Below are 57,671 nucleotides of genomic sequence, written 5' to 3'. Positions count from 1 at the left end.
GCCAACATTATTCATTTCTGCTACTAATGTTTTACCAAAATCAGTTAAACCACCAGCTGGGCGAGCTTCGTCATAAGAGGAGTCTGAAATATGATTAGCTTTTGAGTGGGTCAGCGTAATATAGCGGATACCGCGGTCATAAAAATGTTTAAGGTTAGCTAAATCACCTTCAATTGGACTGCCGTTCTCCATGCCCATTGGCAACGAAATGATGCCCTTAGCAAAGTTTTTTTCAATTTCAGCCGTTGAATAAGCTAAGGAAAATTTGTCAGGTGCTTCTTTCACTATGTCTTCAACCATAGTGATCAATTTATCAGCGAGGGCTTTACTGCCACCTGTTTTTTCAAGTGATGCCGGAATATATATCGACATAAATGGCGCATCTAAGCCGCCGGCAACAGCTCTTGGAAAATCAAAATCGCCATGTTCTGTATGCTCAGCAACATTTTCGAATAGTTCTTCTAAACGGTACGGTACATCAATATGGCCATCAGTAATAATATATTTCTTCGAAATTTCTTGGGCTAATTGTGCTTGGTCAACCACAGCAACTTCTACTGATTTCTCTGTTTCAGTGGTCTTTGCCGCACTTTGCACGCCAGCATTAGGATCTTGGCAGGCACTTACTGCCACACCTAAAGATAAAAGAACCGCGACCATTAAAGGGGAAGGTTTAAATTGATTTTTTTTGCTATGATTTTTACTTATGTGAGCGCTTATTTGTTTCATTATTATTATCTTTTGGCATTTAAAAAATTACTTTGCCAATGCTAAGCACTAATGTCAAAGTATAAGAGATTAAATCTAGTTTCTATAAGGTGAATGGATTTTTTAGCCGTGCTAAGATCGAAAATAGCCAAAACAACAATAATCAGCTAGAAGTACCGTATGAACCTTAATTCTATTGACTACGACCAATCTAAAAAATGGCTCGATAGCCCTCTTAAAAAAGCACTTATTAAATTAATTACTTCTAGCTTCAATGATGTTGACGCTGAACTGTATTTTAGTAAGTACTTTGATGCCAATGATGTGTTTTCACGAAAGCTTCGAATCTATTATTATCAAAAAGAAGTCGTCGGTTATTGTTTGATTACTTTTACCAAAAGTGAGCAAGAGATCCTGATTAGAGCATCAGCGGCGTTTTACCCTCAATACCGAAAGGGTGGGAATACCTTTATATTCTCAATGACGCAGGCTTTTTTATATTGGCTTAAAAATCCTCTGAAAAATATTTATTACGCGGATACCATGTTAAGCCCAGCGATGTATCGTGCTATCGCCAACAAAGCGGCAATAGTTTGGCCAAGTGAAAAATTAGCAAAGCAACCCAAACAGTTATTTGAGCAATTCAATGGCAGTGGAGACTTGAGTTCGTTACTCAACTTACGTTGTTTACTCAATGTGGGTCGCAGTAGTAATTACAGTGAGTCAGAGGTGAACTCGTTTAAAGCCAGTGAAAAAAGTGAAATAAACTATTATTGTCAGATAAATCCTAACTTTGATAAAGGCATTGCTTTGTTCGTTATTATGCCGATTAATTTTAAGCAGTTTATTCTCACTGCGCTAAAGCTTTCTCCTTTTTCTTCAGTTAAAGAAAAATTAAAATAGTTTACTTTCCCCTTTTCTTTTCTCAATCCTAAAGGCTATGGTTATAACAACCAGACTAATTTACTTGTACATTTAGCGTGAGTTAATACTCGTTTAAATTATTTACCTCATAGCTAACTTTAGATAAAAATAACAAGCTAATATAATAAAAAAAGGAAAAATCATGATGATACCTCTAGTGCGTTATATGGGTTTATTACTTATATTATCTATGCTTTACTTAACCACTAGCTGTACTGAAGAAGTATCTGGCCCGTCAGAAGCAGATATCACCATTGCATTTTTTGATGCGATATATAATCAAAAAGATCTAAATGCCGCCCTTTCACTGAGTTCTGTCAGCTTTAAAAAAGAAATCATAAAATATAAAACGCTTAATAATTTTTCGCGACGCGGACTTAACTTATCATTCGACTCAGTGACCATAAACACTCAACGATTAGCCACAACAGTAATTGATTCAGCTAATATCCAAGTAAGTATGACCGTTTTATTAACCGGAAAACGCAATGAGAGAATTTATAAAGAAGTAAGACAAATACAATTAATAAAAAAAGATAACTCGTGGTTAGTCAATCAATTATTAAAGATCTAACCATTAGTAACTGCTCACTAAAATCGAGTTAAAACCAGCCAAAAGCTTTATTTCTTTAAGCCAACAATAGTGTATTCGCCACTTACGTTAAGCTTCACAGTAACCGGTTTATCTGAAGTGTTTTTCCAATACCAGCCATGAATACCAGTAAATGGCGTAGTAAAACTACCTTTCATTTCAGTTAACGTCGCAATAGCATAACTTTCATAATACCCCGTAGTATCACCTTCAGGTTCTCCGTGTAAGTCAAAGAAAAGTGCTGTGTCATCTGTTTGCCATTGGTATTCCATTTTCTTAAATTGCGTCATTGCGAATTTATATTCAACACCACGTCCTGCAGGCACTATAACTTCAATAATATCGGCTGCTTGTTGGTTATCTGTATTACTCTGATTTTGTTTAGTTTTAATTTCCGAAGTAGCCACCGGATTAGCTAAAGCCGTTAAGCCCAGTTTGGTGCCAACACCTGTTGGGTCTATATTATATTCTGCTGGTAATATAAAACTAACGAGCACTAAGCCAGCAATCGCCACAGCGATAATGGTTGATTTTAACAAGGCCTTATTTGATAACGTATGTTGCATAAATATATCTCTTCAATATCGAATTTAGTAAATTATTTCTTTGATAATAAACTGTTTAGCTTACTAAACAGTAAAATAACCAGTTAACTGAAAACCTATCAGCATAAAACCTGCGCTCATTAATAAGGTATTGCTTACCGTTGAAAATTGCTTAAATGAATGATGTTTTCGCCAAAAGCTAATCAGCAATAATATCAACATTAGCGCGGTAAATTGCCCTAGTTCTACGCCTATATTAAACGCGATTAAATTCGCTAATAAGCCATCTTGGGGTAGCTGAAACTCTTGTAGCTTTGTCGCTAAGCCAAAGCCATGAAATAAGCCGAAAACCAGTACTGCCATTTTAGCATTTGGACTGAAACCTAAAGTGCGCTGAAAGCCACCTAAATTATCAAAGCCTTTATACACCACAGAAAAACCAATAATAGCATCAATAATATAGGCATTTACCTGTATATCGCCGAGCACACCAAAGAGTAGAGTTAAGCTGTGACCCAAAGTAAACATACTGACATAAAGTAATATGTCTTTGCTCTTGTATAAAAAGAAAATAACACCCGCTAAAAACAGCAAGTGATCGTACCCGGTCACCATATGTTTTGCGCCAATGTACATAAAAGGGAAAAACTGAACCCCGGTATTGTTTTGTAAAAATAGACGGGTACTTTCATCTACACCATGGGCTATAGCACCAAATGAAAATAAGCCAATCAAACTCAACGCCATAATAATTAAGGTTAGGCGACTACTTCGAGGAAACATTAACAACTCCGCTGATTTCAGCCTGAATTTAGTGAATATCAAACGTCTAACAACGTCTAACACCGTCGACAAAATCAATAAGGTAATAAAATTAAATCAATAATGCCACGTAAATGAATACTAGCAAGTCGTTACTTTAAGATAATAAAATTTCAACTGGAAATATATTTACACAATCCACCCTGACACTTTGATAACTAATCAGTTAAGATAAATGCGAAACAATCATTCAGGTACTTAAGTAAACGATGCGTTATAGCTTTAAACATTTTGAATTTGACAGCGAGAGTCTAGTCTTAGTAGAAAATGGCCAGTCATTAGCCATTCGCCACAACGAAGCGAAACTACTTGCCCTACTTATTGAACAAGCAGACAAAGTGCTGAGTAAGGACGATATTCTAGCGCAAGTCTGGCAAGGTAAAGTCGTTTCTGAGCAAGCGGTATTTCAAAACATTAGTCATTTAAGAAGTTTATTTGGTAACGATGCCATTAAAACGTTTCCTAAGCGAGGCTATCAGTGGCTGTTAGCTACTGAAATGATATTATCAGTATCTGAACAAAACCGAACAACTAATAATGCTGTTGTTCCATCGAGTACCTCGCCGGCCATTTCTCCGGCTACTCTATCGAACACATCACAGAGTGCTTTACCTAGCTCTGCACCAAGCCCTTTACCGACAACAGCACAGGCTAAAGTAAAGAATTATTGGTCATACGCATTGATTGCTAGTGTAATGCTGTTCATTATTGTTGTAATCACTTTTCAAAGTACAACGGCTCCACAAGGCGAAAGTGTACTGAAAAATATTGCTTACATTCCTATTTCGAACGTCCAAGGTAAAGATGACATTCGCCTTGAAGATAGTATTACTCTTGATGATAACGAATATTTTGATTTCACCGCGATACCCAATATCACCACTGCAGAGTTTAACAATACCCTAGAGCTGCAATATCGCAGCTTAGCGCCTACTCACCCAATAATATTAACGGCGCAAGTTCGCAGACATGACCAAGAGAGTTATATTGATTTTCTAGTGAAAGGGCCTTTTGCTGATTGGCAAGGACAGTTAACCGGTGTTTCTACCGATGACGTTATCAAACAATTACAGCAGCATTTACAGCAGAATGTCATTTATGACCTACTCAATAACGCGCAAACGCCAGAACTTAAACAAGCAAACTTATCCATCGCACACCAACGTTCTCCTAATGATCTCATTATTTTAGGGGCGTTAATTAGTGCCTATATTCAAATGGGAGAATTGGAAAAGGCCATGGTCATGGCAGATAAATTGGCGAATAGTGCGGAGGGACAAGGCAATTGGCAACAACTGGGAAATGCCTTACTTTTTCAGAGTCAAATCCTTACCCGTAAAGAGTTATATGAACTAAGTTCACATAAACTGACTTCAGCCATTAAGTACTTTGAGCAAATTGGCGATTTAAAACGTCAAGCCGATGCGTGGCTTGCTCATTCATGGTTAGACCATCAAGAAGATGATTATGCCGCGATTAAAGTGAATTTACTTAACTCGGCACAATTATCTCTTGATGCCAAAGACGTGCCACGTGAATTAGATGCACTAACCTACTTATCTGTACTCGCGCATAAACACCATGAAGAAGTAGACAGATACCTGTACTTACAACAAGCCGAAAGTAAGATGAAAAGTTACCAATTGCCTATTTATCATTTTGCTAAAATCCCCTTTCATTACGCTATTTTTGCTAAAACGCCTTCAGATAAAGAACCCCATTGGAAACAGGTATTGGAATATACACAGTTAACACCGGACCATTGGGTCGCGCAATCTAGTCGACGACAATTAATGCAACATTATCTCAAACAAGACAGGCTGATAGAGGCGGAAGCCTTGATTACAAGTAATGCGACGGATAATGCACAAAATTCTTATCTTAAAACCTTGCTAGCACAAGCGAATGTAAACACTGAGCTTTTCAATCACCATGCACAGCGCACTTTTGAACAAGCAAGACTTGCTGGAAATAAAGACCTGAGTTTAGATATAGCCTTATTACTATGTAGTGATCCAATCGCACAAGTGAACTACGACTTCTACTCGCAATACATTCAGGACAATGCCAATAAATACTGGTTACAAGATAATAAGGAAAAGCTGTTAGCTGTTAATTTATAAACCCACAGTCCTTAATTAAGATTAAGCTTTTCATATGATTTTTTGGCTTCTATATGTCCTAGAACAGCAGCTTTTTTAAGATGATACAGTGCTTTTTTTGCATCTTTATAATGATGGTAAGTACCACTAATTTCAAAATGGGCTCTGTTATTGTCTGGGTATAACGCGATAAACTTCCGCCAATAATTAATTATGGGTTGCCATTGTTTTGTTTGACCTAATACCATATCCAATGCCAGATAAAACTCTATTTGGTGTGGATCAATTTCAATCGCTTCTATTAACTTAATTGCTGCCCAATCAGCATCATTTTTTTTGATTGATGATAATGCCTCTTTATATAAAAGAGATGCTTGTTCATTTACTGCTTTATCACTGACTAATAACGCTTTATCTTTTACATCCCCTGATAATGAAAATCCATAGTATTCCCGATAATTTGCATTACCCACTACTTGTGTAAGCGCTTCAGTCTTCTCATTATATTTTGTACTATTAGATTGTAATGCATTGGCCAAGAGCTGATCCTCTTTTGCAGCACGGAAATTTTTTAAACGCGTTTGCGTTAAAGATCGCCAATAGTAATAGTCATGATCATTACTATTCAATGCAATGGATTGATTAAAAAAACCTAGTGCTGAAGAGTAATGCTGCTGACGATATTCACTTTTACCTTTCTTCCATAATAATTTATCATTTGAGCCGAATTTAAGTCCTTTACTATAAAATATCCCCGCCTCATGATGATCACCGTCTATAGCTGCTATATCACCAGCTTCTTCAAATAAGTAACCTTTTAATAAAACTAACTGATCATTTTTATCACTATGAAATTGGGCCTCGTCAACAACACGCTTTATTGTTCTATAGTTACCGCCCCATCTAGGTTGAGCGGCAATTAAAAATCGATATCTGAGTAAGTAAGAGCCTTCAAATTTACCGATAACGTCACTATAAATTTCTTGAGCAAGATCGTAATCCCCCAAAGTTCTATTTACATCAATCATCAGAGCAGTAGCCACTAACTCAAAGCGATTATTAGCCTTTGCTTCTGCCAATAACTTTTTACTCTTTAGCAATAAGACCTCCATGGCTTTAATATCTTCTACTGGGGTAGAACTTGAACCATTTGTTCCTCTCGTACGCCAAGCTTTACCATAGTAATAAAAAGCCTCTGCAAGTACAGGTTGTAAATTTTCCGGTTGTTGTCTTTTCCAACGAAGAATAGCGCTTAGCACTTGTTTATCATCAATTGAAAATGACAGGTACACTTTATAAAGCAAGCTATCATAAGAAATATCTGATGCTAATAATGTATGGTAAGTTTCAAGCTTGCTGGAGAGAGATTTAAACTCTGAATTTTTGACCATTTTAATTATTTCCGGCGAAATTAACGGAATATTTTTGGATGAAAACTCAACATCAGCTTGGCTGATGTTATTATCCAGTTCTTGCTCTGCTGCCAGCAAAACTCGCTCGGTTTCCATGACAAAGTTATTTTCTGCCTCAAACCCAGAGAAGTAATTTAGTGATAAAAAAGCTAGAGAAATTAATGCTGTATATAAAGCATTAATGAACGAATTTTCTTCTTTATTTTTGTTAATTAATGTTAAGAACACCTTAGAAAAAACGTATAAACATATTAACTGAATCACGAAAAAAAAGCTGAAACCTATTGGACTACTTTCCCAATAAATAGGAATGAAGTCATCATCAGGAAGTGTGAGGCTTAACGTTTGCATAGAGTAAAGCACTAAATTACCCCACCAAAAACATAAGGCGAAGAGTAAAGACCCCTGCACCCAAACAGAATCAATTATATGTTTAATGCTATTTTGAGTATGCTCATGCTCTGTTGCTGCTGTGATAGGCTTGCTTGGATATTTAGCATTATTAATACCCAAAACAGCAAGTATATTTATTAAGCTTTGCTCTGCAATTGAATTATACTCAATCACTAATGAGATATATTTTCCGTTATCATAAAGCTCAATAAATTCTGAGAGTTCTACCGCTTCAAGTATGTCATTAAAATCACTTTTATCATTCTTGAAATCATAAAAGCTCAGTACAATAGCGTTATCAAAATACCCCTCTTCAGCTCTTAAAAAATTAAAAATAATGTAGCTAAAGTCTTCTGTCTTTTTAAAGATTAGCCATGAAATGGTGCAATCTCTTCTTAATTTCATATTTGATGATGTTAAACCCCGATCTTGAAAAACGGCTGCTGCGATTGTCGATAAGAAGGTAAATGCGTTTTTACTTACTTTATGATTTAACTTAAAGCCCATTAAACGCAATTTATTCTGTATATCCTTATCATATTGCACCTTAGGGTATCTAATAAGTGAAATATAAATAGCATAAATGATTAGAAAAAATAAAATAATGTGGAAAGTTTCAAATCCATAAAATGTCATGACAGTCCTTGTCTTGCTCTGCAGAGAGCAAGTCGCGATAAATGTTAGTTAATTATATTTATCGCTAATATATTATAGTTAACACTACAATAACATTATTCAATATCCGGTAAAATTTTAATCTAATTTCATTAGGTTAAGTAATAATTATAACCTTGAGTGATACGTACCAAAAGCTAACAACCTGTAGGCTTTTGATACATATGCTTTTAAATCGCTATATCTTTTTAACTGCTAACCAATTTAGTTTCCAGTTATTATCCAATGATTTCAAGGTCACGGTATTTTTACCTTTTTTCAGTTGAACTGCTAATCCTTGTTGCGTTTTCCACTCGTGATATCCGCCTGTTTGAGTTACCAGCTCAATACCAATACTTTTATCATTCGCTAGTACTTCAAAACCTTTAGTATCACGTGGTGATGCAACGCGATATTCAAGTTGGTAAGTTCCTGCTTCAGATACTTCAATTTGATAGGTAAACAAAGCATCTGCACCAATACCTCCCGCGCCAGTAAAGTTATAACCACCATCTACATCAGAGGTTCTTGCCAGTGAACTGTCACTAGACTCTGCCGCTGATTCGGCTTCAACACGACCAGGAATTCTTACCCAACCAGCTAGCGTTGATACTGGTTCGCTATAATAACTCTGTTGATGATATTTAACCGCCACAACCGTGTACTCAATTTTCATTGTACCGACATATTTCTCGGTAAAGTTTGTTTCAGTTAAATTTGTCGCTAACAATTTAAACATACCACCTGAAACTTCATTACGGTAAACACGGTAACTTTCAATATCCTTATCAAGACTTTTATCCCAAGTAATAGTCACCACACCATTATCTTGCTGTAATTTCACATTACTGACCGCAACTGGAAATGAAGGCTGTATATCGCGTCGTTTTTGCTCTTGTTCTTGGGCAAAGGTTAACTTGGTTAAAAACGATGTCGTTGCTGAGGATAATTTGGGTGCTTTGCCGTCAAGTGCTAACCTAAAACCATCAACACCACCGGAAAAGTCTTCCGGGATACTACCTCGCTGGGCTGATGGCCAATGACTCCAGTGCCAACTTCCACCACGTGTTGAGCGGCTTTCACATTTTTCATCTATATATGCTGAGCCATCTTTTGGCGTGTTGCTGTAATCTTCACTTCGACAATCGGCGAGCATCTCTAACACATTACTTACTACATCATGTAAACCGAACTGATTGGCTTTGTACATGCCAACTATGCTGGCGTAAGCAGAATGGTCATCACAATGTGACAATTCGCCCGACCAATTGTAATAACTAGTATTGCCATCACGTTGTAAAACAGTTTCACCAGTTAGATCAGCAGTATTAGCGTAATCGCATACTTTGGTTAAATCTGGGTCTTCACCATAAAAATAATCGGTTTTGGTACCTGCTTTTGCGGCATATTCCCACTCAGCTTCACTGGGTAAACGGTACGGTTTACCGGTCTCTTTGGCTAACCAATTAGTATAAGCATTAGCCGCTTGCCAGTTAATACAAACCACTGGTTGAAACTCACTCGTGTTTAATGCATTGGTTTCCCAGTTTCCTTTTGATGATTGCCTGAACCAACCATTAAGTTGATGACGACATTCTTGTGGTACCGCATAGTTGGTTGCCTCTACGAATTGACGAAATTCATTCACCGTCACTTCATACTTACCCATGCTAAATTCGGAGATATTTACCTTATGAAGGGGTTGTGAGTTTTCACTTTCCGTTGAGCCCATTTCAAAACTGCCCGCAGGAATTGTCGCCATAATAGGTTCTATTACTTTAATACTGTCACCAGCAAAAAGTGCATGGCTTGTTACTGATAAAAATAGCGCCGTTACTAATTTATTAAGTTTCATTGAGTCTTCCTTTTTTTTGAGAACACCACAATGAGAAAAACAGCCTTGAAAGTCCTATTAAAAAGCTAGTTATTGCTCAAAATAGAAAAATCCTAGAAATATAGCGTTATAAAACACCCATGGATACTTATTCAATCAGATTAATTTCACATGGTGAAATTAGCATTATGAATAGCTTACTGATAAATATGCGCTGATAAACTGAAATAACCTTCTTTAAAAAAAACCACGTAAAATACTGTTTTATAACAAGATAAACACTAAGAACCAACCATTACTTCCTGCTATCTAAAAATAATAACTCGCTGTTTAGTGTATTTACTCAAAGCTATAATGAACAAATAAATCAAAGCTGACACTTGTGTCAACTTATGATTCTGCTATAGTCAATTCATACGAATATTCGAATCGACACTAAAAATCAAAATTAAAGCGGAAAGAATAATGGTAGCAAATACAATAAAATTCCTGTTAAACAACGAGCTAGTAAATATTGAAAACTTAGATCCTAATACGACGGTTTTACAATATTTACGTGAAGAGCAATTTAAATCGGGTACAAAAGAAGGCTGTGCTTCCGGTGACTGTGGTGCTTGTACCGTAGTACTCGCTGAACTAGATTCTGAAAAACCTAGTCAACTTACTTATAAATCAATTAACGCCTGTATTACCTTTGTCGGTAATTTACATGGCAAGCAATTGATCACCGTTGAAGACTTAAAAGATGGCGCTAAATTGCACCATGCTCAGCAAACGATTGTTGATAACCACGGTTCACAATGTGGCTTCTGTACGCCAGGTTTTGTAATGTCGTCATTTGCTTTACATAAGCAAAATAACAAACCAAATCGTGCTGAAGTACTAGAAGCATTAGCAGGAAATTTATGTCGTTGTACGGGTTACCGTTCAATAATTGAAGCGGCAATGACTTCTAGCGAAGGTAATCAAGACGATTCTTTTGCTAAGCATTACCAACAAACGCTAGTAACACTTACTGAGCTAGATAAATTACCAACCCCTACATTAAATGGTAATGGTAATACTTATATCGCTCCGCAGAACATTGATGAGTTAGCAACAGAATTAGTACGTGAACCAAAATCAACGTTAGTGGCTGGTGGTACCGATTTAGCCCTTTCAGTTACCCAAAACTTAGCTGTTGTTAAAAAGCTAGTGTATGTAGGCAACGTTGCTGAATTAACCACTATTGAAGAAACTGAGTCTGAAATAGTTATTGGTTCTGCATTACCCTACAGTGATTTTATCGATACTTTACACCACTACTACCCAGATCTTGGTGACATGATTGAGCGTATTGGTGCGAAACAAGTTCGTAATACCGGTACTTTAGGCGGAAACATAGGTAACGCTTCGCCTATCGGCGATATGCCTCCTGCATTAATTGCACTTGGCGCAACGATGACGCTGCACCTTAACGGCAAAGAGCGTACTATCTTAGTTGAAGAATTTTTCCTTGATTACAAGAAAACGGTTCTGCAAACCTCTGAATTCATCAAGTCTATTACAATTCCTAAGCCCCTTGCTGGTCAAACACTTAAGCTTTACAAGATATCCAAGCGCTTAGATGATGATATTTCTGCGGTATTAGCCGCATTCTTCATTGAGCAAACACCTACAGAAAACGGCCAAAAAATTACCAATGTGCGTTTAGCATTCGGCGGTATGGCGGGTATTCCTAAGCGTGGCCTCGCGGCAGAAGCTGTATTACTAGGTGATGGGCAAGGTAATAGCTTAACGAAAGAGCTAGTAGCACAAGCTAAAGAAGCGCTAGCGACTGATTTTCAGCCTATGACTGATGTACGTGCGTCGAGTAAGTATCGTCTGACCGTAGCTCAAAACCTTATCGAGAAATGCTATTTAGAGCTACAAAGTGCCCAGACAAGAGAAGTTATTGAAACACGAGTGGTGAATTACTAATGCGTAGTCTAATAAATATAAAGAAAAGTGATGTAAAAAAAGCCGATTTACACACGGTAAAAACTAACGCTGACAAAGATGTAGTTAACGGACAAAAAAATATTGGTTTAGGTGGCGTAGGTCGCTCTAAAAAACATGAAAGTGCTGACAAGCAAGTAGCGGGTGAAGCCATTTATGTTGATGACCGCCCCTCTCTTCGTGGCGAATTACATGCAGCCGTTGGTCAATCAACCATGGCTCATGCAAATATCATTTCAATGGACTTATCTGCCGTTAAAGCGGCAGAAGGTGTGGTAAAAGTAATTACCGTTGAAGATGTACCAGGTCATACTGATATCGGCCCGGTATTTCCAGGTGACCCAGTATTAGCTATTGGTAAAGTAGAATTTGTTGGTCAACCACTTTTCGCCGTTGCAGCAACAAGTTTCGACTTGGCACGTAAAGCCGTTAAATTGGCAAAAGTTGAGTATGAAGAACTTGAAGCAGTACTTACCGTAAAAGACGCTTTAGCTAAAAAAAGCTTTGTTCGTCCGCCACATACGTTGAAACGTGGCGATTCTGAATCTGCAATTGCGGCTGCTGAGCATCAATTATCAGGGGAGATCGTTGTTGGTGGTCAAGAGCATATGTATCTTGAAGGCCAAGTTTCAACAGCAGAGCCTACTGAAGATGGTGGTATGAACATCTACACTTCTTCACAACATCCAAGTGAAGTACAAAAGTTGGTCGCTGAAGTACTTGATATTCCACTAAACAAAGTATTAGTTGATATGCGTCGTATGGGTGGTGGTTTCGGTGGTAAAGAAACGCAAGCTGCACCTTGGGCATGTATTGCCGCTTTACTTGCAAATGAAACAAAACGCCCCGTTAAGTTTAAGTTAGCGCGTTTAGACGATATGGTAATGACAGGTAAACGTCACCCATTTGAAAACAACTACACCGTTGGTTTTGACAAAAATGGTCAAATCAAAGGCATTAACATCGAAGTAAATGGTAACTGTGGTTACTCACCTGATTTATCTGATGCGATTGTTGATAGAGCGATGTTTCACTCAGATAATGCTTACTATTTAGATCAAGCAACTATTACCGGTAACCGCTGTAAACTAAACACTGTTTCTCATACCGCTTACCGTGGTTTTGGTGGTCCTCAAGGTATGATGACTATAGAACTGATCATGGATGAAATTGCTCGTCACCTAGGTAAAGATCCATTAGAAATCCGCAAAATTAACTTATACGGTAAAGAAGAACGTAACGTTACTCATTATGATCAAACCATTGAACATAACAACTTAAGCGAGATCATTGAATCATTAGAAGAAAGTTCTGACTACCAAGCCCGTCGTAAAGCCATTACTGAATTTAACGCTACTAGTCCAATTTTGAAAAAGGGTATTGCCTTAACACCAGTGAAATTTGGTATTTCATTCACGGTACAGCATTTGAACCAAGCCGGTGCACTTGTTCATGTTTACACTGATGGCACAATTCACTTAAGCCATGGTGGTACTGAAATGGGTCAAGGTTTGAATACTAAAGTAGCGCAAATTGTTGCTGAAGAATTCCAAGTTGATGTTGATACGGTTGCTTGTTCTGCTGCCCGTACTGATAAAGTACCCAACTCATCGCCTACAGCGGCCTCTTCAGGTACTGACTTAAATGGTAAAGCGGCTGAAGCCGCAGCTAAAAGCATCAAACAACGTTTAATTGACTTTGCTTGTGATAAATATGACGTTGAAGCACAGCAAGTTCACTTTGAAAACAACAATGTTATTGTTGGCGAACAAACCTTTAGCTTTGCTGAGTTCTCGCAAATTGCTTACATGAATCGTGTTTCATTATCTTCTACTGGTTTCTACAAAACACCTAAGATTCACTATGATCGTGCTAGTGGTAAAGGACGTCCGTTCTTCTACTTCGCAACAGGTGCTTGTGTTTCTGAAGTAATCATGGATACCTTAACCGGTGAGTACAAAACACTGCGTACTGATATTTTACAAGATGTTGGTCACTCAATTAACCCAGCGATTGATATTGGGCAAATAGAAGGGGCTTTTGTGCAAGGCATGGGTTGGTTAACGACAGAAGAATTAGTATGGAATGAGCAAGGTCGTTTACTTTCAAATAATCCAGCGACTTACAAAATCCCTGCAATTAACGATGCACCAGAAGATTTTCGTGTTGCCTTAGTACCTGATGCGCCAAACCGTGAACACACTATTTATAACTCTAAAGCGGTTGGTGAACCACCGTTTATGTTAGGTATGGCTGTATGGTCAGCATTGAAAGATGCCGTTGCCAGTGTCGCTGACTACAAAGTTAGTCCTAAACTAGACACACCGGCGACACCTGAGCGTGTGTTATTTGCGGTTGAAGCGCTTAAAGCAACAACCACAGCGAGTGTGGCGAAGTAATTAACCCTTTCATTCGCTCTTAACTCACTCAGCAAGCGGAATATATAGGAATATCATCATGAAGATTAATTGGACCGGCGCGGTACACCAACTAAACAAACAAGGCAAAGCTTATGTTGTTGCGACAATTGTCGGTGTAACCGGTTCAACACCGCGTAATAGTGGCACCAAAATGGTGATAACCAATGAAGATATTTTTGACACTATCGGTGGTGGTCATCTTGAACATAAGGTGATTAAACATGCTCATCAGTTGTTAACGTCCGGTGAAGCTTGTCAGCAACTAGAACATTTTCAGTTAGGCGCACAATTAGGTCAATGTTGTGGTGGTGATGCCAGCGTATTATTTGAATGTTTTAGCGCTAGTGGTGCCAATATCATGCTATTTGGCGCAGGACATGTCGGTAAAGCACTGATCCCCATCTTAGCTGGCTTACCTTGCAGTATTACTTGGGTAGATAACCGCGCTGAGCAATTTCCAGATGATATCGACAGTTATTCTAATGTTACTGCGGTTATTAGTGAAAATCCCGAAGAAGAAGTGGCAAGCATGCCAGCAAACAGCTACTACATTGTGATGACGCACAACCATCAACTTGATTTTGACATTAGCCATAATATTTTAAAACGTGCTGATTTTGCTTATTCAGGCTTAATTGCTTCGGATACCAAATGGCGTCGTTTTCAACAGCGCTTTCAACATCGCGATATAGAAAAAAGCTTAGTAGATAAGATGAACTGCCCGATTGGTTTAGCGCAAGTTCAAGGCAAGTTACCAATGGAAGTAGCCGTGTCAGTTGCCGGTGAAATCATTCAGCTTTATCAAGCCAAACTGGCTGAAAAAACATTAACTAATCCAACGGTTAATAAACAAAAAAATGCCAAGCCACAGAGTTCAAAAAAAGGCATCGCTTGGCAAGAATTGAAAAGCTTAATGACAGAAGAAATAGTCAGTTAGCAAACCAAATAAACAAAGATATGCTCGCACATATTTACTGAAATGAACTCAATTTGAGAGAGTTATAGCTATTAAATTGAGTTCAGCTTACAACTTTCATTTTAAAATAAGCAATGAGGATAAATTTTCAAGAACAAGGCGCTCGATTGACTAATAGCTGGCTATTGGGATTGAAAGCAATGAAGTTATTGGATATTTAGACCATTGGAAAACACATTTAACAGGTTCATTACATTAGAGGAGTTAGCAAGGTGTCCCATTTTGCTCTACAAAGTACACAAGTAGTCATTGCAGGAAACATGATCGCGGCTTGCGTCGAAATCAAAGACCAGCTGATTCATGCTATTCACCCTTATGGCCAAGCACTCAACTGCGAAGTTAAAGACTTTGGTGAACAAGTTATTATGCCTGGCTTAGTCGACTCTCACGTTCATATCAATGAACCTGGTCGTACTGAATGGGAAGGTTTTAATACCGCTACTCAAGCTGCTGCTGCAGGTGGTATCACCGCCTTAGTAGATATGCCGTTAAACTGTATTCCAGTCACAACGACCAAAGCCGCTTTTCAAGAAAAGCTCGACTCTGTTGACGATAAACTTTGGGTAGATTGTGGTTTTTGGGGCGGTGTTATCCCTGATAATATTGATGAACTTGATGGGTTACTCTCTGCTGGTGTTCTCGGTGTTAAATCCTTTTTGATTGATTCTGGTATCGAAGAGTTCCCACCTGTTGAAGCCAAAGATATGCGCGCTGCTATGCCTATTTTAGCTAAATATGATGTACCTTATTTGATTCATGCTGAATTAGATTGTGGTCATTTTGATGACGTTGAAATCACTAAAAAATACGACTCTTTCTTAGAATCACGGCCAAAAAGCTGGGAAAACAATGCTATCTCGTTAATGGTTGATATGGCACGTGAATCAAAAGAAGCCGGTGATAATTGTAAAGTGCATATCGTGCATTTATCCTCTGATGAAGCATTAAGCACCATTGCACAAGCAAAGTCTGAAGGTTTACGTTTTACCGCTGAAACCTGCCCTCATTATTTAACCATTGCCTCTGAAAATATTCCAGATGGCAAAACATTATTCAAATGTTGTCCGCCAATTCGTGAAAACAAAAATCGTGAGCATTTATGGCAAGCCATTACCGATGGTCGCTTAGACTTTATCGTTTCTGATCACTCTCCTTGTACGCCAGAATTAAAACATATTGATACCGGCGATATTGAAAAAGCATGGGGCGGTATTTCAGCACTACAATTTGGTCTCTCTTTAATCTGGACTGAAGCCAAAGACCGTGGTTTTACCTTGGTAGATTTAGCACGTTTAATGTCACTAGAAACCGCTAAATTTGCTGGTTTAGATGGAATTAAAGGTGCTATTAAAGTAGGTAACCATGCAGATTTTTGTGTTTTTGATCCAACGATTGAATACACCATTACCACCGAAATGATCAAACATAAGCACAACATTACCCCTTATGCAGGTCGCAAAGTATTTGGTCAAGTAAACCATACCTTTGTGCGTGGTTTTCATGTTTATCAGCAAGATGAATTCATTAATTCGCCAATAGGTAGACCACTACTTAAAGGTCAGTTGTAAGCTTGGTAAAATACTGAATCAAAATAATAAAATTAACATTCACGCAATGTATCAGAGTCGACAAAGGCTTGCCTGACAATGCAGTAACTGGAGAAAAGAAATGATTGAAGATTGGTTAGCACAAAACAAATTGTCGGCAGAAGAAGCGGTATTAGAGCAAAAATTAAAAACGCATTATGTAGATTTAGCCAGCGAAAAAGTGGGTGGTGAAACACTGTCTTGTAGTGATGATTTCTTCGCAGAAATGGAAAACTTATTAAAAGTAGGCCGTGGTATTTTTATCGAAGAGAAATTTACTGAACGTGGTAAATGGATGGACGGTTGGGAATCACGCAGAAGTTATGGCCGTAATAATGGTCGTGATTCTGATTGGTGTATTATCCGTTTAGGCATCAGTGGCGTTATTCGCGCTTTTGATATCGATACCAACTACTTTCGTGGCAACGCGCCAGAAAAAGTTTCCGTAGAAGCTTGTGTTAGTGAAGTACAGCCAAATGCAGATACCGTTTGGCAGACAATTTTTGAAGCGACTGACGTTAAAGCGCATAGCCAAAATCTGTTTGAAATATCGAATAATACCGCCTTTACTCATGTACGTTTAACTATGTTCCCTGATGGTGGTATTGCGCGTTTCCGTGTTTATGGTGAAGCAGATGTAAACTGGAATGACTTTGTTGACGGTGAACTTATTGATTTAGCTTCGATTAAAAATGGTGCAAAAGCGTTGTTAGTAAGCGATATGTTTTTCAGTGATAAAAACAACCTAATCATGCCTGGCCGTGGCGCCAACATGGGTGATGGTTGGGAAACTAAACGTCGTCGTGATCCAGGTCCAGATTGGTCAATTGTTAAACTTGCCGCTACGGGTAGTGTTAATAAAGTCATCATAGATACCTGTCACTTTAAGGGTAACTTTCCTGATACTTTCATGCTTGAAGGTTGTATCAGCGATAGCGATGATTTCACTGAAAATGCACCGAGCGTTACTTGGACGCCGATTATTCCAAGTACTAAGTTGTATGCGCATCGTGAACATTTATTTACTAAAGAAATCATCACAGAAAAAGATCAACCTTTTACTCACGTACGTTTAAGTATTTTCCCTGATGGTGGTATTTCTCGACTGCGTGTTTTTGGTAACCGTCAAGGTTAATAAGCATGCTAAGTAACGGCATTTATTTAGATGTCGTTACACAGAGAAAGAGTAAATAGAGGAAACTATAATGAGATTAGAAGATTTAAACCAATTATCCGTAGCTGAGGCAAGTCATACGTTTATGCAATGCTGTACTTCAAGCACTTGGGTAAACAACATGGTAGCAGCGCGTCCATTTGCTGATACGACGGCAATAAAAAAAGCCGCTGATGATGCTTGGCTAGGTTTAACTGAACAAGATTATTTTGAAGCGTTTGAAGGCCATCCAAAAATTGGTGATGTCAGCAGTTTACGTGCTAAGTATGCTAATACCAAAGAATTAGCAGGTAACGAGCAAGGATTAGTTAAAGAAGCCAATGACGATGTACTTGAAGTACTTTCTCAAGGTAACAGCGACTATGAAGCAAAATTTGGCTTTATCTTTATTGTTTGTGCGACAGGTAAAAGTGCTAAACAAATGTCTGATTTATTACAGACACGTTTACCTAATAACAAAGCGCAAGAGTTGGTTAATGCCGCTGAAGAGCAACGAAAAATCTTTCAACTACGTATTACTAAAGCCTTCGGAAACGCATTAACTGAAGGCTAATCCGAATAATACTTTTAAGGAACAAATATGAGTCAAATTACTACCCATATACTTGATACTACCCGTGGTTTACCCGCGCAAAATGTACCGATTACCTTGTTTGCGCAAGACGGTAAAGGTTGGAAAGAAGTAAATGGTGGTGTCACTAATGGTGATGGTCGTTTACCGGGTTTATTAGCTGATAATGAAAAATTACCCGCTGGTGTTTACCGTATGCATTTTGCCACCGCTAGTTATTTTAAAGCCAATAACGAAACCGGCTTTTATCCCTACGTCGATATCGTTTTTGAAATTGACGCCAGTGGCACGCATTACCATATTCCATTATTGCTAACCGCCTATGGATACTCTACTTACCGCGGTAGTTAAGCCTACCTAAGTAAGGTTTAGCAAAAAAATTTATACACAATAGTTTCTAGCCAGTAGAAAAATATTAATAGCTAAGCATTATAATTAACAGAGAAGATAAGATGACCAGTAAAATCATTAATGTTATACCCCAAGAGCTAACGGCAGAGAATTTCTCCGCTTATGGGGATGTTATTTCAGTGTCCGAAAGTGCTGAACATTTCGCCATTAATGATGGCCACACTATGCGTTATCACAACCTTGCTGATGTTGACGTTGCTGAGCAACAGGGTAAAACCTTGCTTAATATTTTTCGTTCCACCCCGCTGGCTTTTCCTTTACCGATCGAAATGATGGAACGTCATCCTTTGGGCAGCCAAGCATTTATTCCTATGAGCAAGCAGCCTTATGTGGTGGTGGTTGCCCCCGCAGGTGAACTTGATATCTCAGCCATTAAAGTGTTTTTAGCAAGCGCTGAGCAAGGGGTAAATTACCATAAAGGTACTTGGCATCACTTTTGTTTAGCACTCAATGATGTCAGTGACTTTCTCGTAGTCGATCGCGGCGGAGAAGGTGATAACTGCGATGTAGAAAAACTCGACGGTTCAATCATCATTAATTTAGATTAAAATTTAGATAGCGTGCAATAAGCTAATCACAGTCAATTTTAAAGGCTAGCAGCACCAAATCATCAATACACAGATACAGTAAAATACATAAGTAATAGGTTAAGTAATATGTCGAATAACACTGCAAAAATTTCTTCAAAGAGTGAAGTAATAAGTAAACCAACCAATACCGGCTGCAAAGCATTTCGTGGCGAAGTACTACACTTTTTAGCCGATCCTGCCAAAGTCGCGAAAGAAGAAAGTTACCAGTACTTTGCAGATGGACTTTTAGTCATTAACAATGGCTTAGTCGAAGCCGTCGGTAATGCCAAAGACTTACTAACAACATTACCAGCCGATGTAGTCGTTACTCAATATGACAATGGCCTAATCATGCCAGGATTTATTGATACTCACGTGCATTATGCACAATCTGAAATGGTCGCATCTTACGGCGAACAATTACTTGAATGGCTTGAAAATTACACCTTCCCAGAAGAAAAACAATTTAGTGATATTGAACACGGTAAACGTGTAGCCGAATTTTTCTTAACGCAATTATTAGATGCAGGAACAACGACTGCTCTTGTATTTGGTACGGTGCATAAAGAGTCGGTTGACGCTTTTTTCACTGTCGCCCAACAGAAAAAATTACGCATGATTTGCGGTAAAGTTTTAATGAATCAAAACTGCCCAGACGATTTACAAGATACTGTTGAATCAGGGTATAACGACAGCAAGTCACTTATTGAAAAATGGCACAATACCGACAGATTACAGTATGCAATCACACCACGTTTTGCTCCTACGTGTTCAACAGAGCAAATGAATAAAGCCGGTGAGTTATTAAAAGAATATCCTGACGTTTATTTACATACCCATTTATCAGAAAACAAAGATGAAATTGCTTGGGTGAGTGAGTTATTCCCAGACAGTGAGGGTTATCTTGATGTGTACGATAAAAGCAGTTTATTAGGTCGCCGTAGTGTATTTGCTCACGGTGTACATTTACACGACCATGAATGTCAGCGCTTAAGTGAGACCAATTCTGCGATTGCTTTTTGTCCTACTTCAAACTTATTTTTAGGCAGTGGTTGTTTTAACTTAAAACAAGCTGAGCAGTTTGATGTCAATGTGGGTTTAGGTACTGACATAGGTGCTGGTAGCAGCTTCTCTATGTTGACCACACTCAACGAAGGTTATAAAACTCAGCAATTACGTGGCGATAAATTAAGCCCGTACAAATCATTGTATTTAGCCACGCTCGGTGGCGCAGTTGCCTTAGATTTAGAAGGTACTATTGGTAACTTCACCAAAGGCGCAGAAGCTGATTTTATTGTACTTGATTACCAAGCAACGCCTTTAATGGATGTTCGCATCAAACGCTGTAAAACGTTAACTGAAAAGCTGTTTGTCTTGAGCATGTTGGGTGACGATCGTCATGTCAAAGCTACTCACATCATGGGCGAAAAGGTTAATTAACAAATTATTTAATACCTGAAGCTTGCGAATACGGCATCAGAAGTACTCATTTATAGTTATAAATTCCGTGCTTCTTCTTTGTACTCACAAACTTCAGTCATCAACTAATTCACTAATGGTGTATTACATATAACAGACGGTTGCCTAGCTGGGTCTAAGGCAACATCGCTTAAGAGAAATAATTATTTAACAACGTAATTAATTAAAATTACGTTGTTATGCACATGGCTCAAGGACGTCATCCCCGTGGTGTATTAATCGGGGATCCAGTTTCTAAAAAGTAATGGATCTTCGAAGATGACTTTTCAACAAGCTCCTGAGTTAGCTAGTTAATCATAAAATTATAAAACGCTTACTACGAGTAAGCGTACAAAAGGAAAGACTATGGACCCGTATATTACTGAGTGGTTAAATTTAATCATTCGTTTCGCACATTTAATCGTTGGTATCGCTTGGATCGGTGCCTCATTTTATTTTGTTTGGTTAGATAACCATCTTGAAAAACCACCCGAATGGAAAGAAGAAAAAGGCATTTCAGGTGATCTCTGGGCTATTCACGGCGGTGGCTTTTACGAAGTAGCAAAATACAAATTAGCGCCACCAACAATACCAACAACCTTGCATTGGTTTAAGTGGGAAGCATATACCACGTGGATCACGGGTTTCTTATTATTATCGCTAATGTTTTATGTCGGCGCTGAGTCTTACTTAATTGACCCGCGCGTGAAAGATTTAACACAATGGCAAGCAATTGGCTTAGGCCTAGGCTCTATTGTTATTGGTGTGGGTAGTTATGAGTTATTAGTGAGAACCAAACTTAAAGATCACGGCTTAGTATTAGCGGTTATTTTATTCGTTATTGCTACGGCTTTATCTTACGGTTTAACGCAAGTATTTAGTGCGCGTGGTGCCTACATGCATATGGGTGCTATTTTAGGCACTATCATGGCTGGCAACGTGTTTTTTGGCATCATGCCATCACAACGTGCCTTAGTAAAAGCAGTAGAAGAGGGCTCTAAGCCTGACTCTAAATATGGTCTTAACGCTAAATTACGTTCAACACACAATACCTATATCACCTTACCCGTGTTATTCATTATGATTTCGAATCATTATCCAATTACCTATAACCACAGTGCTAACTGGTTAGTATTGATGGCAATTATTTTGATCACAGCTGCCGTTCGTCAGTATTTTGTTTTACGTCATTTTGGCAAACAAAAACCTATGGTCTTAGTTGGCTCTATTATCGCCACTATCGTACTTGCTTACGCTATTGCACCCAAAACAGTTGAACTAACAGCCGAGCAGAAACAACACGTAGTGACTGATGTACAAGTACAACAGATTATTGAAAGCCGTTGTAGTGCCTGTCATTCAGAAGCACCCACGGATGATATGTTTAAAACTCCGCAAGCAGGCGTTATTTTCACAGATATTGCTTCTATCAAGCAATGGGCACCACGAATTCAAGCGCGTGTTATTGACAGTAAAGACATGCCATTTATGAACAAAACCAAAATGACCGACGAAGAACGTCTAACGCTGTCACTTTGGTTAAACCAAAGAAAAGACAAAGAATAAGGGTAAAAAATGAAGCAAAAAACCATCAAGCACGGTTATAAGGTTGCTGGCTGCCTAGTTAATTTAGTCGAAAATGAAGTGTTACCGGGTCTTGCGATCAAGACCAATCACTTCTGGGATTCTGTTGCTGAAATTTTAGCTGTGTTTACTCCGCGTAATCAAAAGCTATTAGCTACCAGAGCTAATTTACAAGCACAAATTGATGTATGGCACAGTGATGCAGCAAACCAACCTTTTGACCAACCTTTTGACCAACAACGCTATCAATTGTTTTTAAAAGAAATAGGCTATCTGGTAGAAGAAAAAGCAGATTTTACTATCTCCACTAAAAATGTTGATGATGAGGTTGCTCTGGTAGCAGGCCCTCAACTGGTTGTTCCTTTGATGAATGCAAGATTTGCCCTTAATGCCGCAAACGCACGATGGGGTAGTTTGTATGACGCTTTATATGGCACAGACGTTATCGGCGATGATAACGGTGCCCAACAAACTAAAACATTCAACCCTGTTCGCGGACGTAGAGTGCAAGCATACGCGCGCAGGTTTTTAGACGATACATTACCACTAACATCTGGCAGTCATATTGATGCGGTGCAGTATCATATCGTTAAGAAAAACTTCACTGTTACCTTATTCTCTGGCGAACAAGTTCAGCTAAAAGATGCAGCACAATTTGTCGGTTACAATGGCTCTACCGATGCTCCGTCAGCGCTACTTTGTCGCCATAATGGTTTGCACATCGAAATCCAAATAGATAAAGATAACATTGTTGGTAAAACCGATGCCGCCTTTGTTAAAGATGTCGTATTAGAGTCAGCCTTAAGCACTATTCAAGATTGTGAAGACTCTATTGCTGCGGTTGATGCTAGTGATAAAACCGCTGTTTACCGTAACTGGTTAGGTTTAATGAAAGGTGACCTTGCTGAGATCATTCAAAAAGGTGACAAAACCATAACTCGTACCTTAAATCACGATCGTGATTATTTATCACCGAGCCAAGCGCCTTTTTCACTATCAGGAAGAAGCCTGCAGTTTATTCGTAATGTCGGCTTATTGATGACTACGGATGCTATCGTCACCGAAAAAGATGAAAATGTACCTGAAGGTATTGTCGATGGACTTATCACCACCTTAATTTCATTACATGATTTAAAAGGCAGCTCTAAATTTAAGAACTCCCAAAAAGGCAGCATTTACATTGTAAAACCTAAAATGCACGGCCCTGAAGAAGTTACTTTTAGTCATGACTTATTTAGCGCCATCGAGCGGCATTTAGGCTTGGCGGAAAATACCATTAAAATGGGTATTATGGATGAAGAACGCCGTACCTCAGCGAATTTGAAAGAATGTATTCGCGCAGCACAAACACGGGTTGCCTTCATCAATACTGGCTTTTTAGACCGTACCGGTGATGAAATACATACCAGCATGCTTGCTGGTGCTATGGCACAAAAAGAATTAATGAAAGATGAGCCGTGGATTAAGGCTTATGAACTTCGCAATGTTAGAATTGGTTTGCAAGCCGGTCTGCAAGGTAAAGCACAAATAGGTAAAGGCATGTGGGCCATACCTGACCAAATGTCAGCCATGGTAAAAAACAAAATAGCCCATCCACAATCAGGTGCAAACTGTGCTTGGGTACCCTCACCTACCGCAGCGACTTTACATGTGATGCATTATCACAAAGTCAATGTGCAAGCCGTGCAAAACGTTATGCAAGCTGAGTTTTCTTTACCTGGCACAATCAATGATTTAACTGATTTATTGACTATTCCTTTATTGAAAAACCAAGCTGACTTGTCAGCTGCGGCCATTCAAAAAGAATTAGACAACAACATTCAAGGCTTATTGGGATATGTGGTGCGTTGGGTTAACCAAGGCATTGGCTGCTCTAAAGTACCTGACATCGATAATGTTGCCCGCATGGAAGATAGAGCCACCTTAAGAATATCTAGTCAGCACATTTGTAACTGGCTACATCATGGTGTGATCAGTGAAAGCCAAGTGAATGAGTCACTAAAACGTATGGCGCCTATTGTTGATCAGCAAAATTCTAATGATACCAGTTACATAGCAATGTCGACTGATTTAGAGCATAGCATTGCCTTTAAAACGGCAGCGGAACTCATCTTCACAGGTAAAGAACAGCCCTGCGGTTATACTGAGCCGTTATTGCATCAACGTCGTGTGGAAGTAAAAGCCTCGTATTAATACATTAGCTATAAAAATGCGTGCCCGATAATGTGATCACGGGAATGACGACTGACCATATAAAGCAAGATGACTTACCCCGTAAGTTATCTTGCTTTTTGTTAAGTAAGATTTGCTAATAGCCCATTATTCGCATCACTTTCACCTATTGTTAGGAGTAATAAGATACATACTGGAATGACTAACAGGTCTGGTATGGCATAAATAATTAGGTTAAAAGAATTTACTAAACAAAAGGCGAGCACTTAAATTAGTCTTGTCTTGCACCAATGGGCTATCGGTTATTGATGAATCATACCAAGTATAATCAAGGGCTAATTGAGTAAAACCTCCAAGTAATATTGGTGTAGCAACTGAAAACCCGATAGTTGTGTTAACGGCAGAACTTCCTTGATATTGGTAGGTATTATTATTGACTTCGTTTTCGTTGACCCCGTAATAGTAATTAACATTGTTATCATCTAAATAACTAATACTGATACTAGGCTCGAAGAATATAGGGCCAGCGCTAAAGACTTTAGATAAGTTGGTTTTTGCTTCAAACCCTTTAGAGCGACCTAGCACATCAAACATACTTGATAGGCCAATTTTCCAGTTATTTTTTTCGTAAGTTAAACCTATGCCTGCATCCATAGAAAACTTTCTATCTGTCATATTCTCAAAAATATAACTATCTGAGTCATCAAAACCTTGAAAGCGTGGTGCTGCTTGTAGCGTTATTTCTAAATCAGAAAACTGTATAGCGTCATAACTAATAAAAGGGCCTAATACTCTAAAATTTTCTCCGCGATAGCCTAATATAGGTAAAGGGATAAAACGATAATTGTAGCCCTTGTATATTTCTTGGTTGATACCGATTCCTAAGCCATATAAATAACCTATAGGTTCAACTTGTTCACGTGCATTACCTCTGTTTTCTTTCGATAATACACTTGTGCTGATTATTGTACTCAGAAAAAATATCGCCAAAAATTTTATATTCATTGTTATCCTTCATTAACTTTTACGGTTATACGATTACTGTTCTTAAGGAGATCACTACCAAACATTACAAAATATCTAAAATAAATATAGAAAAATAAAGCCTAAACTAAATAAATGCCTCTGATTAACATAGGGTGATAATTCTTCCTTTAACCCCAAGGTTTCCTGTTAACTGCATGCTTTTTGTCGGAAGAGCTGTAATTTTAAGTCTCTATAACCGCTGTTGGTGACAAAGCGGACTATTTAAGGAGATAAATTCAAAGTGGTAAAAAGTTAAACTGGTTAACCGAGTTTTCACTCTGATACTTTATTACTCCCCCCTACACCTATATGGCTAAAAGCAAACACTCGCCATTATCCACTTAGTATTACTTGTCATACTTTTGATTTATCGCAATTATTGATTCCATTTACCAGAAAGCTATAGCTGTAGGCTAAGACTTGTTATACAGTTCTTTTCTCAACTAAAAATGATGTTATGAGGTATCTGTGCAGGAAAAGAAAGAATCAGTCGGACAAATTCGCCAAAAGAATGTGGCGCTTATTTTAACTGCGGCTAAAACAGAATTTGTAACCCAAGGTTTTAAAGGCGCATCCATTAAGCGTATTGCCGAACGAGCAAGTATCCCAAGAGCAAACATTCATTATTATTTCGATGATAAAACTGACCTTTACCAACAATGACTCACCGAGATTATTGTCAGCTGGAATACCAGCTTTGATACTTTAAGTATTGATGATGACCCTAAAACGACACTTAGCGGGAACATAGCCATCATATTAATTGTTCTTAGTTATTTTTAATAATGTACTCTTTAATTTCAGCCAACCTAAAGGGCTTTTCAATCTTATCTTCAAAGCATTTATCTAGTGTTACATCAAGTTCGCCGGTGATTAGTATTTTCTTCGATATACAAGTTATTGCTTTAGCTACATCTACCCCTGTTTGTTTTTTTAAGCGGTAATCAATAAATATCATATCTGGCTTTGTATTATTGCAATACTCAATGGCTGGGCCTTCATCAGTAAAAACAGTAATATTTATCTCATCTGAGTGTAAATATTCTTTGAATAGCTGACAAAGTACTTCTTCATCATCTATATAAACAACGTTAATTGGCATGATTTTTATTAACTCTTATTTTAGTTTTGGGAAATCAACAATAAAGCATGTATTTTCATTGTTGTTATCTATTGATATTTTTGCCCCGTGACTATCTAATATTCCTTTCACAATAGATAGACCTAGACCCGTGCCTTCAGTTGAATCCTTTGATGTTATAAAAGGTTCAAATATTGAAACCTGTTCGTCTAATGGTACCCCTAGACCAGCATCAGTAATAGAAATGCTATAGTGTAGTTTAGTTTCTGTCACTGATATATCAATCCATTTATCAGAAAGTGCTGATACCGCATCTATCGCGTTATTGACCAAGTTTACAATCACTTGTTCTATTTCTATTTCATTACATAGAATTTGACTATTTTCGATATGATTGCATTGTAATTTAACGAGTCGATGAGCTAATTTAGGGGTAGTGAGTATGACCGCTTCATTAATAATATTTGTCAGAGAAGCGGAAGTATATTCACTTTTTACATCGCTTCTAGAGAACCTTTTAAGGCTTTTAACTATATGCTGAATTCGATCACAAGACTTTAAAATTGCCGTTGATTTTTCAAATATATCTTCAGGAGACGATTTTACACGAGTTAATTGTAATAATTCAGCGAAGCCAGAGATAGCAGCTAAGGGATTATTAATCTCATGAGCAATACTTGCGGACAACTCTCCAAGTGCTGAAAATTTAGCACTAATAATGCTTTTGTGTCTTTCTTGGTTATATTTTATTTCAATAAGTTTACGTTCATGAATATCTTGAATCGTCCCTGATAGAGTGACAATTTTTCCATCTTTATAGTTTGCTTTACCATTGGTATATATCCATTTTATATTGCCTGTAGGTGTACTTGCTTGTAGCTCTAACGCATAAGGTTCGCCAAACTCTAAAGCTCGATTCACCGCTTTCTCAATGATGGGCTGATCGGTAGTAATGAATAACTGTAACCCTTCAGGTAGTAATGGCGTTAACCCATCAACTTGTTCAACTTCTAATATTCTAAAAGTCTCATCTGTCCACGATAGAACCCCCGTAGCTGCATTCATTTCCCAGCCACCAATCTTTGCTACTGCACTGGTCTCACTCAATATTTCAAGAGCCTTTACGCGGTTATGTTCACTATTTACCTTGTCAGTGATATCTTGTCTTATTGCAATGTAATTAACTATTTGATTACTATTATCAAATATAGGGATTAAAATACTTTGTACGAAAAAGTCATCCCCATTTTTCTTACGATTTTTGATTGTTCCAGACCAAACTTTACCGGAAGAAATTGTTTTCCATATAGCGCTAAAGAATGCGGTTGGATGATAATCCGAATTAATTAATTTATGTGTGTTACCTAATAATTCTTCTTCGGAATATCCTGATATTTCACAAAACTTTCTGTTTACTTTAGTTATAACGCCTCGCATATCTGTTTCAGCATAAACAGTTTCTTGCTCTAACGCGTTTTGTAAATAGCTAAGCTTACTTTGAACTTTTATTTGTTGTGTAATATCACGAGCAACGCAATATACAAGCCCTGAATCAGGATCGATATAACTGTTCCATGAAAAAGTGACATAATGGTTGTTTTTGTGTCTATATCTATTTTCAAAGGATAAAGAGTCTAGCTCTGAACCTAGCTGTTCAAATTCTCTAATTGTTCTATCAACATCATCCGGGTGTATAAAGTCAATAACAGGGCTGGAGAGTAACTCTTCTTCTTTATATCCTAATGCCCGACTAAATGATGGATTCACCGTTTGAAAATATCTCGCTTTGTTAACCACACACAGCATATCAATAGATAGTTTGAAGAATTGCTCATAGATGTTATTTTTTGCATTAATTGGCATGGCTATACTTCTATGTAAAAGAATCAGGTAATAGTAATAAAAAAGACATGTTCAGCTTTTTCTTGACGTTTATATCGAAGGCCTTTTTTGCTCGATAAATCCCTCAATAGTTTTTTGTAAAAGCGTAAAGTCTAGTGGTTTCCCAAAGCAAGTTTTAGCCCCTAATTCGACTATCCTTTTCACATTATCATCTGTTAGTAAACCTGTCATTGCAATCACTATAATATTTGCTGTGGATGGTGCGCTTTTAATGCGGTGGCAAATAGAAAATCCATTAATACCAGCCATCATTAAATCGAGCATCACCAAGTCAGGCTTAAAAGTATGGAGTAGTTCACCTGCATCAAAAGGACTGTACGCCATTTTTATTTTAGTCTGAGGGAAAAGGCTTTGTAAAAATTGCGTAAGCATATCAGCAAACTCTTTATCATCCTCAATGATCAAAATAGAAAAAGTATTTTTAGTGCTTGAATTAGGTTGAGACATCAAGAATAAGATATCGTTTTTGTCGAATCGTCTATGTCCACCGGGAGTCGTAATGAAAGGCAAGCGACCAATTTGAGCCCAATGACGAATAGTTGTTGGTGCAACATGCAGTAGTTTTGCCGCTTCTGGGGGTGTTAAAAGTGATTTATCACTTATATTCAATTCAATTATCCTTATGAAATCAAGTTATTCCTAATATAACAGTAAATGACTCGTACATATTGTCGTAATTCCATTTAACTTGATTTCTATCGTACTTATATAATAAAGTCATTTTAGCGTTTTTGTCGCTTTATTGCGTTCAGTGAGGTACTGTGTAAAACAAATGTAAGCTCATGTACTAGCAAATAATATCAAGAAGAAAGTAAAGTAGTTAACCATGGCAAAGGTAAACATATTAGCTGGATAAGTTGCAATATTATTACTATCAGCGATGCCTCTAAGAATTACTTGTCCATATTTTGTTGTCTTAATTGAGTATATTTATGAGTTTTAAAATACGTATTTTGTTGAGTATGGTAGCAGCTGTGCTAACAGCAAGTATTGCAGTAGTGGTTCTAATTACAAGTATGTCGATTGCTGAATTAGAGAACAATATCCATAAAGAATCGCAACGCGATTTAATCGCCAAACGAGAGTCAATTACCTCACAGATTAAAGGTTATTTTGCTCATATACAAAAGCAAATTATTACTTTATCTGCTAATACCCAAACAGAGTTAGCGGCCAAGGCATTCATTACTAGTTTTAATGCCTATGAGTTAGAGCGAAATAACTTATCAATAGATAGTATCAATGGCACTCTTCAACGTTATTATACCGATGAATTTGGCAAGAAATTTGGTGTTTTAAATGTTAAAGAGATAGCGACTAAACCGTTATATGAAAATCTAAGTAACACCACTAAATTATTACAATATGACTTTATTGGTAATAATCCTAATAGTTTGGGGGAAAAGGATAAATTAACGTTACCTGAAGGTGACACAAGTTATGCCAAAGTACATCAGCGTTATCATCCAGATTTTCAATTTTTTCTACAACAGTTTAATTTTTACGATGTTTTTATTGTCGATAGTGCCTCCGGCAATATTATCTATAGTGTTTTTAAAGAACTCGATTATGCCACCAATCTAGTGAATGGCCCTTATGCTCAAACGGGCATTGCTGAAGCTTTTAATAAAGCTAAAAACTTATCTAAGAATGAAACCTATATTTCAGATTTTAAGAATTATTTACCTTCTTATAACGGTAAAGCGAGCTTTATTGCTAGCCCTATTGAAATAGATGGCGAGCAAAAGGCTATTTTAATTTTTCAAATGCCTATAGCAGAAATAAATAGCATTATGACTCACAAAAATGATTGGAAAAATAAAGGCTTTGGTGAGAATGGTGAAACTTATTTAGTTGGTAATGAAAGAACTTTACTTAATGAGAGCCGCTTTTTTGTTGAAGATAAGCAAGGGTATTTAGCCGTTATTAAGAAAGACTCCCCATCAACTGCGAATTCAATTAAACGCCAAAATACCACAGTAGGTATACAAACGGTTAATGGCTTAGCTTCAGAGTCAGCACTTAAGGGTAAAAAAGGGTTTACCGTATTAGATGATTATCGGGGGGAGTCGGTTTTATCAGCTTATGGTCCAATTCAATATGGTACACATACCTTAGCATTGCTTTCAGAGGTTGATGAAGCCGAAGCTTATCGTGCAATCGGTGTGCTTAGTGGGCGCATATGGCAGTCGGCGGTGATAGTGATATTGATTTTAGCTTTCATTACGTTATTACTAGGGTACTGGTTGTCTGTCATTTTAACCAAACCTATTAATAAACTTGGCGATGAAGTTACCAAACTGAATAGTGGTGATGCTGATTTAAATGTGTATTAAAAGATTGTGGTATAACTGAAATTGATAAAGTAACCCAGAACTTTAATCGTTTCTTATTAATGATGAAGGGTATTGTTGATTCAATAAAGATAAACGCTGAAAGTATTGCGGCGTCTAGCGCTCAGCTAAGCGCGACCACGGAACAAACAAATAAATCAGCATATGACCAACAAGCTCAGTCTCATGAAATTAATGAAGCCTTAAGCCAGTTTTATCTCGCGATTAAAGAGGTAGCTGAAAGCTCAGTTGATGCTTCGAATCAAACATCACAAGCTAAAGAAATGACAGAAGAAAATAGTGAACGAGCGAATTTAGCGAAAAATAATATTAAGCTCTTGGTTGAAGAGGTTACTCAATCAACAGAAACGCTCAGTCATTTACAAGAGAAAGTTGACAGTATTAATGATGTGCTAAATGTTATTACATCAATAGCTGAGCAAACTAACCTTTTGGCACTTAATGCTGCAATAGAGGCTGCTAGAGCTGGAGAGCATGGTCGAGGTTTTGCTGTTGTTGCAGACGAAGTTAGACAACTTGCGACTAGGACACAGCAAAGCACCGTTGAGATTCAACAAAATATTGGTTCACTCACTGCTGTCGCTGGCGAAGCCGTTAACTCAATGGAACGTGCTTCTATTTCGGCTCAGGGTGGTATTCAATTATTTGATGAAGTAACTGCTTCTTTAGATGGTTTGTTAATGGGGGTTAAAGAGTTAGATAAAATTAATCTTACGGTAGCCTCTGCGAGCGAAGAGCAACAATATACTTGCGATTCAATCTTACAAAACATGCAACAGGTGGAGCAGTCAGCAACCGAGTTATTTTCTGCATCAAAAGAAGTGTCCAGTGCAAGTCTTACCTTGTCGGGTATTGCAAGTGATTTACAAGAGCAAGTGACTCGTTTTAAATAATCTTGTGATGTTATTAAACACGTTATTCAATGAGCAACTTAGGTGGCATCAGTGACGGTTAGATCTAACTCGCTTACGGGGGCACAATGACATAGATTTTTCATCACTAAATGCAGATATTGATGATTATATTGAATGGGCTGATGGTGGCCTCTTACAGTTAATGAGTAGTACTGACAACATCAAAGACTATTTAATGTTGTGCAATTTATGGTGAATTACCTTTTTATAAATTTAAAGGTGGGGCTACTAGTTACTATTATTAAGAGTAAATTAAACTACTGGAGGCCGATACACGTACCGGCTAGTACCTATTATTCTTGTCTATTTATAATTAATTATAGGCTTTATTTTATATGAATTTTTTGTCTTTTTTTTCACTCGTTGTGAGTATGTTATCACTCTCGTCAGTTGCCTCAGAACAACAGAGGGCAGAGGTTGATAGCAATAATACGCCAGTTGAAATTTCTGCTGACAAGAAAGCAGATGAAAAAAAATCGGCATGGTTATTTACCCCATTAATTTCTTCTGATCCTAAGTTGAGTACTACGATTGGCTTAATGTCTGGGTATCTTAAGGCATTTGATAAGGAGTCTCCAGATTCAATGTTTGGCCTTATAGGTAACTATTCAAATACTGATTCCTACACCTTAGTGGGTTTTGGTAAAGCATATTTTGATAAAAATAATCAACGTATCACTGCTGCTATTGTGCGTGGTGAAATTAATAACGACTATGATGATTTTTTAGGTTCAGGTTACCCGCTAAAAACCCAAGATTCTATTTCAGTCAATTATGCAAATTGGTCATATAGAGTTTACGATGACTGGTTTATTGGTATTCAAGGCGTAAGTACTAATTATGCTATTTATAGTCTGGATGATATCCCTTCGATAAATACCAATATCAATAATTACACCATCACAAATAGATCGAATAATACAACGTCATTAGAGCAAGTTGCCGGTTTTACATCTCAGGGGCTAGGAATAAATATTGAGTTTGATAGTCGAAACCGTCCTCGTTCCGCAACTTCAGGGCAATTTTTTAAATTTGGTAATATCGCCTATAGAAAAAGCCTAGATGGAGACGAAAGTTTTGATAGTTATAGAACGCAATATAATTATTATCTTGGTCATGGTGATAACCACGTACTTGCGATTAATGCTACAGGTCAATATACCTCAGGTGCGCCACCTGCGGCTTATGCCTCTATAAGTATTAAAGGTTATACCTCAGGCCAATATTTAGCGCCGTATGTAAGTTCTCTACAAATTGACGAGCGATATAGCTTCAATGATAAGTGGGGCATGATAGCTTATGCCGCAGTAGCTTGTTTACATGGTAAAACAAAACGAGAATCATTGTCATGTTCTGACAGTAAAAACATCTTTCCATCAGTATCGCTAGGTATGTCTTACGCGATAAAACCTGACGCAGGTGTGATTGTTAGGATGGAAGGAGCAATAGGCAAAGATGATAATAAAGGCTTTTATATGTCTTTAGGTCACCCTTTCTAGCCTGAAAAGCAAGTGATGGGTGTTAGTCAGAAACGTTAAAGACGAGAACTCAGCGTTCCCCGTAATTAGCGGCTATTCCTATAGGGTATTGTTTATAGTTTCTCTCTCGCGAGGGGGAATTAGCCAGATAGAATATATATTCTACTGTCTATTATCCTTGAAGGTAGAGAAGGTAAAAGTGCTTCGGTTAGGTAATACTCAACAAAAAAACCGTTAAAGCTTTTACTTAAGCTGACTTATCGTTCAGCTCGCTAATTTAAATGAAAGCCTCGGCAGTAATGTAGGGGCTTTTGTTCTAGATTGGGGAGGAATCACGACTCTATTTTTTGACTAAAATTCTTGTGGTAAAAATAAATCCACGGTCAAAAATAAGCTGGTTAGACGTTTTTAGGCGACTATTTAGTTGAGGTAATTGGTCGGTTAAAATGTACTCTATTTTCCTGATAGAACGTTTAAAGAAATAAATCATTAATGGCATGAGTGCCAGTTTACTCTGATGATAAGTAGAACTGATGATAAGTAGAACTGATGATAAGTAGAACTGATGATAAGTAGAACTGATGATAAATATGAAATATAGTGGACCTACACAGGTTAAAAACCAAGCTTTTTCAATAACTTAATTCGATTCACAACTAAAATTATCGTTGTATATGAACGTCAGAACATTAAAAGGATAATATTAAGGCTTATGGCAGTTATTAAAGTGCTACAACAAAAAATTAAACGGCGAAACCTGTTAGCGACTTCGCTTATTGCTATTTTGGTAACAGTTTCCTTTTTGAGCTTAATGGGATTATTTAAACAGCAAGACAAAGATGCCGAAGTTATTAATATCGCTGGTAAACAACGAATGTTGTCTCAAAAAATTGCCTTGCTTTCTTATCAGCAATACCAAGGTTTAATGGCTGATAATGTTGATGAAAACATCCAAAAGCACTTGATTCAAACAGCCAATACATTTAGTACTAATCAAAATGTATTATCTGAACTCGTGGTAAATGAATCAAACTCTTTTCCTAAAGAAGTGTCTTTATTGTATTTTAATGCACCCTATTATCTTAATAAAAGAGTTAACCTTTACGCTAAAAGTGCCATTGAACTGAGTGAAATTCAAGATATTGATAGAGCAACACGGTTGATGGAAAGACAATTTTCTCGTGAAGGAGTTGAACAGTTATTAGCGAATCTTGATCGCACGGTAACAAAAATTGAACGGCATGTTAAGCAGCGCATCACCTCTATTTATATAGTTGTTGTGAGTTTATGGTTAGCTACGATAATATTACTGATCGCTATTAGTTTTTTTATTTTTCGTCCTTTACAAAGACTCATCAGTCAAAACTACCAAGAGCTATTTATTGCCAAACAAAAAAGTGCTGAATTAACACTTGCGATGAATAAACATGCGATTGTCTTCCGAATAGACATGGATAAAAATGGTACTGTTACCGACGTTAACCAGCGATTTATTGATTTTTATTGTTATAGAGAAGAGGAAATCATTGGCCGAAGCGTGTTTGATATATGCGGAGAGAGTTATCCTTTAGAATATTATAAAGATGTTTTTAAAAAGTGTTTAGCGGATGAGTATTGGCATGGTGAATCGATTAATAAAATTAAGGGGGGGCGAGAATTGTGGTTAAATACCACAATAGTTCCACTGTTAAATGTTGAAGATAAAATTGAGTCATTTATCATCATTCAAAGCGATATTAGCGATATTAAGCAAACTGAACTAGCACTCAATCATTTGCATCAAATCACTTCCGATGTAGACAAAACACTCAATGAAAAAATTCAAGATATATTGATACTTGGTAAACAAATATTTAATTTACCCTTAGCCTTGATCAGCCAAATTCATGATCAAGAATATCGAGTTATGTATTGCCATACTCCCAATCAAGAAATTAATCCTGGTGATAAGTTTGAATTAGGAAGTACTTATTGTTGCCATACCCTAAAAGCAGACAATCCTATCGCCTTTCACCAGGCAGGTAAAAGTGAAATAAAAGAGCACCCGTGTTATCACGCTTTTGGTTTAGAAAGTTATATTGGCGTACCGTTAGTGGTGGAAGGTCACCGATATGGTACGCTAAATTTTTCAGGCCCAGAGCCATCACCTAAACCATTTACCGATCGTGAGTTAGAATTAATTCAATTATTCTCTTATTGGATAAGCGCCGAATTAACTCGAGCTAACCATCAAAATAAATTGATATCACAACAATCAATAATGGAGCAAATGGCGCAACAAGCACGTATCGGCGCTTGGGAAATTGATATGGTTAATAATAGTCTTTTTTGGTCAGACATGACAAAAGAGATACATGAATTGCCAAGTGATTATCAACCTGAATTAGCGACAGCTATTAACTTTTATAAAGAGGGAGAAAGTCGAGAAACCATCGAGATATTAATAAAAAAATGTATTAGTGAGGGAAAATCCTTCGAACAAGAGCTCCAACTTATTACGGCAAAAGGCAATGAAGTTTGGGTGTCAGCTCGCGGCCAGTCAGATTTTGAAAATGGGCAGTGCATTCGATTGTTTGGCTCGTTTCAAGACATTACCGACAAAATGAGTGCACAACATAAAATAGCAGCACATAGTCAACGTATCACTTTAGCGGCAGATTCTGCAGGTATTGGGATCTGGGAATTAAATCTCATCACGGATGAATTGAAATGGGATGACTGGATGTTTAAGCTGTATGGCATTACACCTGATACATTTTCTGGTGCTTATGAGTCATGGGAGCACGGGTTACATCCTGAAGATATCAAGAGAACAACTGAGCAGTTACGACAAGCCATTAAAGATCGTTGTAAGTTTGATTCTCAATTTAGAATTATTTGGCCAGATGGAAAAATAAAACACATCAAAGCGGCGGCAATTCTTAGTTTTGATGATGACAAAAAACCTATTTCAATGATAGGGGTGAACTATGACATTACCGAAACAATTGAAAATGAAATAGCGCTAACCAAAGCTAAAGAGCAAGCAGAAATAGCTGTTAGGGCCAAGAATGAATTTTTTGCCAGCATGAGTCATGAAATCAGAACACCGATGAATGGCGTTATTGGCATGCTTGATTTAGTCAAAGAATCACCGCTAAATCAAGAACAACAACATCGTATTGGAATCGCCGAGCAAAGCGCCAAATCACTGTTATCATTGATTAATGACGTGTTGGACTTCTCAAAAATTGATGCTAATCAATTAGAACTTGAAAATATCAGTTTTAATCTGCGTGAAATGGCAGGTGACTTGGCTGAGGCCTTCGCACAACAAACGCAACATAAAAATTTAGAATTAATACTGGATCTTGTTGATATCGAAGAATCTCTAGTGAAGGGAGATTCTAACCGCATCCGTCAAATATTCACAAATTTGTTGGCGAATGCAATTAAGTTTACCGAGCAGGGTGAAGTCACTATTCGCATTAGTCAGCAGGAATACTCACCAAGCCATTGGCGTATTATTGTTGCGGTGTCTGATACCGGCATTGGTATTTCAAAAGATAAACAAGACAGTTTATTTGAGGCATTCAGCCAGGTAGACGCTTCAACTACGAGAAAATATGGTGGAACGGGTCTTGGGCTCGCTATCGTTAAAAAGTTGTGTTTGTGTATGCAGGGGAGTGTGAGCGTAGAAAGTATTGAGGGTCAAGGAAGCACTTTTAGTTGCGAGTTAATCATAGAAAAATCGCCTAATTCTTTACAGTCTCTTCCGATAAAAGAATTACAAGGTAAACGAGTGCTTATTGTTGAAAATAATCACGCTTGTGGTGACATGATTAAGCGACAACTGCTTGCTTGGCACATTGATGCTCACCTGATGACAAGTGGTAAGCATGCATTGTCTGTATTAACAGAATCGTCAGAGAATTCTTGTTTTGATCTTATGATACTAAACCGTCAGATAACTGATATAGATGCTTTGTCCTTAGTAAAAACGCTTCGCTCTTCTTCATTATTAGATCAACTAAAGATAATATTTATGACGCCAATGGCTACCCAGCATGATTTAATTGATTGCACCCAAATTGGCATTGATGGTCACTTCCCTAAACCCGTGATTACAAAAAATTTGCATCAAGCTTTAAATAGCTTAATAGATACGTTCGAAAAAAATAAAGCGAGTAATACCGTGACACAAGACATAGCAAAACCTGAAGATACCGACACGGATTGGTTACAAGGAATTAAGTTATTACTCGTTGAAGATAATCGAATCAATCAGATGGTTGCTATGGGGATGTTAAAGAAAATAGGCTTGAGTCAATGCGTTATTGCCGTCAATGGTCGAGATGCGCTTGAAAAACTTAACTCAAGTGATGACAGCCAGCCTTTTGATTTTATTTTTATGGATTGTCAAATGCCTGAAATGGATGGTTACGAAGCAACAACGTTAATTCGTGCCGGTAAAGCTGGAGAAAGGTATCAAGATATTTCAATTGTGGCGATGACAGCTAATGCGATGCTCGGTGATAAAGAAAAATGTTTAGATGCAGGTATGGATGATTACTTGGTTAAGCCAATTAATAAAGATCGAGTACTCGATACCTTAAAACAATTTTTGAATAAAGGGCATTGATTTAATTGGTGAGTACCTTACCTTTTTATACGTAGCGAGTCAGGCATATTCTATCAGCTGACTTAATTGAGGGTTTATATGAGAACAAAATAACTGGCGTACCATGGAGAAAAATTAGGTACTGTATTTAAATGTGTTAAATGATTAAGTTAATGACATTGTTGTGGTAGGAGCTGAAGTATTGATTTAGTCACTCGTAGCTTACGAAATGCGCAAAAAGTGACCATGTTTTCTAAGGCGGAATGTGCCCATAGCGCCACAGAAACTTATTCAAAGCGACTAATTTGAACAAAGTGGAACTATCAATCAACTATGAGCTAGTGATAACTATTTTTAACATCATATCAGTATAAAAAACCTATCAATTAATGTTGTCAGAATATTGGTTGATAGTTTATCAATAATCATTAAGCTGCCTGTATTCATTGATAAAAAATAGTGAGTTGTTATGAATACAAGAATTTATTTAAGAGCATCAACTAAAGAGCCAGATGCAAATAGAGCTATGCAATTACTGACAGAATTCTGCAAAGCGCATAAGCTAGAAATAGCTGACAAGTACATTGAAAGCTTCTCTGGAACTAAACTCAATAGACCTCAATTAAACAAGCTATTAGATGAATCAGAACAAGGTGAAATCTTACTTGTTGAAAGTGTAGATAGACTATCGAGATTACCTATGAGTGACTGGGAGAAACTAAAAGCTATCATCAGTGATAAAGGGCTTAAGCTTGTCGTTGTTGATCTTCCTACTACCCTACTCTTTTGAGTTCTGATGATATCACCGCTAGCATATTATCGATTATCAATAACATGCTTTTAGATCTTATGGCGACAATGGCTCGTATTGATAACGACAAGCGCATAGAACGAATCAAACAAGGACAACAGCGTGCTATAAGTGCAGGTAAAAAGATTGGCGGAAGTACTAAGAACCAAGAGATTAGAGCTAAGGTACTTTCATACTTAAACAAAAACCTTACTGCTGAAGAAGTAGCAAAAATATCAGAGTGTGGCGTTGCTACAGTCTACCGTATTAAAAAGGAATTAAAGCTTAAAAAGTAGTGGCCAAGTTCATTATGCCACTACAATGTTGCGATTATTGAGGAAGCAAATTTTGACAACAACGACGGTTTAGGTGTCGATACGGGTAATGGTGACTCAAACTGGGGTCAGATTGATAATATAAGTAGCGATGAGTGGCTTTCATTTACCTCAACTAACGGAACAATAAAAGGTTTTTATTTTTCATTATTCGATACAACTGAACAATTACGTATTATAGGCTCTAATACTCAGAATTTCTTTGATGACTCTGGGTGGACCGATTTAGTGGCAGATGGTGGCGTTGATGGTGTAAATGGTCTTCCTGTAAGTCGACAAAGAAGTATCATACTTCACATGCTTACTATGCCAATTCTTTGGTGTTTTCTGGAAAAAGCAACCGGTCATAAGTAACATACAAATTTAGACGGCATAGAATTTCAGCAAAATACTGTGACAATAAAACATCATACTTTAGAACCGTTTGGGCAAGTTGCTATGGTTATAATATTTGCTTGTAAAGACGGCTTTTTGAATTTGCAGACATTATTATCCACGAATACTTTATGGCTTCAATTAGCCATTAGTGATCATACGGGAGGTTTATTTCCAAGATTAGGAACAATCACAAAACGTAACTAATATGTTAAATTTTCTCATAAATGATTCGTTTCTCATCATTTATGAATATCCACACACCATAAACGCCTTAATAATGATCTAAATCAAATAAAAAGAGTAACTACTCTAGAAATAGCTTTACTTATATAGAGTTCCTACTCTATAATCACTTTGTTCTTAAGCGAACACTTATTGTAATAATTTTTTGTAGCTTCCCCATAAGCTTATGCCGATGCCTTTCTTGCCTACTTAGTAGTAAAGATAATACCATCGGCTTTTTTCTGTCTAAAATTCAGTGAACATATCTCGATTTTTGATGATGATGCTTTATCTGACAATCCCTTACATATTAACTCCCCTAGGTAAATTTTTTCAGGTTTCCCCTTTGAAAGGTAACTTGCTCTTACATATTTAGATAATGCTATCTAGTTCAACGGTTATGAAAAGCGTAAACTATTGGCAATCACTCATCCGCTAGTCGCTTAACCCACATTATTACTAGCAATAAACTAAGGGATATTATGTCGGAAAAATCCTCAGCCGACTCACTTACAAAATCAGCTTCAAACAAGAATGAGCCAACTAAGAAAGTTGCCATACTCTTTGAACTCATTCAATTTATTCGTCCCTATAAAGGTCACGTATTAGCCGCTTTCATTGCACTAATTTTTACCGCTGCGGTAATGCTGTCTGTGGGTCAAGGAGTTAGAATGCTCATTGATGAGGGTTTTGCTCAACAATCCATTGAGCAATTACAGCAAGCAGTACTCTTTATATTGGCTATTACCGTATTAATTGCTGGGGGGACATTTTCTCGATTTTACTTGGTATCCTGGTTAGGTGAACGGGTTAGTGCTGATATTCGCTTGGCCGTGTTTAATCATGTCATTACCTTGCACCCCAGCTATTTTGAAACCCATGGTAGTGGCGATATTATGTCGCGTATCACCACCGATACTACCTTATTACAGAGTATTATTGGCTCTTCATTTTCTATGGCTATCCGCAGTGTATTAATGCTACTCGGTGCCTTAGTGATGTTATTCGCCACGAATATCAAACTCACTTTTATTGTTTTACTGTCGGTGCCTTTTATCTTGGTGCCAATATTGTTTTATGGTCGTAAGGTAAGAAAATTATCTCGTAAAAGCCAAGATTCAATGGCCGATGTTGGTAGTTATGCTGGCGAAGCAATTGAACATATTAAAACGGTGCAAAGTTATACCCACGAACCCTATGAAAGACTCGCCTTTGGTGAAGAAGTTGAAAAATCATTTAATATTGGTCGCAATCGTATAATGCAGCGTGCGACATTAATTGCCGGTGTTATTATTATTGTTTTTGGCGCCATTACCGGCATGTTATGGGTCGGCGGTAGCGATGTTATTCAAGGTAAAATGAGCGGTGGTGATTTAGGCGCTTTTGTCTTTTATGCCATTTTAGTCGCGTCTTCTTTAGCCACTATTTCAGAAGTTTTAGGTGAGTTACAGCGTGCAGCTGGTGCTACCGAAAGACTAATTGAGATTTTACAGGTTGAAAGCCATATCCTGCCTCCTGTTAAAAATACTATTTCAGCTAAAGATCTCAACGCACAAATTGCCTTTGAAGCGGTAAGTTTTAACTACCCGTCTCGGCCGGATCAAGCGGCAACAAAAATGCTTAACTTAGTCGCTTCGCAAGGAAAGGTATTGGCTTTAGTCGGTCCATCTGGCGCTGGGAAAACAACGCTATTTGAGTTACTACAACGTTTTTATGACCCTCAGTCTGGTCGTATTACCCTAGGCGGTACAGATATACGTCAGCTTGATCCAATAGATCTTCGCCAACAAATGGCTTTAGTGCCTCAACAGCCGGCATTATTTAGCAGTGATGTTTTTCACAATATACGTTACGGCAAACCAGAGGCGAGTGATGAAGAAGTGATTTCGGCGGCTAAAAAAGCCCATGCTCATGAGTTTATAAGCCAATTACCTGAAGGTTATAATAGCTTTTTAGGTGAGCGCGGTGTGCGTCTTTCTGGCGGTCAACGCCAACGTATCGCTATCGCAAGAGCAATATTAAAAGACCCACATATTTTGTTATTAGATGAAGCGACCAGTGCCCTTGATAGTGAAAGTGAGCATCATGTGCAACAAGCATTAGAAGAATTAATGCGTGGCCGCACCACCATTATAATCGCGCACCGATTATCAACAATACAACATGCTGATCAAATTGCGGTATTAGATCAAGGCAGTATAATCGAAATGGGCGATCATCAATCGTTATTGCAGAACTGCGAGTTGTATCAACGGTTAGTGGAATTACAGTTCAAAAAACTAAGCTAGTATCACGGGTAATTATTTAACTTAAGTCTGGTTAAGTCATTACCAAAAAACAGGCACAAAAAAGGGAGAATTGCGTAATGCTTTCTCCCTCTTTAACAGTACGGTTTACTTACTGTACCTTCATATCACTTTGCGCTGCTCTTACTTTATGACAATCTTACTTTACGACAATATTAATCTTCTTCAGTAAATTCATCTGAATCATCAAAGTCATCTTCATCAGGTAGTACATAGTCTTCTGCTTCTTGTTCAAGCCACTCACAAATAATGGCATCAGCTTGTTCTTTGCCCGTATATTTGAGCGAAGAAAAAGCCTGTACTTTAATATCAGCATTTAATGATGCTAACGCTTTTTTCACAGCAAGTACTTCAGAGCTGCGTTTACCTTGTGATAATTTGTCACACTTAGTTAATAAAGCTAATACGGGTAAGTCGCTATCTGCGGCCCACTGTATTAAATCCATGTCTAAGTCTTTCAATGGATGACGGATATCCATTAAAACGACGAGTCCTTTTAGACTCTGACGTTTTTCGAGGTATTCACCCAACGCTTTTTGCCATTTTTTCTTCATGGCTAATGGCACTTGGGCAAAACCATAACCGGGTAAATCGATAAGGCGTCGATTCTCTGCTACTTCAAATACATTGATAAGCTGAGTTCGACCTGGAGTTTTACTAATGCGAGCTAAACCACGCTGATTGGTTAGCGTATTCAAAGCGCTTGATTTACCTGCATTAGAGCGCCCAGCAAAAGCAACTTCAATACCAGAATCAGCCGGTAAACGACGGATATCTGGGGCGCTAATGGTAAAGGCGGCTTTAGTTAAATGTATCTTTGTAGAAGACAAGGGCTTCACTCGTTTAAAATTTTCGCCATTATAGCGTTTTTCTTTCGCTTTTATTATTAAATAAATGCATAAAACAGTGAAATTACGCTTTTTTTTGCTCGATTTTTACTTATCCACTATTACACGGCGCTAATATTCGTGTAAAATGCCGACACATCCATCATACTTTTTTATCATTTTTTAATTAGATAGCTATTATTATGATTCAAACAGCTACGTAATTAATGACAAGCAGAGAGCAACTCAATGAAAAAAATTATCTTTTCGCTATTTGTAGCTTTAAGTTCAGTAAGTGCTGTACAAGCCGCAGATGCAAACGCAGGTAAAGAAAAATCAGGTGCTTGTAGTGCCTGTCACGGTCCTAGCGGCGTTAGTGCAAGTCCTATGTTTCCTAACCTTGCTGGTCAAAATGATGCTTATATCATCAAGCAATTAAAAGATTTTAAGTCAGGCGCTCGTACTGATGCCATGATGGCACCTATGGCGGCTAACTTATCTGATGAAGATATGGCTGATTTAGCCGCTCATTTTTCAAGTTTACCTAATGTAAACGAACAAGCTGCAGCAGCAAGTTCAGATACAAGTGCAGATGCAGCGCCAACAAGTGCCGCTCCTGCAGCAGGTACTGTTGAAATCGTTTCGTCTACACCAGCAGCAGCAATTTACAAAGGTAATGTAGCCGCAGGTAAGAGCAAAACAATGGTATGTGCAACTTGTCACGGTGCTGACGGTAACAGCTTAATACCTATGTACCCTAGTCTTGCTGGTCAAAGTGCTAACTACCTTGCTAAGCAATTAGCTGACTTCAAATCAGGTAACCGTAAAGACCCAGTAATGGCCGGTATGGTTGCAGGGCTAACTCAAGAAGACATGCATGACTTAGCGGCATTTTTTGCAGTACAAACAACTAAAGCAGGTACTGGTGAGTCAAACGAAGCTGGACATAAATTATACTTAGGTGGCGATGCTGCTAAAGGTATTACCGCTTGTATTGCTTGTCATGGTGTTACAGGTAAGGGCATGAAGCAAGCTGGTTTCCCAAGCATTACTGGACAAAGTCAGGATTACTTGAAAAAGCAATTGGCTAGCTTCCGTGATGGAAGTCGTGGTAATGACAATAATGGCATTATGCGTAATATCGCCATTAAATTATCAGATGCTGATATTGAAGCTGTTTCACAATACATCACGTCATTAAAATAATAATGGCCTGGTTGCTTCATTAATAAGTTTCTAAAAAGCAGCGTTTATCGCTGCTTTTTTTTCATTACATTTTTACAAAATTAACGGGTAAATGGATAATAATACCATTTGGATTAATTTAGTGTTCAAAATTCAATGAGGGTAAATTTTCAGATTCAAGGAGTGTGATTGAGCAATAGCGAGCTATTGGGATTGAGCGCAACGCCGACTTGGAGTATTTTAACCAGCGCAAGTGGGTAATAATTTAATGACATTGGTATCAAAGCTAAATGAACAACAAAATTGACACCTTATTATTTGTCGCCTGTCAGCAGTGTGATGCGCTCTACGACAAGCCGCAATTAAAACAGGGACAACTGGCCAAATGTACTCGTTGTGGCAGCATGTTAATAGAGCGAAAAGTCGACTCTATTGAACGTAGCTTTAACTGGTCCCTTGCCGGCTTAATGTTAATGTTGCCCGCAATTTTATTACCTATTATGGGGGTAACCTTGGCAGGCCAATATCATCAAGCTTCTTTGTTTGATTGTATTTTAGTGTTGATTGACCGTGGTTTTTTTATGATAGCGTGCTTCGTGTTTCTCTTCGCGATTGCTGTGCCGATTGTACGTTTAGCTGGTGCATTCTATATTTCCTACTGTTTTAAATTTAATAAGTTAAAACCGTCGTTACTCAATTTTTTTCGCGCTTATCACCATCTTGATAACTGGACTATGCTCAATGTATTTATGCTTGGCATTGTCGTTTCTATGTATAAGTTAATAGATGATACTGAACTATCGGTTAACCTTGGCTTACTGGCTTTTATTTTTTGGTTAATTTGCTCCACTATGTCAGCGGTAGCGCTCGATCAAGACTGTATTTGGGAAAAATTAGAAAAAGCGTTTGCTAAGGATGAGGCACAAGATGAAAACAGCTAAACAACTAGGCTTAGCTTTATGTCCTAAATGCCGTAAGCTAAATAGTTTAGTCACAGAGCCCGTGCAGTGTAGTCGTTGTCATGGCTTATTTTATCAACGTAAACGCAACAGTTTACAGTATACTTTGGCTTGGAATTTTGCCGCCTTACTCGCGTTTATACCCGCGAACTTTTATCCAATAATGATTGTCTATCAATTAGGTATAGGTAGTGAGGCAACCATATTATCCGGTATTGGCGAATTTATTGACCATGGTTTATACCCGATTGCTGTTATTATCTTTACTGCCAGTATCATAGTACCTTTACTAAAAATCATTGGCTTATTTGTGCTCGTTTATAAAGTACATACCGGTATACGTTTAAAACCAGACAAGCATAGTAAATTTTACCATGCACTTGAGTTTTTAGGGCCCTGGTCAATGCTTGATGTCTTCGTTGTCGCCTTAATGGTGACCGTAGTTGAGCTTGGTTTTGTTACCTCGGTAGCTGCAGGACCAGCGATAAATTACTTTACCATTACGGTAATTTTTACCATGTTTGCTGCCAACAGTTTTGACCCGCGTTTATTATGGGATAAGAAAACAGCAACACAAACATCATTATTGTCAGACAATTCGCCAGACCATATATCAGGCATATTACCAGAAGAAAAGGGATATAAATGACCAATAAAAAAGAAATTGCTGCCTCTGAGCAAAATACAAAATCAAACAATCGTGCTGAAGTTGTACCTCGTCAGGGCATCTCTATTATTTGGTTTGTGCCTTTTATTGCTTTAATTTTTGGCTTATGGCTAACGGTAAAGGTGGTTTCTGAACAAGGCACCTTTATCACCATAGAGTTTGATAATGGCTCAGGCATAATACCTAATAAAACAGAAGTACGTTATAAAGGTTTAGTCACTGGTTTGGTTAAAAAAGTCGTTCCGTCTAGAGACTTACAACGCGTTATTGCTGAAGTAGAAATTTCGAAAGACTTTACTGACTACCTCACTGAAAATACGAGTTTTTGGTTAGTCAGTGCTGATATTTCTCTGCAAGGGATCTCAGGACTGGACACGCTTATTTCCGGTAGTTATATCACGATCATGCCGGATACCAATAAAGATGCCGATAGCCAAAGTAACTTTATTGCCTTATCTGAAGCGCCGACATTAGACATGTCGACTCCTGGCTTACACCTGACGTTACATACTGATATATTAGGCTCTATTAGTGAAAACTCCCCTATTAGTTTCAAACAAATCCCCATTGGTTATGTCACGGGTTATCACTACATAGAAAGCAGTAAAAAAATTGCCATTAACATTTACATTCGTCCTGAGTTTGCTCACTTAGTAAAAGAAAATTCATTATTTTATAATACCAGTGGCGTACAAGTGACAGCTTCACTTTCTGGTGGAGTGAAAGTTAATACCGATTCATTGGCGGCTATTATGGCAGGCGGTATATCCGTTGATACTTTAGCTTATCAAACAGAATTATCACCCGCTAAGAACGGTCAAACGTTCCCTTTACATGCTGACTTTCAATCAGCTGAAATGGGTCATGAAATTGAGTTAACGTTAGAGTGGAACTCTGGTATAGATTACAATGCAGCCATTTTATACCAAGGTTTAACCATAGGTGCTATTGAGTCATTCAGTAAAATAGACCCCGTGAGTCGAAAAATTACCGCTACGGCTAAAGTTAACCCACGTGTAGTACCTTACCTTACCGATCAATCACAGTTTTATATCGTTTCGCCTCAAATTAGCCTTTCGGGTTTGTCCAATGCTAAGACGTTACTTACGGGTAGCTATATTAGTATTAGGCCATCTTTAGCAGGTAATACCAGCAACAAATTTAATGTATTTAGTAGCAAGCCTCCTTATAAATATACTGAACCTGGTTTGCACTTAATGCTAACAAGTAGTGATCGTAGTTCATTACAAGTTGGCAGTAATGTTTATTACAAACAACAAGTTGTTGGTAATATACAAGCCATCGAAACAAGCGCGCCAGAGCGCCATTTAATTCATATTCATGTAGAGCCACAATTTAGCCATTATGTGAATAATAGCAGCCGTTTTTACAATAATTCAGGAGTCAAAATATCTGCTAGTTTACTGGGTGTTGATATTCAAGCCCAATCATTACAGAGTATTTTAACCGGTGGCATTGCCTTTATTAGCCAAGATAATGCCCAAGAGTCACAAAAGAAATTGATTCAAAATGGTGATAGTTTCTCACTCTATGCTAATAGTAAACTCGCCCAGCAAAAGATCAGTTTTACCCTAAATATTGCCGCGAGTGAACAGGTAAATAACGATACCCGCCTTTTATATCGTGGCGTTGAAATTGGTGCTATTCATCAAGTAACTATTCAAGGTGATTATCAACAACTGCAGTTAGGGTTATTACCTAAGTATCAGCATATATTAAATGCTAATACGCAGTTTTATTTAGTTAAACCAAGCTTAAGCCTTTCTGGTGCTAGCGATACTGATGCTTTATTGGGAGGTACCTATATCACTTTCAATCTTGGTCAAGGTGAAGTCAAAACTCACTTTACGTTGTTTAGCCAGCCACCGGTAAAACTTGCCAGCGCTCCTGGTTTACAGCTTACGTTAACCACTGACCATGCCAATGTGGCTACGCCGGGTAGTGCGATTAGTTACCGTGGCATCACTATTGGTCAAGTAGACAATGTCAGACTAAATAAAAAAGATGACGATATTAAAGTCAGTATTACCATTGATGAAGAGCACAAAAACTTATTAAAAAGTACCAGTCGTTTCTATAATGCAGGTGGCTTGAGTATCTCAGGTGGTTTAAGTGACTTTGTGGTAAAAACTGAATCCCTTGATGCCATTTTACGCGGTGGTATCAGCTTTTATAATCCTGAATTGTCGCTAACAGCATCAATGGCAACAAGTACGCAAGTCGATGAGCTATCTAGTTTTACTTTATTTAAGCATGAAGAACACGCTAAAAATGCGGGACAAACAATTAGCATTCATTTTAATGATGTCACCGGATTAAAAGTAAATACCAAAGTCGTTTATCAAGAGCAAACGCTCGGTACCGTTGAACGTTTAATTTTTAATGAAAATAAAGTGGGCGTAACCGCTTTAGTGTTATTAAATGATTTAGGCAGCCAATACGCTCGCCAAGGCACAAAGTTTTGGAAAATTGAGCCTCAAATCGGCTTAGTGGGTTCTAAAAACATTGTCGATTTACTGACGGGGGCATTTATTGGTTTGCTACCATCGCATAATATAAAAGCTAAGCCGATAAGTGAATTTCAAGCCCTTGAATTAGCCCCTACGGTCGAGCAATTAGCTTATGGCTTAAATATTAAATTAACCGCAAATCGTCTTGGCTCTGTACGCGTGGGAAACCCTGTGTTGTATCGCCAAATTAAGGTCGGTAAAGTGATTGGTATTGATTTATCGCCTACTGCCGATAAGGTCAATGTTTTTATCAATATAGCCAAGCGTTACGCACCACTTGTTAACAGCCAAAGCCAATTTTGGAATACGAGTGGCATCAAAATTGAAGCGGGTATTTTCTCTGGCGTGAATATCGACTCTGAATCGATAGAAACCCTGATTGCTGGTGGTATTGCTTTTGCTACACCTTCAGTTGATGAAGATGATGCTGAAAAGCTTGATGAAGAATCAACATCCCTACCAACGAGCTTTATTTTGCATCAAGATGTCGATAAAGACTGGTTAGAATGGCAACCTAAAATCGCCATTAACAATTAAAATACTGCTGTTGAGTAAATACGTTACTTAATTGCTTACATTTTAATTAACTACAGTGGTTTAATTTGGTGTATTTCTCATTTATGTTATCTTAATATTTTTTTAAGTGAATAATCCATAAATGAGTAATCGCCTTGCCGCATTATTAGCTAATTGGTTTCCCGAAAAAGATACCTGCCAATGGGTGCTTGCCAGCATCATTGAAACGCAGCGTTCTTCTTATCGTAAAGCGGGTGCTATGATGCTCATTAATAGCCTAGGCAAAAGCTATGGCTTATTAAGCGGTGGTTGTCTTGAAGCGGATTTAAAACGCCAAGCGCAGAAATGTTGGCAGAGCGAAACTAACCTTACTGTTTGTTACGACATGCAAGATGATAGTGATATAGCTTGGCAACTCGGCATAGGTTGTGGCGGTTTAGTCAAAGTATTACTACAACCCATCAATCGAGATAATAATTACCTCGATCTGCTCACGTTAAAAAACCAACTGGATAACCGCAGCGCGTGTTTTTATCATATTGATACCTCCACTAAACACGCCACTTCAGGAAGTAACAATCAAGTTTTATCAAAGGCCGACAGTTCTTTAGAACCTTTAATTGCTATAAAACCCGCTCCGGCTTTAGTCATATTTGGTGGCGGTATTGATGCACAGCCTCTAGTTAAAATAGCGCATACTCTAGGATGGTTTATTTGCTTAGTTGATAGCCGCACCGCCTATGCCAGATCAGCCTACTTTAAAGAGGCCGATTTAGTCCTCAATCAAGATTACGACAACCTAGAGCAAAGTCTGCTGTTACCCAAAGCAGATGCCGTGGTGATAATGCATCACAATGTTTCACTTGATGCTCGCGCCTTACAGTTAGTTAACAGCCAAAATAATTTAGCTGTCGCTAGCTATTTAGGTTTATTAGGACCTCAACATCGAACAGAGCAGGTGTTAGAAAAAGCGCAACTAAACGCAACTGACTTACCTAATAAGTTAGCCAATCCCATTGGCTTTGATCTTGGTGGCGAGCTACCTGAATCTATTGCCCTAGCCATTTTATCTCAAGCACATGCCACAATAGAACAAGCCTCAGGCAAGTCATTAGGCTATTTCCCTAGTAATATAAGCACTAATATCGCTAACAGCATCAAAAAAGTAGTTAGCCATGCAGGTTAATATTATTCTATTAGGGGCAGGTAAAGGCCAGCGCTTCCAATCATCTTCTCCAAATCAAGTTGGCTGTGGCACCATTAAACAACTCGCTCAAATCAATGGTAAACCGCTGATTACTCATAGTGTTGATAAATTACAACCCCTGCTTACCGATCCATCCGTTAACAGTTTATATGTCACCTTAGGCGCCAACAAAAATGCTATTCAGGCTGTTTTACCCCAAGGTGTTTCGGTTATTGCAAGTCAGCATTGGTCTGATGGCATGGGACATACCCTAGCAGAATCTGTTCATTCTATTAAAGCGCAGAGCAGCCATGTATTAATCGCTTTAGCTGATCAAGCATTAATCACCACTGAACATTATCAAGCATTACTCGATGCCAGTAACGAACAGCCTAACAAAGTTATTGCTACCCTCTGTGATGATCAATTAATGGCACCTGCTATTTTTCCCGAAAAATATTTTCCTCTGCTAGTAAAACTGCAGGGCGATAAAGGCGCGGGTAAATTGTTACTACAACATGCCAAAAAAGTTGATGCTATACACTGTAATCAAGCAAAAATTGATATTGATACCTTGTCTGACTTAGAGCGAGTTAGAGAACATTTACAGAGCTCTCTACCCAATGAGAGTTTATAAAAATAAACACTTTCACACTGACAAAACCTGGAGCCAGTATGATCAAAATAATCTTAAACAATAAGCCGGTTGAGCTTGATGTTGATCCACAAATGCCACTACTTTACGCCCTTCGTGACGAGTTAAAACTTACGGGTACAAAATTTGGTTGTGGCGCAGGACAATGTGGTGCCTGTACTGTGCATGTCAATGGCGTCGCTATGCGTTCTTGCATAACACCAGTCTCAGCTATTGCTGAGCAAGCTATTACCACCATTGAAGGATTAGCTGATAATAACGGTAAATTAGGTGACAGTGCTGTGCAAGTTGCTTGGCGTGAATTTAAAGTGCCCCAGTGTGGTTATTGTCAAAGTGGGCAAATGATGAGTGCTGCTGCTTTATTGAAGGCCATTCCTCTGCCAACCGATGAGCAAATAATTGAACACATGCAAGGCAACATTTGTCGTTGTGGTACTTATAAACGTATTAAAGCGGCTATAAAATCAGCAGCCACCCGTGTGTCGGAAAATAAATCATCAGCAACGGCTTCATTAAGCACTAACACAATAAATAATCCTAATGGTGTAGAAATTTTTGATGCCCGTCAATTTGCGCATAAGAAACAAGGAGCGTAACCATGAACTCTATTGAAAATGTAAGTCGTCGCGGTTTCTTAAAAGTTGCCGGTATAACAAGTGGTACCTTTGTATTAGGCATGAATCTCCCTCTTAGTAATGCACAAGCAAAATTGGCTACTTCAGCACTAAACCATGAATTAAACTTCTTTGTTAGTATTGCCAGTGACTCGATGGTGACCTTAGTGTGTCATCGCAGTGAAATGGGACAGGGTATTCGCACCAGCGTGCCACAAATCATTGCCGAAGAGTTAGAAGCCGATTGGCAAAAAGTAAGTGTTGTTCAAGCTAAGGCTGATTCAAAATATGGCTCTCAAGGCACCGCAGGCTCAGCTTCTATCCGTAATCATTTTACCAGTATTCGCCAAATTGGCGCTGTAGCCCGTGAAATGTTAGAGCAGGCTGCTGCTAATATTTGGCAAGTAGAACAAGCTAGCGTAAAAGCTGAAAAGCATTTTGTTATCCACACAGCTACCGGTGAAAAAATTAGTTTTGGTGAACTTGCTAGTCACGCGGCGAAACTTACCCCACCAGAAAGTAAAACAGTGAAGCTTAAAAACAACGCTGACTTTTCTCTTATCGGTAAAGATGTAAAACTTGTTGATTTAGATAATATTGTCGCTGGAAAAGCACAATACGCGCAGGATATTCAGCTGCCCGACATGCTTATAGCAACTATCGTAAGACCACCCGTGGTCGGTGGTAAGGTTTTATCCTTTGATGCCAGTGAAGCATTGAAAATTAAAGGCGTGGTTGATGTTATTGCTTTAAAACCGCGCAGTATTCCTGTGACCACTAATCCATTATCCGGTGTTGCCGTACTTGCCAATAATACTTGGGCTGCGCTAGAAGGTCGTAAAAAGCTCAAAATAAAATGGCAACATGGCGATAAAGCGTTTCACAACAGTAGTGAATTTAGCAAAAAACTTGCCAAACAAGTAAATCAACAAGGTGAAACGGTTGCCAAAAAAGGGGATGTTTACAACCATCAATACAATAATAAAAACACCGTAGAAGCAACCTATACTGTTCCTTATATAAATCACTCTCCAATGGAAACACCTGCGGCTACGGCAATAGTAAATGGCAAAAAATGTACTATTTGGGCAGGAACACAAAATCCACAATGGGCTAAAGGTAATGTCGCACGTGAGTTAGGGTTAGCAAAAGATGAGCAAGATAATATTGAGCTCAATGTCACCTTAATGGGTGGCGCATTTGGCCGTAAGTCAAAAGCCGACTTTATTATTGAGGCGGTTGAATTAGCGAAGGCAAGCAAACGTCCAGTTAAAGTGATTTGGAGTCGAGAAGATGACATTCAACATGGCTTTTACCATTCAATTTCAGCTAATTATTGCAAAGCTGAATTAACCGATAATGGCAGCGCTGACTACTGGTTAAGCCGTAATGCCTATCCACCTATTGGCTGGTTATGGAATGCTGAGGCTAAAACGCCAAGTGATGCGCAACTCGCCCTTGGTTTTGGTGATATACCTTTTGCTTTGAATAATTTAAGTATCGAAAAACATGCAGTCGACTCGTTCGTTAGGCCAGGCTGGGTTCGCTCAGTTGCTTGCATCAACAACGGCTTTGCTTTGGGCTCTTTTGTTGACGAATTGGCAGTGAAAGCAAAGGTGCCCACCAGACAAATGTGGCTGAATTTATTGGGTGATGATCGTCACGTGGATCCTAATGAAAATGGCTTTAAGTACTCTAATTATGATTTAGACTTAACCGCTCACCCAATTGATACCAAACGTATGAAAAGCTTAATCAACTTAATTAGTGATAAGGCCAAAGTTGAACAAAAATTACCTGACAATCAGGGCTGGGGCATAAGCTTTTTACGTAGTTTTGGTTCTTTTGTTGCCGCGGCGACTAAGGTTGAAGTCGTTAATAATAAAGTCACCGTGCTTGAAATGCATACCGCGGTAGACTGCGGCATTGTAGTAACTCCAGATAGGGTTAAAGCGCAAATGGAAGGCGCTATGGTGTTTGGTCTATCCATTGCGTTAATGGGCGAAATATCGGTAGAAGAAGGTAAGGTTCAACAAAGTAACTTCCATGATTCGCCGGTAACACGTATGAATCAAGTACCCGAAATGCATGTGCATATTGTGGAGTCTGATGCCCCTCCTGGTGGCATAGGCGAACCTGGTGTACCGCCAGTGGCTCCGAGTATCACTAATGCTATTTATCATGCCAGCAAAACCCGCATACGTGACTTACCTGTTAATAAGGTCTTTAGCGTTTAAGCTTTTCACTCACTTACTTAAATAAATAGATGAAAAATGCGACTTAGATACAGTGTCTTAGTCGCATTCTTGTTTAAGTTTACCGGTAACCTTATTTACTCAACTTGAATAACCGACGTTATTCTTGAGTATTCCTTTAAAAATAACTAGCTGAATATCGATGAATATCTGACTATAAAGAAGAATAACAACAAATTTCAATACCAGAACAAGCCAATTGGGAGAAGGTCAGAAAATCAACTTAACAATTTAGTGAATAAAATTTCAACTTATACGACAGACAATGGTTGACAAAAAAGGTAAATTGAAAGAATATATAGCCATCTAAACGTCCAGACAAAGCAAAGTAGAATATTTTGACTACACAATCAGAGCTTCAAGCCAGGTACAATGACATTAATCGAGGTGTTTACTTTATTGGCACTACACCGCCAAAAAGTGATACTCCACTTGATAAAGTAGCCGAAATTGCCGAAAAATTGCTTGAGCGCGTCAGTGATATCGACTTTGATGGTCTTATTGTTTATGACATTCAAGATGAAAATTCTCGTATTAGTAAACCTAGACCTTTCCCGTTTAAATCAACCCATGATACGCGGCTTTATTCTTCTTTATTGAATAAAAAATCGAATCATCCTGTGATTACTTATAAAAGTGTTATTCAATCGAATAGTGAAGACTTTAATGAGTGGGCAAACGAAGCATGGGATAAATATGGTGTAAAAGATGTGGTGCTAGTGGGTAGTCCGTCAAAAGATAATGAAATATCTTTACCCTTAGCTGATGCTTATAAAGCCTTAGTCGATAATCCCAATAATTTTTTTATTGGCGGTGTCACCATTGCTGAGCGCCATGCGAGTAAGAAAGATGAGCATAAACGCCTAATTTCAAAACACCAACAAGGCTGTAGTTTCTTTATTTCCCAAGCGATATACAATCCACAAGCGACCATCGACTTACTTACTCGTTATGCTATTGAATGCCAAAAAGAAGGCATAAAACCACAACGATTGATCTTAACATTCTCGCCATGTGGCAGTAAAAAAACCTTAGAGTTTATTGAATGGTTAGGCGTTAATGTTCCCGAGGCAACTAGTTTACGTATTCTTAATGCAGACAACCCGTTGTATGAATCAATTCGTAATTGTGTCAATAGCTTGCAACAAATTTTAGATGCTATTCTTCCTTATGATTTACCTTTAGGTTTAAACATTGAGAGTCTAACGAATCGTAAAGAAGAAATAGACGGCTCTATTTTATTGTATAAATTATTACGTTCAAAAATGGATAATTTTTTAGCAAAAAAAGAATTATCTGCTTTAAATAAATAATAGTATCTGACTGAAAACCAAACTACCAACAGTTAACGATTTTCTTCCGGTGTTGCCACAAAGGAGACACTAGCCCCTAATTCAAAAAGGACTGCTCACAATCTAAAGCGGACGTTAGCATTCAAGATTACCTTTTGACTTCTTTTAGCCAAAAGCGGAAGTAGAGCAATCATCAACACAGTTCAGGTCATGCCAAAAACCTGACCTAAATTATCTCTAGAATTCATTTAGATTTACGTTCACTTAGGATATGAAAGCTGACGTTAGTCATTACGTATCTAACGGCAACTGCTCCGACACAGCTGCCATTAGCATCAATTAATATTTTATGGCTTTATTTCGCTAAAAGCAGTTATTAGATTTAATGCCTGTCATGCCAACTTGAAGCTTAGAGCGTCTTTCAACAACAGTAAATCAGTTCGCACTTTCCGATTAACTGCGAAACACAAAAATGATGAATTTTATAAACAGTTGTCTAGAATTAGTTGACCACTGCAACAGTATGTCTACAATAGATAAACTCACCACCATAAAGCAAATCTATCCTGATGAAAAAGGAAATTAAAATGGCTAAACGAAGTCTTTCCTCTGACTCCAGTCGATTGCCTGTTGTGAATACTCCAATAATTGTAGGTATCGGCGCTTCTGCTGGAGGCTTGGAAGCCTTAGAGGATTTTTTTTCCCATGTGCCAACCCCTTGTGGCATAGCCTTTGTTGTCATCCAACACCTTGACCCAACTCACAAAAGCATCATGCCAGAGCTGTTGCAACGTATAACGCAGATGAAAGTAACACAAGCTCGTAACCGCTTAAAAGTAAAGCCTAACTGCGTGTATGTGACCCCACCTAACAAAGACTTGTCCATTCTTCACGGCTCATTACTTCTGCTTGAACCCGTGGCTAGTAGAGGATTACGGTTACCCATTGACTTCTTTTTTCGAGCACTGGCTGATGATCAGCATGAGCGTGCTGTGGGTATCATTCTGTCTGGCATGGGCTCTGATGGTACAATAGGTTTACGCGCCATCAAAGAAAATGCTGGACTGTCTTTGGTGCAGTCACCTGAGTCTGCAAAATTTGATTCAATGCCATGTAGCGCGATTAACGGGGGACTGGCTGACATCATAGCCCCTGTTGAAGAACTACCAGAGCAGATGATGGCATTTTTCAACCATAACCGACGAGGCGTCACAAAGGTTATTGAGCAGGGATTGGCACTCAAGTCAAAAAGCGCACTAGATCAAATCGTCATCATATTACGTGAACGGACTGGAAACGACTTCTTACTCTACAAGAAAAACACCATATATCGCCGTATTGAACGACGTATGAGCCTACATCAGCTTAAAACCATCGCACTCTATGCACGCTATCTGCGTGAGAATCCACAAGAGCAAGACCTACTGTTTAAGGAGCTGTTAATTGGGGTAACCAATTTCTTTCGTGATAAAGACGTTTGGGCGCAGCTCAAGTCAATTTCACTGCCAGCACTCTTAGCCAATTATCCACAAGGTAAAGAGCTGCGAGCATGGGTCACTGCTTGCTCTACCGGAGAGGAAGCCTACTCTCTCGCCATGACAGTAATGGATGTATTGGATAACATTAAGCCTAAAGGGCGTTTCAAACTGCAAATATTTGCTACCGACCTTGATGAGGATGCCGTCAATATTGCACGAAGAGGCTATTATTCAGCAAATATTGAAGCTGACGTATCTCCACAGCAATTGACTCGTTACTTCGTTAAAGATGAACAGGGTTATCGCGTCAACAAGCAAATACGTGACATGATAATTTTTGCACCACAGAACATTATCATGCATCCACCGTTTACTAAGTTAGATATACTCACTTGTCGTAACCTGCTTATTTACTTCGAACCAGCACTACAGAATAAGCTACTCCCATTGTTTCACTATTCACTCACTCCGCACGGTATTCTGTTGCTGGGTAATGCTGAAACTATTGGGAGTTTCACCTCATTATTCAAACCGATTAATGAAAGTATTCAATTATTCACTCGCATCGATAATCCTTCACAACAAATAGATGTCGACTTTCCCACACGAGTATTTCCCATTGTATCTTTGCTAGATAATCAACCAGAGAGCTTCACAGAGATGAATACAAATATCACCAACCTGCAAACACAGGCAGATCAAATTATTCTACAGGGCTACTCGCCAGCAGCGGTATTGATTAATACTGACGGCGACATTCTCTACATCAATGGTCGTACCGGAAAGTATTTAGAGCCAGCAGCGGGCAAAGCCAACTGGAATATTCACGTGATGGCGCATGAAGCATTACAACATCAGCTTGACGTTGCTATGAAGAAAGCACAAGAGCAAGTAGAGCCCGTTATTATTAAAGATCTGACGCTAGATACAGTCACTATTAATCTGACAGTACAAGCCATTACTAAACCAAAAGATTTGTGTGGCTTACTGATGGTGGTGTTTACTGATGTTGTAAAACCAGTCAAGTCACCACGCAGAAAGCGCGGGGCTGCTGAGCAAGAAAGTCAGGCCGAGCTGCAACAGGCACATGAACAAATCCAAATGCTTCGCGAAAAAATGCAGTCCTCGCAAGAGGAGCTGAAGTCCACCAATGAAGAAATGCAATCGACTAACGAAGAGTTGCAGTCCACCAATGAAGAGCTGACCACGTCTAAAGAAGAAATGCAGTCGATGAAT

Annotated in this window: 42 protein-coding genes and 1 pseudogene (2 of these 43 only partly in view); 33 read left to right on the top strand and 10 right to left on the bottom strand. The window is 38.2% G+C overall.

The genetic code is table 11. From position 1 onward, the window contains the following. Positions 1-729: the 5' portion of a dipeptidase gene (locus CXF71_RS12770; RefSeq protein ID WP_101233327.1), read on the bottom strand. Its footprint begins 591 nt before the window's first position; 729 of the gene's 1,320 nt are visible here — the first part of the coding sequence; it begins with the start codon at positions 727-729; its stop codon lies beyond the left edge, outside the window. A 159-nt stretch (positions 730-888) separates the two neighbouring features. On the opposite strand from CXF71_RS12770, the gene CXF71_RS12765 reads away from it, so the two are divergent. After that, on the top strand, positions 889-1,611 hold the full coding sequence (locus CXF71_RS12765) for a hypothetical protein (protein ID WP_101233326.1): 723 nt from the start codon (positions 889-891) through the stop codon (positions 1,609-1,611). Between the two features lie 163 nt (positions 1,612-1,774). Beyond that, entirely contained in the window at positions 1,775-2,206 is a 432-nt protein-coding gene (locus CXF71_RS12760; protein ID WP_101233325.1) for a hypothetical protein, read from the top strand. Positions 2,207-2,253: 47 nt separating this feature from the next. Here the strand turns inward: CXF71_RS12760 and CXF71_RS12755 are convergent, their stop codons facing one another. Beyond that, entirely contained in the window at positions 2,254-2,790 is a 537-nt protein-coding gene (locus tag CXF71_RS12755; protein WP_101233324.1) for a hypothetical protein, read from the bottom strand. A gap of 63 nt (positions 2,791-2,853) precedes the next feature. After that, positions 2,854-3,552, bottom strand: coding sequence for a HupE/UreJ family protein (locus tag CXF71_RS12750; RefSeq protein WP_101233323.1), 699 nt, complete (start codon positions 3,550-3,552; stop codon positions 2,854-2,856). A 248-nt stretch (positions 3,553-3,800) separates the two neighbouring features. Between CXF71_RS12750 and CXF71_RS12745 the strand changes: the two genes are divergently transcribed. After that, a complete protein-coding gene (locus CXF71_RS12745; RefSeq protein ID WP_101233322.1) occupies positions 3,801-5,714 on the top strand; it encodes a transcriptional regulator in 1,914 nt (637 codons plus the stop codon). An 11-nt stretch (positions 5,715-5,725) separates the two neighbouring features. Here the strand turns inward: CXF71_RS12745 and CXF71_RS12740 are convergent, their stop codons facing one another. Together CXF71_RS12740 and CXF71_RS12735 are read right to left on the bottom strand one after the other, a co-directional pair. Further along, on the bottom strand, positions 5,726-8,134 hold the full coding sequence (locus tag CXF71_RS12740; protein WP_101233321.1) for a tetratricopeptide repeat protein: 2,409 nt from the start codon (positions 8,132-8,134) through the stop codon (positions 5,726-5,728). A gap of 217 nt (positions 8,135-8,351) precedes the next feature. Then, positions 8,352-10,007, bottom strand: a complete 1,656-nt coding sequence (locus CXF71_RS12735; protein ID WP_101233320.1) for an SUMF1/EgtB/PvdO family nonheme iron enzyme — start codon at positions 10,005-10,007, stop codon at positions 8,352-8,354. Positions 10,008-10,451: 444 nt separating this feature from the next. Between CXF71_RS12735 and xdhA the strand changes: the two genes are divergently transcribed. The 11 genes from xdhA (at position 10,452) to CXF71_RS12680 (ending at position 24,905) form a co-directional block, all read left to right on the top strand. Then, positions 10,452-11,945 (top strand): xanthine dehydrogenase small subunit, encoded by a 1,494-nt coding sequence (xdhA, locus tag CXF71_RS12730; RefSeq protein ID WP_101233319.1) that lies wholly within the window; start codon positions 10,452-10,454, stop codon positions 11,943-11,945. Next, the gene (gene xdhB, locus CXF71_RS12725; protein WP_101233318.1) at positions 11,945-14,362 is read left to right on the top strand and encodes a xanthine dehydrogenase molybdopterin binding subunit; all 2,418 of its coding nucleotides are present in this window, start codon (positions 11,945-11,947) and stop codon (positions 14,360-14,362) included. The genes xdhA and xdhB overlap by 1 nt, the downstream gene beginning before the upstream one ends. A gap of 58 nt (positions 14,363-14,420) precedes the next feature. Beyond that, positions 14,421-15,320, top strand: coding sequence for a xanthine dehydrogenase accessory protein XdhC (xdhC, locus tag CXF71_RS12720; RefSeq protein WP_101233317.1), 900 nt, complete (start codon positions 14,421-14,423; stop codon positions 15,318-15,320). A 251-nt stretch (positions 15,321-15,571) separates the two neighbouring features. Then, complete coding sequence (gene allB, locus CXF71_RS12715) at positions 15,572-16,927, top strand: allantoinase AllB (protein WP_101233316.1); 1,356 nt, start codon at positions 15,572-15,574, stop codon at positions 16,925-16,927. 100 nt (positions 16,928-17,027) lie between these two features. Then, positions 17,028-18,080, top strand: a complete 1,053-nt coding sequence (alc, locus tag CXF71_RS12710) for an allantoicase (protein WP_101233315.1) — start codon at positions 17,028-17,030, stop codon at positions 18,078-18,080. A 70-nt stretch (positions 18,081-18,150) separates the two neighbouring features. Beyond that, positions 18,151-18,672, top strand: coding sequence for a 2-oxo-4-hydroxy-4-carboxy-5-ureidoimidazoline decarboxylase (gene uraD / locus CXF71_RS12705; RefSeq protein WP_101233314.1), 522 nt, complete (start codon positions 18,151-18,153; stop codon positions 18,670-18,672). Positions 18,673-18,699: 27 nt separating this feature from the next. Further along, positions 18,700-19,041: a hydroxyisourate hydrolase gene (uraH, locus tag CXF71_RS12700; RefSeq protein WP_101233313.1), complete on the top strand. Its 342-nt coding sequence runs from the start codon at positions 18,700-18,702 to the stop codon at positions 19,039-19,041. A gap of 101 nt (positions 19,042-19,142) precedes the next feature. Continuing rightward, positions 19,143-19,649 (top strand): ureidoglycolate lyase, encoded by a 507-nt coding sequence (locus CXF71_RS12695; RefSeq protein WP_101233312.1) that lies wholly within the window; start codon positions 19,143-19,145, stop codon positions 19,647-19,649. A 108-nt stretch (positions 19,650-19,757) separates the two neighbouring features. After that, entirely contained in the window at positions 19,758-21,110 is a 1,353-nt protein-coding gene (gene guaD / locus CXF71_RS12690; RefSeq protein ID WP_101233311.1) for a guanine deaminase, read from the top strand. A gap of 384 nt (positions 21,111-21,494) precedes the next feature. Next, the gene (locus tag CXF71_RS12685; RefSeq protein WP_101233310.1) at positions 21,495-22,694 is read left to right on the top strand and encodes a urate hydroxylase PuuD; all 1,200 of its coding nucleotides are present in this window, start codon (positions 21,495-21,497) and stop codon (positions 22,692-22,694) included. A gap of 9 nt (positions 22,695-22,703) precedes the next feature. After that, on the top strand, positions 22,704-24,905 hold the full coding sequence (locus CXF71_RS12680; RefSeq protein WP_101233309.1) for a malate synthase G: 2,202 nt from the start codon (positions 22,704-22,706) through the stop codon (positions 24,903-24,905). Positions 24,906-25,118: 213 nt separating this feature from the next. Here CXF71_RS12680 and CXF71_RS12675 read toward each other — a convergent pair whose 3' ends face one another. Beyond that, positions 25,119-25,889 (bottom strand): MipA/OmpV family protein, encoded by a 771-nt coding sequence (locus CXF71_RS12675; RefSeq protein ID WP_198559882.1) that lies wholly within the window; start codon positions 25,887-25,889, stop codon positions 25,119-25,121. A 489-nt stretch (positions 25,890-26,378) separates the two neighbouring features. Here CXF71_RS12675 and CXF71_RS12670 point away from each other — a divergent pair, with 489 nt between their 5' ends. After that, positions 26,379-26,573: a TetR/AcrR family transcriptional regulator gene (locus tag CXF71_RS12670; RefSeq protein ID WP_232771468.1), complete on the top strand. Its 195-nt coding sequence runs from the start codon at positions 26,379-26,381 to the stop codon at positions 26,571-26,573. A 106-nt stretch (positions 26,574-26,679) separates the two neighbouring features. Here the strand turns inward: CXF71_RS12670 and CXF71_RS12665 are convergent, their stop codons facing one another. From CXF71_RS12665 to CXF71_RS12655, 3 genes are all read right to left on the bottom strand, one after another. After that, positions 26,680-27,012, bottom strand: a complete 333-nt coding sequence (locus tag CXF71_RS12665) for a response regulator (RefSeq protein ID WP_101233308.1) — start codon at positions 27,010-27,012, stop codon at positions 26,680-26,682. Positions 27,013-27,027: 15 nt separating this feature from the next. Further along, a complete protein-coding gene (locus CXF71_RS12660; protein ID WP_101233307.1) occupies positions 27,028-28,854 on the bottom strand; it encodes a PAS domain-containing sensor histidine kinase in 1,827 nt (608 codons plus the stop codon). A gap of 69 nt (positions 28,855-28,923) precedes the next feature. Then, entirely contained in the window at positions 28,924-29,502 is a 579-nt protein-coding gene (locus CXF71_RS12655; RefSeq protein WP_101233306.1) for a response regulator, read from the bottom strand. Between the two features lie 323 nt (positions 29,503-29,825). Between CXF71_RS12655 and CXF71_RS12650 the strand changes: the two genes are divergently transcribed. From CXF71_RS12650 to CXF71_RS12625, 7 genes are all read left to right on the top strand, one after another. Continuing rightward, positions 29,826-31,229, top strand: coding sequence for a cache domain-containing protein (locus tag CXF71_RS12650; protein ID WP_101233305.1), 1,404 nt, complete (start codon positions 29,826-29,828; stop codon positions 31,227-31,229). 59 nt (positions 31,230-31,288) lie between these two features. Next, on the top strand, positions 31,289-32,140 hold the full coding sequence (locus CXF71_RS12645; RefSeq protein WP_101233304.1) for a methyl-accepting chemotaxis protein: 852 nt from the start codon (positions 31,289-31,291) through the stop codon (positions 32,138-32,140). Between the two features lie 356 nt (positions 32,141-32,496). Beyond that, positions 32,497-33,660, top strand: coding sequence for a hypothetical protein (locus CXF71_RS12640; protein WP_101233303.1), 1,164 nt, complete (start codon positions 32,497-32,499; stop codon positions 33,658-33,660). A gap of 691 nt (positions 33,661-34,351) precedes the next feature. Beyond that, positions 34,352-38,260 carry a response regulator gene (locus CXF71_RS12635; RefSeq protein ID WP_101233302.1) on the top strand — a complete coding sequence of 1,303 codons (3,909 nt, stop codon included), beginning with the start codon at positions 34,352-34,354 and terminating at the stop codon, positions 38,258-38,260. Positions 38,261-38,708: 448 nt separating this feature from the next. Then, positions 38,709-39,029, top strand: coding sequence for a recombinase family protein (locus CXF71_RS21680; RefSeq protein ID WP_232771467.1), 321 nt, complete (start codon positions 38,709-38,711; stop codon positions 39,027-39,029). A gap of 44 nt (positions 39,030-39,073) precedes the next feature. Continuing rightward, entirely contained in the window at positions 39,074-39,325 is a 252-nt protein-coding gene (locus CXF71_RS21675) for a hypothetical protein (protein WP_232771466.1), read from the top strand. Positions 39,326-40,446: 1,121 nt separating this feature from the next. Then, on the top strand, positions 40,447-42,252 hold the full coding sequence (locus tag CXF71_RS12625; RefSeq protein WP_101233301.1) for an ABC transporter ATP-binding protein/permease: 1,806 nt from the start codon (positions 40,447-40,449) through the stop codon (positions 42,250-42,252). A gap of 173 nt (positions 42,253-42,425) precedes the next feature. Here the strand turns inward: CXF71_RS12625 and yihA are convergent, their stop codons facing one another. Further along, complete coding sequence (gene yihA, locus CXF71_RS12620; RefSeq protein ID WP_101233387.1) at positions 42,426-43,100, bottom strand: ribosome biogenesis GTP-binding protein YihA/YsxC; 675 nt, start codon at positions 43,098-43,100, stop codon at positions 42,426-42,428. Between the two features lie 246 nt (positions 43,101-43,346). Here yihA and CXF71_RS21670 point away from each other — a divergent pair. The 11 genes and pseudogenes from CXF71_RS21670 to CXF71_RS12570 all read left to right on the top strand — a co-directional run. After that, a pseudogene (locus CXF71_RS21670) lies at positions 43,347-43,628 on the top strand (c-type cytochrome); the annotation flags it as partial. Positions 43,629-43,733: 105 nt separating this feature from the next. Beyond that, a complete protein-coding gene (locus tag CXF71_RS21665) occupies positions 43,734-44,303 on the top strand; it encodes a c-type cytochrome (protein ID WP_232771471.1) in 570 nt (189 codons plus the stop codon). Between the two features lie 269 nt (positions 44,304-44,572). Continuing rightward, a complete protein-coding gene (locus CXF71_RS12610) occupies positions 44,573-45,223 on the top strand; it encodes a paraquat-inducible protein A (protein WP_101233299.1) in 651 nt (216 codons plus the stop codon). Beyond that, positions 45,210-45,890, top strand: a complete 681-nt coding sequence (locus CXF71_RS12605; protein ID WP_157826761.1) for a paraquat-inducible protein A — start codon at positions 45,210-45,212, stop codon at positions 45,888-45,890. Before CXF71_RS12610 ends, CXF71_RS12605 begins: the two co-directional genes overlap by 14 nt. After that, complete coding sequence (locus tag CXF71_RS12600) at positions 45,887-48,976, top strand: PqiB family protein (RefSeq protein ID WP_101233297.1); 3,090 nt, start codon at positions 45,887-45,889, stop codon at positions 48,974-48,976. The genes CXF71_RS12605 and CXF71_RS12600 overlap by 4 nt, the downstream gene beginning before the upstream one ends. 121 nt (positions 48,977-49,097) lie before the next feature. After that, complete coding sequence (locus CXF71_RS12595) at positions 49,098-50,141, top strand: XdhC family protein (protein WP_101233296.1); 1,044 nt, start codon at positions 49,098-49,100, stop codon at positions 50,139-50,141. Next, positions 50,131-50,778, top strand: a complete 648-nt coding sequence (locus tag CXF71_RS12590; RefSeq protein WP_101233295.1) for a nucleotidyltransferase family protein — start codon at positions 50,131-50,133, stop codon at positions 50,776-50,778. The genes CXF71_RS12595 and CXF71_RS12590 overlap by 11 nt, the downstream gene beginning before the upstream one ends. 38 nt (positions 50,779-50,816) lie before the next feature. Beyond that, positions 50,817-51,392 (top strand): (2Fe-2S)-binding protein, encoded by a 576-nt coding sequence (locus CXF71_RS12585; RefSeq protein WP_232771465.1) that lies wholly within the window; start codon positions 50,817-50,819, stop codon positions 51,390-51,392. A gap of 2 nt (positions 51,393-51,394) precedes the next feature. After that, positions 51,395-53,647 carry a xanthine dehydrogenase family protein molybdopterin-binding subunit gene (locus CXF71_RS12580; RefSeq protein WP_101233294.1) on the top strand — a complete coding sequence of 751 codons (2,253 nt, stop codon included), beginning with the start codon at positions 51,395-51,397 and terminating at the stop codon, positions 53,645-53,647. 356 nt (positions 53,648-54,003) lie between these two features. Then, positions 54,004-54,978: a methylenetetrahydrofolate reductase gene (locus CXF71_RS12575; RefSeq protein WP_101233293.1), complete on the top strand. Its 975-nt coding sequence runs from the start codon at positions 54,004-54,006 to the stop codon at positions 54,976-54,978. Positions 54,979-55,544: 566 nt separating this feature from the next. Next, a protein-coding gene (locus CXF71_RS12570; RefSeq protein ID WP_101233292.1) for a chemotaxis protein CheB crosses the window boundary here: on the top strand, positions 55,545-57,671 show its 5' portion. The gene runs 843 nt beyond the window's last position; only the first 2,127 of its 2,970 coding nucleotides appear in the window; it begins with the start codon at positions 55,545-55,547; its stop codon lies off the right edge, out of view.

Origin of the sequence: Colwellia sp. 12G3, assembly GCF_002836775.1 — a bacterium.
Lineage (GTDB): Bacteria > Pseudomonadota > Gammaproteobacteria > Enterobacterales > Alteromonadaceae > Colwellia.
Note: the sequence above shows the minus strand (reverse complement) of the source record. Positions and strands in the feature narration are given on the sequence as shown.

What these genes read in the sequence shown, in the direction of transcription:
- xdhC (WP_101233317.1), top strand. Translation starts at nt 14,421, where the DNA reads ATGAAGATTAATTGGACCGGCGCGGTACACCAACTAAACAAACAAGGC.
- CXF71_RS12605 (WP_157826761.1), top strand. Translation starts at nt 45,210, where the DNA reads ATGAAAACAGCTAAACAACTAGGCTTAGCTTTATGTCCTAAATGCCGT.
- CXF71_RS21680 (WP_232771467.1), top strand. Translation starts at nt 38,709, where the DNA reads ATGAATACAAGAATTTATTTAAGAGCATCAACTAAAGAGCCAGATGCA.
- CXF71_RS12600 (WP_101233297.1), top strand. Translation starts at nt 45,887, where the DNA reads ATGACCAATAAAAAAGAAATTGCTGCCTCTGAGCAAAATACAAAATCA.
- CXF71_RS12625 (WP_101233301.1), top strand. Translation starts at nt 40,447, where the DNA reads ATGTCGGAAAAATCCTCAGCCGACTCACTTACAAAATCAGCTTCAAAC.
- uraD (WP_101233314.1), top strand. Translation starts at nt 18,151, where the DNA reads ATGAGATTAGAAGATTTAAACCAATTATCCGTAGCTGAGGCAAGTCAT.
- CXF71_RS12685 (WP_101233310.1), top strand. Translation starts at nt 21,495, where the DNA reads ATGGACCCGTATATTACTGAGTGGTTAAATTTAATCATTCGTTTCGCA.
- CXF71_RS12665 (WP_101233308.1), bottom strand. Translation starts at nt 27,012, where the DNA reads ATGCCAATTAACGTTGTTTATATAGATGATGAAGAAGTACTTTGTCAG.
- CXF71_RS12635 (WP_101233302.1), top strand. Translation starts at nt 34,352, where the DNA reads ATGGCAGTTATTAAAGTGCTACAACAAAAAATTAAACGGCGAAACCTG.
- CXF71_RS12675 (WP_198559882.1), bottom strand. Translation starts at nt 25,889, where the DNA reads ATGAATATAAAATTTTTGGCGATATTTTTTCTGAGTACAATAATCAGC.
- xdhB (WP_101233318.1), top strand. Translation starts at nt 11,945, where the DNA reads ATGCGTAGTCTAATAAATATAAAGAAAAGTGATGTAAAAAAAGCCGAT.
- CXF71_RS12755 (WP_101233324.1), bottom strand. Translation starts at nt 2,790, where the DNA reads ATGCAACATACGTTATCAAATAAGGCCTTGTTAAAATCAACCATTATC.
- CXF71_RS12610 (WP_101233299.1), top strand. Translation starts at nt 44,573, where the DNA reads ATGAACAACAAAATTGACACCTTATTATTTGTCGCCTGTCAGCAGTGT.
- CXF71_RS12745 (WP_101233322.1), top strand. Translation starts at nt 3,801, where the DNA reads ATGCGTTATAGCTTTAAACATTTTGAATTTGACAGCGAGAGTCTAGTC.
- CXF71_RS12680 (WP_101233309.1), top strand. Translation starts at nt 22,704, where the DNA reads ATGAAGCAAAAAACCATCAAGCACGGTTATAAGGTTGCTGGCTGCCTA.
- CXF71_RS12580 (WP_101233294.1), top strand. Translation starts at nt 51,395, where the DNA reads ATGAACTCTATTGAAAATGTAAGTCGTCGCGGTTTCTTAAAAGTTGCC.
- CXF71_RS12740 (WP_101233321.1), bottom strand. Translation starts at nt 8,134, where the DNA reads ATGACATTTTATGGATTTGAAACTTTCCACATTATTTTATTTTTTCTA.
- xdhA (WP_101233319.1), top strand. Translation starts at nt 10,452, where the DNA reads ATGGTAGCAAATACAATAAAATTCCTGTTAAACAACGAGCTAGTAAAT.
- CXF71_RS12660 (WP_101233307.1), bottom strand. Translation starts at nt 28,854, where the DNA reads ATGCCAATTAATGCAAAAAATAACATCTATGAGCAATTCTTCAAACTA.
- CXF71_RS12645 (WP_101233304.1), top strand. Translation starts at nt 31,289, where the DNA reads ATGATGAAGGGTATTGTTGATTCAATAAAGATAAACGCTGAAAGTATT.
- CXF71_RS12650 (WP_101233305.1), top strand. Translation starts at nt 29,826, where the DNA reads ATGAGTTTTAAAATACGTATTTTGTTGAGTATGGTAGCAGCTGTGCTA.
- CXF71_RS12695 (WP_101233312.1), top strand. Translation starts at nt 19,143, where the DNA reads ATGACCAGTAAAATCATTAATGTTATACCCCAAGAGCTAACGGCAGAG.
- CXF71_RS21675 (WP_232771466.1), top strand. Translation starts at nt 39,074, where the DNA reads ATGCTTTTAGATCTTATGGCGACAATGGCTCGTATTGATAACGACAAG.
- CXF71_RS12585 (WP_232771465.1), top strand. Translation starts at nt 50,817, where the DNA reads ATGATCAAAATAATCTTAAACAATAAGCCGGTTGAGCTTGATGTTGAT.
- uraH (WP_101233313.1), top strand. Translation starts at nt 18,700, where the DNA reads ATGAGTCAAATTACTACCCATATACTTGATACTACCCGTGGTTTACCC.
- CXF71_RS12760 (WP_101233325.1), top strand. Translation starts at nt 1,775, where the DNA reads ATGATGATACCTCTAGTGCGTTATATGGGTTTATTACTTATATTATCT.
- CXF71_RS12640 (WP_101233303.1), top strand. Translation starts at nt 32,497, where the DNA reads ATGAATTTTTTGTCTTTTTTTTCACTCGTTGTGAGTATGTTATCACTC.
- CXF71_RS12590 (WP_101233295.1), top strand. Translation starts at nt 50,131, where the DNA reads ATGCAGGTTAATATTATTCTATTAGGGGCAGGTAAAGGCCAGCGCTTC.
- CXF71_RS12765 (WP_101233326.1), top strand. Translation starts at nt 889, where the DNA reads ATGAACCTTAATTCTATTGACTACGACCAATCTAAAAAATGGCTCGAT.
- CXF71_RS12750 (WP_101233323.1), bottom strand. Translation starts at nt 3,552, where the DNA reads ATGTTTCCTCGAAGTAGTCGCCTAACCTTAATTATTATGGCGTTGAGT.
- CXF71_RS12595 (WP_101233296.1), top strand. Translation starts at nt 49,098, where the DNA reads ATGAGTAATCGCCTTGCCGCATTATTAGCTAATTGGTTTCCCGAAAAA.
- guaD (WP_101233311.1), top strand. Translation starts at nt 19,758, where the DNA reads ATGTCGAATAACACTGCAAAAATTTCTTCAAAGAGTGAAGTAATAAGT.
- CXF71_RS12735 (WP_101233320.1), bottom strand. Translation starts at nt 10,007, where the DNA reads ATGAAACTTAATAAATTAGTAACGGCGCTATTTTTATCAGTAACAAGC.
- alc (WP_101233315.1), top strand. Translation starts at nt 17,028, where the DNA reads ATGATTGAAGATTGGTTAGCACAAAACAAATTGTCGGCAGAAGAAGCG.